This is a genomic window from Halochromatium glycolicum, assembly GCF_016584085.1.
Lineage (GTDB): Bacteria > Pseudomonadota > Gammaproteobacteria > Chromatiales > Chromatiaceae > Lamprobacter > Lamprobacter glycolicus.
Window position 1 is genome coordinate 1 of the sequence record NZ_NRSJ01000027.1, and the last position, 57186, is coordinate 57186.

The following is a 57186-nucleotide window of genomic DNA, read 5'->3' on the forward strand; positions in this document are numbered from 1 at the left end:
TGAGGGGAGAACAAGCCAGCTTCATCAAAGCGTTGCTCTGCAGCGAGGCGTCCATGCGTCCAGAGATCTTCAATGCCGGTCTCCGTGTCTTGTCAGCTGCCATCTCCGAGGATGGCGGGAATTGCTGGACCTCACCCTTCACCCTTCCCTCTTCCCTCTTCACCCTTCAAACTCCCCCGGATACCAGCGCGGCGTATAGACCCAATGCCCGCCCTCCCGGCGCGGAACGGCACGGGTCTGCGACGAGCCGATGATGACCACGGTGCGCATATCGACCTGCTCCGGGTCGATGTCGGCGAGGCGTTGCACCCGGATCGCTTCGTCGGGACGCCCGACATCGCGGCCGAGCACGACCGGCGTCTCCGGCGCTCGATATCGACGCAGGATCGCGAGCGCGTCGAGGAACTGATGCGGCCGGGCGCGCGAGCGCGGGTTGTAGAGCGCGAGCACCAGATCGGCCTCGGCGGCGAGTGCGAGCCGCCGCTCGATCTGCGACCAGGGCTTGAGATTGTCCGACAGTGACAGGGTGCAGAAATCATGACCGAGCGGCGCGCCGACCCTGGCCGCCGCGGCCTGGGCCGCCGAGATGCCGGGCAGGATCACCAGCTCGATGGCAGAACCACCGGCTGCAACACAGGCCTCTGCAATGCGATCCGCTTGAGGGACATCTGCCGCAAGTCCCGACCCGGCGTGATCGTCCGCGGCTAGACCACCCGCTGCCGAGCCGATCGCCTTCTCCGCCGCGCCGGGCTCAGCGGGATCCTGTCCCGATGCGCCACCTGGCACCCGACTGGACTCACTCCGCGCCTCACCGCCAGGCGCAACGCCCGCCACGACTTGCCGATGCACGGCCTCGACCACCGCCGCGGCCATCGCGAAGATGCCGGGATCGCCGGAGGAGACGACGACCACCCGGCGGCCGGCGGCGGCGAGCTGCAGGGCGTGGCGGGCGCGCTCCATCTCCTCGCGGTTGTCGGAGCCGTGCACGCGCTGCTCGGGGCGAAACGGCCCGGCCAGCGCGAGATAGGTCTGATAGCCGATGAGGTCGGTCGCCCGCTCCAGCTCCTCGCGCACCAGCGGAATCAGATACTCGCGCCCGCCCGGCCCGAGACCGACCACCGCAAGCCGGCCGCGCCCGTTGGCGGATGCGGTACCGTGGTTCGCGCTGTGGGACCTGTTCGTCGTCTCGCTCATGCGCGCTGCGCCTGCGCTTCTACCTCTTTGGCAGACGCGTCCGCCCCAGCTCCGGGCCAGCGCTCGCCTGGCAGCAGCACCATCGAGAAATAGGGCACGGTCGCCGGATCGATCTCGCTCAGCGGCCGGATGCATTCATCGGCCATGGTCGCGCGCTCGACATAACGGGCACGCGATGCCAGCCCAAGCGCCTCGAGTACGCCGCGCACCTTGGCGAAGTTGGTGCCGAGCTTCATGATCGCCGCCGCCTCTGCGCCGGCGAGCTGGCGCTTGAGCTCGGCCTCCGGCAGGGTGCCGGAGATCACCCGCAGGGTCTGGTCGCGATAGACCAGGGGCGTGCTCAGCGCCGAGGCACTCGCGACCACCGAGCAGACGCCGGGCACCACCTCGGTCTCGAAGCACCCGGCCAGGCGGTCGTGCAGGTACATGAAGGAGCCGTAGAACAGCGGATCGCCCTCGCACAGCGCGGCCACGTCCCGGCCGGCGTTCAGGTAGGCGGCGATGCGCCCGGCGCAATCATCGTAGAAGCGGCGAATGACCCCTTCGTAGTCGAACGGTGGCGGCGGCGGCCGGCCGGTGATGGGATAGATCAGCGGCAGCAATTCCTGCTCGGGCTGCAGCCAGGGCTCAACGCTGGCGAGGGCATTACCGCGCTTGCGGGGCCCGGCATAGTAGGCCACCACCGGCGCCGCGCGCAGATAGCGCAGGCCCTTGACCGTGATCAGCTCCGGGTCGCCAGGGCCGACGCCAAGCCCGATCAGCCGCCCCGGACGCGGGTCCTGCGCCTTGCGGTCGGCGCGGGCGTTCATCGCTCCTCCCGCGCCAGCGCGTTGACCGCCGCTGCTGCCATCGCGCTGCCGCCGCGCCGTCCGCGCAGCGTGAGATAAGGGACGCCGCGACTGTCCTCGGCGAGCGCGGCCTTGGACTCGGCGGCGCCGACGAAGCCGACCGGGAAACCGAGGATCAAGGCCGGCCGCGGCGCGCCGGCATCGAGCAATTCCAGCAGTCGAAACAGCGCGGTCGGGGCGTTGCCGATGACCACCACCGCGCCGGCCAGGTACGCTCGCCACAGCTCCAGCGCGGCCGCGGTGCGGGTGTTGCCGAGCTGCGCCGCCAGCGCCGGCACCTGCGGATCATCAAGGGTGCAGAGGACCGGATTCTCAGCCGGTAAGCGAGCGCGGATCACGCCTTCGGCAACCATGCGGCTGTCGCACAGGATCGCCGCGCCAGCGGCCAGCGCCGCGCGCCCGGCATGGCCGGCCTCGGCGGAGAACAGCAGAGCGTCGGCCGCATCGGGCATGCCGCAGGCATGGACGACACGCACCGCGACGGACTCCAGATCGGCGGGGAAGCGTGCCAAGTCGGCCTCGGCGCGGATGATGGCGAAGGATTCGCGATAGATCGCGGCCCCGTCGCGGTTGTAGTCGAGCATGGGCGGGTCTCTGACGGGCGGATTCAAGGGCTCGCTCCGGTGCGCGTCGGATCGGTGCGCGTCGGATCGGTCTGGCCTGACGCATCGAAGCCAACGCACGGTGGCGCAGCGAGCCGTCGCGATGGCTCGGATGCGCGCCATTCGATCCGACGCCAGCGAGGTCTCGCAGCGCTGCTGGCCAGGGCCGCGGAGCCAGGCGGCACCGCAGCCGACGCGACCGGAGCGGATGGCGATCAGATACGGCAATATACCGGCGGGCCATGGATTCGGCTACCCGGTCCGCTCCGCGTGCATTGGCCTGTGCGATCCATTGCTGGCGCCCGTTGGCGATCCACACACCTTCCCTTTCTACCTTCATTTACCTTTGCGACCCGCCATGACCGCGATAACCTCTGCCCCTCCCTGTTCTTCGGCCAGGGTCTCGACCGCCGCGCCGGGCCGGTGCCCATGAGCCCTGAGCCCTGGCTGACCATCGTCGGCATCGGCGAGGATGGGCTGGCCGGTCTGGGTGCGGCCGCGCGCGACGCGATCGCCACGGCCGAGCTGCTGGTCGGCGGCGAGCGCCATCTGGGAATGGTCCCGGCGCGCCCCGAGCAAGCACGCCAACCCTGGCCGAGCCCGTTCTCGCAGGCCTATGCCCTGCTGCGCGCCCAGCGCGGCCGCCGCGTCTGCGTGCTCGCCAGCGGCGATCCGATGTGCTATGGCGTCGGCAGCCGTCTCGCCGCCGACTACCCGGCCGCGGAGCTGCGGATCATCCCGGCACCCTCGTCATTGTCGTTGGCGGCGGCGCGCCTGGGCTGGGCACTGCAGACGACGCGCGTGCTGCCGGCGCACGGCCGCGCGCTGGCCCGGCTCAATCTGTACCTGGCCCCTGGCGCCCGGCTGCTGGTGATGTCGGCCGATGCCGAGACGCCGGCGCAGATCGCTGCGCTGCTGCGCGAGCGCGGCTTCGGCGCGAGCCGCCTGGTGGTGCTCGAGCGCCTCGGCGGCGCGCACGAGCGCCAGCACGAAGGGAACGCCGAAGGCTGGGATCGGGCACCGGGCGCGGCGCTGAACCTGGTCGCCATCGACTGCCGCGGCCGCGGTGAGCAGCGCCTGGCGCGGCGCGCCGGGCTCCCCGATGCCGCCTTCGCGCACGATGGTCAGCTCACCAAGCGCGATGTGCGCGCAGCGACGCTCGCCCGCCTCGCGCCCCAGCCCGAGGAGCTGCTGTGGGACGTCGGCGCCGGCTGCGGCTCGATCGGTATCGAATGGATGCGCGCCGAGGCCGGCTGCCACGCCATCGCGATCGAGCCCAAGGCCGCGCGCCGGGCGCTGATCGCGCGCAACAGCGAGCGGCTCGGTGTGCCGGAGCTGCGCATCGTCGCCGGCGAGGCACCGGCGGCCCTCGCCGACCTGCCCGCGCCGGACGCGGTCTTCATCGGCGGCGGCCTGACCGCCGCCGGCGTCAGCAAGCACTGCTGGCAGGCATTGCGCCCGGGCGGGCGGCTCGTCGCCAACGCCGTCACCCTGCAGAGCGAGGCCGCACTGGTGGACCTGCGCGCGCGCATCGGCGGCGAGCTGACGCGCCTCTCGGTGGCCCAGGCCGCCCCGCTCGGCGGCTTCGATGGCTGGCGCCCGGCGATGCCGGTCACCTTGCTCGTGGCCGAGAAGCCGCTGACCGACGGCCCTTCTCGGTTATAGCCCTCCGCCCTGACTTTCGGACAGGGTGAGCCCACCGGTGCTGTCTGTTGCTGCGCATTCTGTCCGGCGATCAGGCGGAATGGCTATAAGAGTGCCTATTTGAAGATCGTTGCTCAGCGTTGACCGAGCTTAGCGTTGACCGGTCCTCCCGCCCTCGCTACCCTCACGCTGGAGGTCGCCGTGGAGGGGCAGGAGCGCTTTAAGTTCCTGCGTGCAGTGTGATCGAGACCAACTATCCCGCAGCCACTTAATGAGGAAAACCTTGATGAGATCACTGTTATTTTTGTTTGTGTTTGCCGTCGTGGTCGTAGGAATCTCCCTCTTCTTCAAAGGCCATGCCAACTCAGTGAACCTCCACCATATCTGTGACAAAGACGTTCCTTGGTACGACGCAGTCTTCCTGGATGCAATCAAGGACAAGTCGGATTGCGAGAAATATCACTAGCTCGTTAGAGCCATCCAACCTAATGCGAGCACTGACCCCTTTGATTCTGGCAGCAGTGATGCAGGATAACCAAAAGGGTCTGTACGGATATCGGTACGGTTGACTAGACAAAGGCCCTGCCAGGATAGCCCCCATAGATCAAGATCAGGCGAGCAAGCGAGCAATATCAGTATTCCTGCAGGCTAGGCGCTCGTTCTGATAGGGCCTTTTCGCCCGTCGAGGTCACGGCAACTGCGGCCCGAACACGGTCGCTGATACCGCGACCTCAGTGGCGTTCACAGCCGTCAGCAGCATGGATGCTGCACCAGCCAAGCGCCGCCTCAAACCATACCGCTGCCGGTTCGCCAACGTGCAGCCGCTGGCGCAAGCCCTTCCCCACCGTCAGGCCTTCAGCGGCCGCGTAAGAGTCGCCGAGCACGATCGCGCATCGAGCGCCCCTCCTGCCCTTGCCGAACCTAGAGGCAGCAGAGCGTGAAGGATCGCGCAGAATTCCAGGGGACCGACCAACTAGACTGCAACCAATGCGAACGCGTCGTTCGCATGTGTTTTGTCTATCCTGGAGGTCTGTCCGTGCTTTGGTACCAGCTTGCTCCCGAGGGTGTGATGTCCGCTCTCGGTACGAATGAACAAGGACTTTCGTCGAACGAGGCAACCACACGACAAGCCACCGCGGGCGAGAACGTCATCAGCGTCAGGAAGACGCCCGCATGGCTTCGATTCCTCAAGCAGTTCAAGGACCCGATGTCTGTGATCCTGCTCGCGACAGCCATCGTGACAGGAATGCTGACCGTATTCGGCGCCCACCTGCTCCCTGACACGCTGGTCATCCTGTCGGTCGTCGTGCTCAACGCCTGCGTCGGCTACTACCTCGAAGGCAAGGCCGAGAACGCGATCGAAGCGCTCAAGTCCATGATGGTCCCGGAATGCATGGTGCGACGGGATGGCGGGCTGCTGCGGATTCCATCGAAGGATCTGGTGCCTGGCGACATCGTCGAGCTCGAAGGCGGAGACAAGATCCCCGCTGACGTTCGCTTCATTCGGCTGCACAACGCCCAGGTGGACGAATCGTCGCTGACCGGTGAATCGGTGCCTGTCACCAAGAACACGGACCTGATCGAAGGGGAGAATGTGGTTCCCGGCGATCAGAAGAACATGGGGTTCTCGGGGACCTATCTGACCCAGGGCACGGCGAAGGCCGTCGTGGTCGAGATCGGCGACAACACCGTATTCGGTCAGATCGCCGGCATGGTCAAGGCATCAGCGGCCCATGCGACACCGCTGCAGCGCAAGCTCGGCCGCTTCATCAAGACGCTGATCATCGCGATCATGAGTATCGGCGCGGTGAACTTCGTGTCTGGGATCATGCTCGGCTACGCGATCTCGTACAGCCTCCTCGGCGCGATCTCGCTGATTGTCGCGGCCATCCCGGAAATGCTCCCGGCGCTCGTGACAGCGGTGCTGGCCAAATCAAGCAATGCGATGGCGAAGCAGAACGCGATCGTCTCCAATCTGCCCGCTGCCGAGACGCTTGGCGCAACCTCGGTGATCTGCTCCGACAAGACCGGCACGCTCACCGAGAACCGGATGACGGTCACCAATGCCTTCACGGCCGGACAGGGTTTCGAGGTCTCAGGGGTTGGATATGACGTAACAGGCCATTTCTCCCGGGACGGCGCCCGGACCGATCCGGACACGAATCCATCACTGCGGCGGCTGCTCGAGGTCGGCTTCTTCTGCAACAACGCCCACCTCAGCGACGAGGGCAAGAGTATCGGTGACCCGACCGAGATCGCGTTGATGATCGCTGGGGCCAAGGCGCATCTCAACAAGGACCAGGTACGGCGTATCGAGGAGATCCCGTTCGATTCGGCGACGAAGTACATGGCAGTGCTCGCCGATTGCAACGGGGAGCGCTACATCTTCGTCAAAGGGGCGCCAGAGATCGTCCTCGAGATGTGCTCCCGGACGACCGATCCACAGGGCAATGAGCAGCCCTTGCAGAGTGACGAATACGTCGAGGCCGCGAAAGGCTTCGCTCGGCAGGCGCTGCGGACGCTCGGCTTCGCGTTCAAGCGCGTCGCGCCAGATCATGCCGACCTACTCCATCAGGATCTGCATGATCTCAGCTTCGCCGGGCTGCAGGGCATGATCGATCCGCCCAAGGACAGTGCCATCCAAGCGGTCGCCAACTGCAAATCGGCTGGGATTCGCACCGTCATGGTCACCGGAGACCATCCGTTGACCGCGCAGGCCGTTGCTAAGCAGCTGGGCATTCCAGCCCACCGGGTGTTATCAGGTACCGAGCTGAACGAGATCGATCAGCGCGCCTTACAGCAGGAGGTCGAAGAGGTCTCGGTGTTTGCCCGCGTCGCTCCGGAGCACAAACAGCAGATCGCCGAAGCGCTGCAAGCCAATGGCCATGTCGTGGCGATGACGGGCGACGGCGTCAACGACGCCCCGGCGCTCAAGCAGGCCGACATCGGTGTCGCAATGGGTCGGGAAGGGACCGAGGTCGCCCGGCAAGCCGCCGACATGGTGCTCGCGGACGACAATTTCGCGACCATCGTCACTGCGGTCGAAGAGGGTCGGCACGCCTGGCGAAACCTGCAGAAGGCGATCCTCTACACGCTGCCGACGAATGCTGCTCAGGCCCTATTGATCATGGGCGCGATCCTGATGGCGGCATTCGTTCCGATCTTTGGGGAGCGGTTCGTGCTCGAGCCGATCCAGATCCTCTGGATCAACCTGCTCGATTCGCTGCTGCTGACATTGCCGCTAATGATGGAGCCGAAGGAGCGCGGCCTGCTGTCGCAGCCACCGCGGGATGCGAAGGCCAACATCATCGACCTGCTGTTCATTCAGCGCGTGATCCTGATCGGCACCGCCATCTCGATCCCCGGCTTCTTGGTCTATCACTATTTCGGGTCTCCGGCGATCGTCGATGGTCAGGTCGTTGATCCGCTGCTGCTGACGCAGGCCCAAACGGCGGCCTTCTGGGCGATCCTGTTCGCGCATTTTGGCTATGTCTTCTCAGCGCGCTCGATCCATCGGTCGGTGTTCACCTTCAGCCCCTTCAGTAATCGATGGCTATTGGCCGGAGTCGTCGCCAGCATCTCCATCCGCCTGATCCCGACCTTCGTCCCGGCGACATCGAGCTGGTTCAAGACCGAGGATTTCCCGATCGAATGGTGGCCGCTGATCCTTGCCTGCTTCCTGCCGAGCTTGATCGCGATCGAGGGCGACAAATACCTCCGTCAGAAGCGGAGCTACAACACCGCAGCGATCGCTAGCGCCGAGCAAAAGGCCTGAGCAGGCTTCTCCCCCGGCAATGCGCGGTGCCCGCCTCTCGGGCATCGCGCGCGATGACGCCGCCGACCATCAGGCTTGCGGCCGATTGCACCAGCACATTCAGGCCGCGGCGGAGCAACCCGGTATCAACCCGATATCAACCGGCGACACCGATATCGCGCACGGGTTGACGAAGGCGCTGCCAGAGGTCGCCCGGCCGCAAGGCCTTCAAGAGGCGGGTCAGTCCAGCCCGCTGCCGGGCGCATTCGCGCCACCAGCAGCGCAGCGAGAACCGAATCATTCTGCTCGTCAGGTACCGGTTCAGGTCGCACAGCCAACAGCTCGATTCGACCGGAGCCACCTCAGGATGCACGCGATCCTGATGCCGGCGGCCCGGATTCGAGGCCGCTGTTCGCTGCCGGCTCAGGTCGGCGAGCGGCCAAGTCAGGGTCAGCCCTCTCCTTGCCGGTAACTGGCGTACGGATTCATCATGGCGGGGATGCCGGAGGGTGCTCGGATGCCGATGCCTGGGTGGACCCGTCGGAGCATCAGCGCTGAGCAGTTCATCGAGCAAGTCGGAGACACGCCTGTGCAGGGCTGCTTCGTTCAGTGTCGCCGGCCTGTACTGAATGATGATGCTGCCTCGAGAAACGCCTGAACGTACCGACTCGATCGCAGGATCGAGTTCGAGTGTCCCGACCAAGCGTCGCGCAAGATGGGGATCATCGTACAAGGCCGGCACGGACAGGCGTAGGCGCCCGGAGATGTGATGCCGTACCCGTACCGGCCAAGCTTGCGGCGATCTGGGCCGCCCCGCCCATTGTGCTTTCCTCGCTTCGGCTTGAACTGGGCCTGACGCCGCTGCGTGCGACCGGAAGACGACCGGGGCGGGGCTAGGTGGTGGCGACAATCTCTTCAGTGACGGTAAGGATGCGTTGAACATGCTGGATCTCGGGCTGGCGGATGGTAGCGGGCAAGGAGCGGCGCCTTTCGTGATCACTTTATTAAGAACGCTTCTCATAAGCAACCGCTTTGAAGCGCAGCAGAGGCATGGAAAGGCCGCCCAGCCGGAGCGATCCACGGGCCGAGTACAGACCACGCACTGAGTACAGAAACCACGATGCCGTGGCTGCTTTGGCGGGCCATCTTCAGGGAAAAGCGTCCGGCCCCTGCCCTCCCGGACAGGGATCAGGCCTCATCGCAAGACGGTGGAGACTGACGCCGCAGCTGGCAGGGTCCTGGCGAGAAACCCGGAAACGATCAAAGAAATGCGATTCACTCTCATTTTTGTTGCAATGACAAATGATAATGCGTAGGATTCAAGCTCTGTCATCGAACGGAGGTAGCCATGAGCCCACGCATGCATTCCCCATCATCGGATAAGGTCCCAGGGAGTCCGGCAGGCGCGCAGGAGCGCCGCGTTCAGAGCAACCAACTGCTACAAGGAGCGCGTCGCGTCGTGATCGAGCACGGCGACGCCAGCTACACGCTGCTGCTGACGCGCAACGACAAGCTCATCCTCGTCAAGTAGTAGTTCGGCTCAGGTTAGAAGCAGCCCGGGCCAACCGTTCCGGGCCAACCGTTCCGGGCCAACCGTTCCGGGCCAACCGTTCCGGGCCAACCGTTCCGGGCCAACCGTTCCGGGCCAACTGCTTCGGGCCGGAAATCAGGCCTCGCGTCGGCGATCCCGACGGCGCCGGCGTTGACGCCGACGAGCCAGCGTGAACACAGGCCCCGAGACTGCATAGCCCAAGAACATCACAAACAGCAGTACTGGCGGGTCCAGCACCACCAGCGCGAAACCCAGCATGACGAGCACGGTCACCATGAAGGGCACACGGCCCTGAAGGTCGAGCACCTTGAAGCTGTGGTAGCGGAAGTTGCTCACCATCAGCAGACCAGAGAGCGCCGTCAGGACCGCAACCAGCAGGCTCACGCTATTTCCGGCGATACCGTTATCGGTCCCGATCCAGATCATCCCGGCGATGATCGCCGCCGCGGAAGGGCTGGGTAGGCCCTGGAACCAGCGCTTGTCGCTGATGCCAACCTGGGTGTTGAAGCGCGCAAGGCGCAATGCCGCGGCAGCGGTGTAGATGAAGGCCGCAAGCCAGCCCAGCTTCCCAAGCCCTGAGAGCGCCCACTCGTAGGCGACGAGGGCCGGCGCAACGCCAAATGCCACCATGTCCGAAAGGCTGTCATACTCGGCGCCGAAATCACTTTGAGTATGGGTCATCCGCGCGACCCGACCGTCGAAACCATCCAACACCATCGCCGCGAAGATGCCGAGGGCCGCAGCCTCAAAGTGTCCGCCATTGGCTGACAAGACCGCATAAAAGCCGGCGAACAGGGCCGCGGTCGTAAACAGGTTCGGCAACAGATAGATCCCGCGTCGGCGCGCGGGCTGGGCTGGCTGGACCGAGCCAGCAGCCGGGTCAGGATCGAGGTCGGCCATAAGGTGAAACTCGCGCCGGGAAGTGGTCGGCTCGCATCGGTTCTCAGGGTTGAACGAGCGCGCCGCCAGTATAGACGGGCGCGTCCGCGCTGTTGAGGGGCACGGATATCCCCGGTCCGGCAATGGTCATCGATTCTTCGTTTGGAGCTCAAGTGCCAGACAGGGTTTAATGGGAGCCCTTTCCACAGCCGCCCATGCCCGGACCGATCGTCCAGCCGCCGAACAAAGGGGCCACTTCATGCAAAGACAACGACCTGAACTTCCCAGCTCCGACAAGCGCTGGAAGCTGGTCAACGCGACGATGCGGCGTAATGGCTACGCCGAGCATGCGTTGATCGAGGCCCTGCACAGCGTTCAGGATGCCTTCGGGTTCCTGGATACCGAGGCCATGACCTTCGTCGCCGATTCACTCGATCTGCCGCTGAGCAAGGTCTACGGCGTCGCGACCTTCTATCACCTGTTCATGCTCAAGCCGCAGGGTCGCCATACCTGCGTCGTCTGCACCGGCACCGCCTGCTATATCAAGGGCGCCGGCGCCCTGATCGAAGGCATCGAACAGCGCTTCGGGGTCAATCCCGGGGAGACGACCGACGACAAGGCGCTCTCGGTGATGACCGCCCGCTGCGTCGGGGCCTGCGGGCTGGCACCCGCGGTGGTGCTGGACGGCAATGTCATCGGCAAGCTCGGCACCGATAAACTGGTCGAGCGCATCGAGCAGGAGGCAGCGGAATGAACGTCGATGATCTTGAGATCATGGCTGAAGGCTACCGCGCCGAAAACGCCGACGTCGAGCATGAGATCCGCGTCTGCATGGCCGCTAGCTGTCAGTCGTCTGGCGCCCAGCCCGTACTCGATGCCCTCACCGCAGCCTGCGACACCAAGGGCGGTACCTGTCGGGTCAAGGGCGTCGGTTGTATGGGGCTGTGCTCGGCCGGCCCATTGGTGACGGTCGGCGAACGCGATGCCGAGCTCGCCGATTCGACCATCTACCGAGACGTCACCGCCGACGACGCCCATGACATCCTCGCCAGCGTGGACACAGCACCGGTTGCGCGCCTGCAGTGCCCGAACGACCTGCCTTTTTTCAGCCGCCAGAAGAAGATCGTGCTCGAGCATGCCGGGGTGGTCGATCCGGACAGCTTCAAGGGCTACGTCGCCGTCGGCGGCTACCGCGCGATGGTTCAGGCCCTCAGCGAGATGACCCCGGCCGATGTGATCGCCGAGATCACCACCAGCGGCCTACGCGGCCGCGGCGGCGGCGGCTATCCGACCGGACTCAAGTGGTCGACGGTGGCCAAGATGCCGGGCGAGCAGAAGTACGTGATCTGCAACGCCGATGAGGGCGATCCGGGCGCGTTCATGGATCGGGCGATCCTGGAATCCGACCCGCATCGGGTGCTCGAGGGGATGGCGATCGCCGCCTATGCGATCGGCGCCGACAAGGGCTATATCTATGTGCGCGCCGAGTACCCGCTGGCCGTCGAGCGGCTCAAGAACGCGATCCGCAAGGCCAAGCGCCAGGGCTTCCTTGGCCATCATATCTGCGAGACCCAGTTCAACTTCGATGTCGAGATCCGCCTCGGTGCCGGGGCCTTCGTCTGCGGTGAGGAGACCGCCTTGATGGCCTCGATCGAGGGCGGCCGCGGCCAGCCCCGTCCGCGCCCGCCCTACCCGGCCGAGTCCGGGCTGTTCGGACGTCCCACGCTGATCAACAACGTCGAGACCTATGCCAATGTCGCCCCGATCGTCAGCGAGGGCGGCGATTGGTTCGCGTCGATCGGCACCGAGCGCTCGGCCGGCACCAAGGTCTTCGCACTGGCCGGCACGATCGAGAACACCGGGCTGATCGAGGTGCCGATGGGCACTACCCTACGCGACATCATCGAGGTCATCGGTGGCGGCATCCCCGATGGCAAGGCGTTCAAGGCGGTGCAGACCGGCGGCCCATCCGGCGGCTGTGTGCCGGCCGATCATCTCGATATCCCGGTGGATTACGACAGCCTGAAGACGCTTGGCACCATGATGGGCTCGGGTGGGATGATCGTGATGGACGAGACCTCGAGCATGGTCGACGTCGCACGCTTCTTCATGGAGTTCTGCATGGATGAATCCTGCGGCAAGTGCGTGCCCTGCCGCACCGGTACCCAGCAGATGCATGCCTTGTTGGACAAGATCGCGAAATCGGAGGCCAGCCACTCCGACCTGGCCCTGCTCGAAGAGCTGTGCGAGGTCGTCCAGGCCACAAGCCTCTGCGGGCTCGGCCAAACGGCGCCCAACCCGGTGATGAGCACGCTGCGCTATTTCCGTGACGAATACGAGGAGAAGCTCGGCCGCTGAATCCGGGGTCAATTCGCCGAGCGCAGCTGCGGTCGGCGTAATTCGAACATCGGCTTGCTCTTGGGGCCGACGCTGTGGAGACCCGGATCGAGCGCACGATCGGACAAGGTTGGCCGGGTACGCAGGAACAGCCGGGACGGAAGGATGCGCCGACCGGTCGTGCGCCCAGTGCCGCTGGCCCTGGCCATCGCCGGGGTCAACGTGACGCCGACAAGCGCCCGAGCCTTCTCCGAGTAGGGCTCGATCCCCTTCCGGCGCAGATAATTCGTTAGCACACGATGGGTATAGCGTTGGGTCTCAGGATAGGTCACGAAGCCGTTGTGGCGGCTCAATGCGCCTTCTCCGGCGTTGTAGGCCATGATGGCCTTACCGATCCCGAACTGCCCCAACAGCCGCTTCAGATGGCGCACACCGGTGCGAACATTGGTCTGCGGATCGAACAGCGCCTCAACCGAATCGACCCCATAATCGGCCGCGGTCTCGGGCATCACCTGCATCAAGCCCACCGCACCGGCGTGGGAGACCGCATGCGGATCATAGGCGGATTCGGCCAGTACCACGGCATCGACCAGATCGATCTCGACGCCGTATTGGTTCGCGATCCGCTCGACCAATGCCTTCAGGGCCTTGCGGCTCGGTACCGGCGTGTCCGGCGGCGTTGGCAAAGCACCGTTGGTCAGGGAACCGGGGTCTGGCACCGGCTTGGCCTCGGCAACCTCGGCCTCGGCGGCCGGCAGCGCAATCAACGTGGTCGTCAACAGGATAAGTCGAGTGAGCGGCCATCGCATTGTGTAGCCTCCTCAAAGCGGTCAGGGTGACAGGCGCTGCGCGAACAATCGCCGATGTGACGGTGCTCACTGGCAGATAGGGCAACGATGCTGCGATACTTCGCCCTTCATCATAGAGGCTAGACTCCTGCTGCCCTAATCGCGCAGCCGAGCCACCATCGCGTCCGCTCGCAACTGTAACCGACTCACGACCAAGTCGCGCAAGCGGGCAACGCCCCTCGACGCCCAGCGCAACACACGCACGATGAGCGACACGATCGAAAACGGCACCATCGCCGAGGTGCAGGGCCGGCGCTGCGTCTATTACGACGGCTACTGGATCAAGTACTACGAGCCGCCTCCAGAGACGCTGGCGGCAAAGAAGGCCTTGATCGAGGCCCTGACGCGCCGACTGTTCAACCATGTCGAGCACGGTATCAATATCCCGGGCATCCGCCTTGCCGAGGCGCGCGCTGCTTACGAGGCGGAAACCAATCCGGAGCGCAAGCGCGTCAATGGTGCCATGCTGGCCGGGGCACTGTTCAACCGCGCGACGACGATCTTCACGAAGCTTGTCGAACTGCAGGCCGACGGCGTCGAGATCGAGCCGGACGATGCCCTGATGCGCGAATGCGGCGACTATCTGCTGGAGGCGCTCGACCTCGGTCATATGGTGCGGCATCGCGGCGGTGATGAAGGCATCGACGAGCTTTGGGGCGAACCATTCAAGGCCTTCAGCCAGCCGATCGCTGCATTCTACGAGAGTCGTTATCTGAAGATCGCGATGACGATGCGCGAGATCGACCGCATCACCGCCACCATCACCACGACCTTCGAGGGCAGCACCCAGGTCAGCGATCTCGCACCCTTGCTGGCCGAGCTCGGCGAGTCGGCCAAGCGCAAATGCGAGATCCTCCGCACCGATCCAGCGATCTTCCAGGTCTGGCCGGCGTTCGTCGTCGCTGGCGATCGGATGCGGAACATCCAACCGCGTGTTTCACCGGCCCCCTCACCCGCCGAGATCCACGAGGCCCAAGAAGGGGCTCGCATCCTCAAATCGAGCGCCGCGCTCGTTTGCCATATGGTGAGGGCGCGCACCCCGATGCCGAAGAGCTGCCGCGAGCTGATCGATACCTGTCACCGCTTCCGCCGCACCTTCATCGAGCCCAAGCTGAAGCAAGCGCAGGCCGGACAGGACAAGGGTTAAGGGCGGCTCAACCTCCTCGGCAACCGGTCGGGCGCAATGCGGACTCTCTCCGTCGCGGGATCTCTCCATCAAGGCCCGACAATGACGCAGTGACATCCCAGTGCGCACCAGCACAGGGCAATATCCTCCCAGTCAATCGGCGCTGCGCGACCGATTCGGCTGGCCTAGCCTTTGCATATGCAGCCGGATATCAGGCCACGACCGGCGCGACCAGGGCGTTCCAGCATGGGTGAGGCGACCAGCAATCCGAAACCGGCCCCGGCAATGGACAGGAATCCTGCCGCCTTCGCACCGACGGAGCGGGCCCCGCGCATCCTGAACCACGACATCATGGGCTGTACGGCCGAGGGGGTGCTCGGAAACCATCTGTACTCCGGGCGCGCGCTTGGCGTCAGCGAGCCCGATGACCTGATCCAGCTGCACCCGGACCTGCGCCCACAATGGGACGGCATCTGCAGCCACTATGATCGGATCGGCCTCTCCTATAGCACGAACGTCATCTGGGACGTCGGCACCCATCAGCTCTCGGCCTACCCGGAGCATGAGCCGTCGGTCTTCTTCTTCGGCGCTGCAGAGCAACGCGTGCGCCCGGACGAACGCTGGCATCAGACCGTCGACTATATCAATTCCAAGAATCGCTTCATGGACTTGGCCGACAATCTCGGGGTACCGGTGCCGAAGACCCTCTGTTTCGACAGGGTTGGCTCAATCGACAACAACGCAGTCGACGCGGCGCCCTATCCCTGCTATCTCAAGGCCGCGGTCTCGGTCTCCGGCGTCGGCATCTATCGCTGCGAGGGGCCGCAACAGCTTCGCGCTGCAATCACGGCCTTCGATCCCGGAGTCCCCGTCCAGATCCAGCAGGAGGTCCTGACCGACTCGTTTCTGAACCTCCAGTACGAGGCGACCGACGGCCAAGCCGCTCGCGTTGCCGCCACTGAGCAGGTGCTCGACGGCTGCGTTCACCAGGGCAATCGGCATCCTGTCCCAGCGCCGCCTTGGGAACAGGTCGACCCGATGGCGCAGTGGCTCGTCGAGCAAGGCATCCGCGGCCTGTTCGCTTTCGATGTCGCGGTGCTCGACGGTCGCGCCGACACGAAACATCTGGCGATTGAATGCAACCCGCGGTGGAACGGGGCCTCCTACCCGACCATGATCGCCCGCAAGCTCGGCATCGATTATTGGCTCGCGCGCACCTTCCCGACCCGCCACCGGATGCTCGCGGATATCGATCTGAGCGGCATCGAGTTCGACGCCGCCACCGGCACCGGCGTCATCCTGGTGAATTGGGGGCCCGTGCTGGTCGGAAAACTGCTCGTACTCCTTGCAGGCGATCCAGATCAGCAGCAACATCTGGAACGGGCATTGGGCCAGCGCCTCTGAAGAACGCACATCCGCATGATCGATACCTATTCCCTGATGATCCATGGTGGCGCCGGTGCGCTCGACAATGTAGCCGACGAGCGCATCGCTGTGCGCTACCTCGAGAGCATGCGGGTGATCCTCGAGCACGGCCGTGCCATCCTCGAGCGTGGTGCGAGCGCAATCGAAGCGGTCGAGAGCTGCGCCTCGCAGCTCGAAGACGACCCCTTGTTCAACGCCGGATGCGGCTCGGTACTGAACGAGAACGGCAAGGTCGAGATGGACGCCGGCATCATGGACGGCCGCGACCTCTCTGCTGGCGCCGTTGCCGGCATCAGCAATATCGCCAACCCGGTGCAGCTGGCGCGACTGATCATGGACGGCAGTGAGCACGTGATGCTGTTCGGCGACGGCGCCCTCGAGTTCGCGCGGCATTGCGACGTGCGGCTGACACCAGACCACTACTTCTTCACGCCAGACCGGATCAAACAGCTCGAACAGGCACGCCTTCACCACCGGATGATGCTCGATCACGACGAAGACGGCGAGGACCAGAAGTACGGGACCATTGGGGCCGTCGCGCGCGACCGTCATGGCAACCTCGCCGCCGCCACATCGACCGGTGGCATCGTCAACAAGCGCATGGGCCGGGTCGGCGACTCACCGATCGTCGGCGCCGGTGTCTATGCCGACAATGAGAGCTGCGCCATCTCGGCCACCGGATTTGGTGAGGACTTCATGCGAACCGTCTTCGCAAAGACCATCGCCGATCGGATCGAGTTCTGTGACAGCGACGCCCGCTCAGCGGTCGACGACGGACTCGCCTACCTCACCCGCAAGGTCCGCGGCCGCGGCGGCGTCATCTGCATCGATCGCAACGGCTGTTGTGCCAGCGGCATGACGACCAAGAAGATGATCCACGGTTGGATCGAGCACGGCGGCGAGACCACTTGCCGGTTCTAGGTCAACCCTCCTCTCGCATCAGACAGTCAGACTTCAGAGAGCAGCGGCCGCACTGCGGCTTACGGGCGCGACACAAGTCTTTGGCGTGCCGAACGATCAGTGCGTGGTACTCGTTCAGGCTGACGCTATCCGGCCCGATCGCGCGCTCGACCCTCTCTCGAATGGTCTCATAGCCCTCATCACCATCGAGCAGGCCCATGCGCCGGAATAGCCGCCGCGTGTAGGCATCGACCACGAACACCGGGCGATCGAACGCATAGAGCAGGATATCGTCGGCAGTCTCGGCACCAACCCCAGGGATTGTTAGCAGCCATGCGCGCAGGTGCGGGGTCGCCCAGGTCGCAAGCACGGATTCGCCGCCCGCCGCGAGCAGTGCATCGCAGAACGCGCGCAGCCGCCGCGCCTTGACGTTGAAGTAACCGGACGGGCGGATCGCCTCGGCGAGCGCCGCCTCCTCCAGCTCGAGCAGCGCCTCGGGCGCCAGCGCAATACGGTCCTTCAAGCGGCCCAACGCCCGCTCGACATTGGTCCAGGCGGTGTTCTGGGTCAAGATCGCACCCAGCATCACCTCGAAGGGGGTTTCGGCCGGCCACCAACCCTGTTCGCCGTAGGTTGCGAACAGGCGCTCGTAGAGCATCCTGATCGCGTCATCGGTACCCGGGCGCGCCTCGACGCTCGCCGCAACGGCTCTATCCACCGCTCGCTCCGGTCATCAGCCCCTCAGAGCGACCGCCCTTTGCGGATCACCACGATACCGTCGTCCGAGACCTCGAAACGCTCGGCATCGGCGCGGCGATCCTCGCCGATCCTCGCACCAGGCGGGATCACGACGTCCTTATCACAGATGCAGCGCCGCACCCGGGCATTGGCGCCGACGCGAACGCCCTCGAATAGGATCGCTTCATCGACGATGGCGCCATCCTCGACCTCGACCCGCGGGTAGAGCACCGAATGACTCACACCGCCACCACGGATGACCGTACCAGCCGCCAGCATCGAGTTGACGAAGATCCCCTCGTTGCCGGAGCTCGGGCCGGGGACGGTGCGCGCCGGCGGATACTGTCCCTGATAGGTCAGGATGTTCCAGTCGGCCTGATAGAGGTCGAGCGGGGATTCGGCCTTCAACAGGTCCATGTTGGCGCGAAAATAGGCATCGGTGGAACCGAGGTCGCTCCAGTAGCGATCCGGGGTCACCCGCCCGCGCTCACCGCCGAAGCGATAGGCCGAGGGTTGCAGGGGCGTGTCGATGCGGCCCTCGAGAAACGGCGTCAGGAACTGCGTGGTCAGATCGACCCCGGATTCCATCTCGACCTCGGTCACGGCAGCCAGGCGCTCGATCTGCTCGAGCAAGAGCGCCTTGTCGATCAGCACCACGCCCATGGTCGACGCATAGGGTTCATCGCCCTCGCCCCGCGGGGATAGGCCGAGGATGCGATCGGCCTCGTCGAGCTTGACCTCGATACCGCCGCTCGCCGTCCCGACACCGGCCTGGCGCAATGCGCAGGTCAGGCCGCCGCCCTGCTCGCGGTGGAACCGGATCAGCTCGGCATAATCCATCCGGTACACCAAGCCGCCGTCGAGCAACAGGACGGTATCGGCCTGACTGCGCTCGATCAGGTAGCAGTTCTGGCGCAATGCATCGATCGCATTACGATACCAACCGCTCTCGTAGCGCATCTGGGGTGGTACGGCCGTGATGAACTCACCGAGCTCGGCATTGAATAACGACCAGCCGTTGCGCAGGTGCTTGTGCAGCGAGTGCGATTTGTACTGGCTCAGGATCAAGACCTGGCGCAGCCCCGAATGCAGGCAGTTCGCGAGAGTGAAATCGATCACACGGTACTTACCCGCAACGGGCACCGCGGCCTTGCAACGATGCTCTGTCAGCGGTCGTGGCGTACCGCGCTCGGCGGCGAATACGAAGGTCAGCGTCTTGGAAGGCATGGGTGTTCTCGAGCAAACTTCGGCCGTTTACCGCTCTGCTCCCCGGCGCCCGGAACGCCCCTTCAGGGCCGAGAACGGGCGGACGCAGGGCTCGGGCGCTGTACAAGGGCGCCAGCCGGACGGTCATGATCACGAGGCTCGCCCGACACCAGCATCAAGCCCGAACGCCCCTGAACGATGCTGAGCGCATTGTAGGCCAATGCCGCCGCGCCGAGGAGCAGCACAACCAGTAGTACCAAGCGATGCGACGACATGGCGGTCACCATCAAGCCGGGCGGGATGGAAACGGGCCAAGAGGCAGGCGCCCGATGGGCGCCGCGCTTGACGCGCTAGCATTGCGCAGTGCGCCGCCGATGCGCATCAAGTTGGTGCGCACAGTCAGCGCTGCGGGGCACTTCTAGACCGGGCCGGTGATTCAGCTCGTGCTTGCCATGGCCATCCGATCCAGTGCGGCACTCGGCTGCGGCAAGCGCGCTTCGACCAACAGTGACTGACCAGACATCGCCTCAGTTTGCGGCAGGCCCATCAGCTCGAGCACCGTTGGGGCCACATCCGCGAGACCGCCGCTCGGGCGCAGCACCCAGCGCTCCTGATCCACGACCAGGAACGGGACCGGGTTGGTCGTATGCTGGGTATGGGGCTCATCGGTCTCGGGGTCGGCCATCATGTCGCAGTTGCCATGATCAGCGGTCAGGAGGGCCGAATAGCCATGCGCCACGGCGGCATCGAGCACCCGCCCGGCCTGGTGGTCGACGACCTCGACCGCATGGATCACCGCATCCATGAAACCGGTGTGGCCGACCATATCGCCGTTGGCGAAGTTGACCACGATGAAGCCATAGCGCTCCGATTCGATCGCCTCGACCACCGCATCGCCGACCTGTGCCGCGCTCATCTCCGGCTTCAGGTCATAGGTCTTGACCATTGGGGACGGGATCAATCGATGCACCTCACCCTCCGCCGGTTCTTCCTGTCCGCCGTTGAAGAAGAAGGTGACATGGGCGTACTTCTCGGTCTCAGCGCAATGGAACTGCTCGATGCCTTCGGCGCTGATCAGCTGGTTCAGGGTCACCGAGGGCTTCTCCGGATCGAACGCATGCGGCAGACCAAAGGTCCTGTCGTAGACCATCATGCAGGTCAGATCACAGAGCGGCGCGTCACCACGGTCGAAGCCCTCGAAGCCCGGCAATGCCAGGGCCGCGGCGATCTGACGCGGGCGGTCCTTGCGGAAGTTGAACAGGACCATCGGGTCATCGGCCTGAAGGCCGTGCCAATCGCCGATGACGCTCGGGTGGACGAACTCATCGCCCTCACCAGCAGCATAGGCCGCATCGATCGCCGCCCGGGCAGTCGGCGCGCTGCGTCCCTTGCCGAGCACGATCGCGCGCCAGGCGCGCTCGGTGCGATCGAAACGCCGGTCGCGGTCCATGGCATAGTAACGACCGCTGACGGTGACGATCGCTCCGCCCGCCCCATCGAGCGCTTCCTCGACATCGCCGAGGCTGTTGAGCACCGACTTCGGTGGGGTATCCCGCCCATCGGTGATCATATGCACCAATGGCGTCACACCCTCACGCCGGCAGAGCTCGATCAATGCCAGCAGATGTCGCGAGTGGCTGTGGACGCCTCCTTCCGAGACCAGCCCCAGCAACTGCAGCGGCCGCCCCTTCGCCTTGGCCGAGCTCACCGCAGCGCACAGCGCCGGGTTGTCGAAGAAGCTCCCGTCCGCGATCGCGTCGTCGATCAGCACCAGATCCTGGCGCAGCGCGCTCCCGCTGCCGAGGGTCATATGACCCACCTCGGAGTTGCCCATCTGCCCTACCGGCAGACCCACGCCGCTTCCGGATGCGTTGAGCTGGGTGAAGGGGTAACGGAAAAAATACTCATCGAGCCGCGGCGTACGCGCCTGAGCCATGGCGTTATGGAGCTTGCTCGGGTTGATGCCAACGCCGTCGAGGATGACCAAGACGACTGGTCGCCGTGGGACTGTCGACTTTACTGAGGTATTCATGATCGGATTCCGTAGAGAGCAGCCTGTCGCGTGCGAGTCGTTTCGTTGCGAGTCGTTTCGTTGCGAGTCGTTTCGTTAGGAATGAAGCAAACCGCGTTCCTTTTCCACCCCGGTTCGATGACAATGATTCCAAGACCGGCGGTGACGGCGGCGAAACGCCCTGGCGACGATGCGCCGGTCAGGCGCTGCGCTGCCAGGCCGCCTGCACCATCAGCCGCTTCATCTCGGCGACAGCCCGCTCCAGGCCCGAGAACAGCGCCCGCGCGACGATCGCATGACCGATATTGAGCTCACGGACGCCGGGCAGCGCCGCAATCGCCTCGACGTTGGGATAATCGAGACCGTGCCCGGCATTGACCTGCAGCCCGAGCTTCCTCCCTCTGCCCACCGCCTCGGCGATTCGCTGCAGCTCCTCGCGCCGCGCGGCTGGTGTCATGGCATCGGCATAGCGGCCGGTGTGGATCTCGACCACGGGCGCCCCGACCTCGACCGCCGCCTCGAGCTGAGCGGGCTCCGGATCGATGAAGAGCGAGACGCGCACGCCGGCCTCGGTCAGCATCGCGCTCAGTTCCCGCAGCTTGTCGACCTGTCCGGCGACATCGAGGCCGCCCTCGGTCGTGAGCTCTTCGCGCCGCTCTGGCACCAGACAGCAGTCGCTCGGACGAACCTCGGTCGCGATGCGTCCCATCTCGGGGGTCGCCGCCATCTCGAGATTCATCCGCGTCTGCAGGATGCCTTTCAGCAGATGCACATCGCGATCCTGGATATGACGGCGATCCTCGCGCAGGTGCAGCGTGATCGCATCGGCCCCGGCCTGCTCGGCGACGAGCGCGGCCTGGATCGGCTCGGGATAACGGGTGCCGCGTGCGGCGCGAATCGTAGCGATATGGTCGATGTTGACGCCGAGCAGGATCGGCGCACCGGTTAACTCTGCCATGTTGGCTCCTGGAATGCCGGTCGGTCTAGACCGAGGATTGGTTTGATGGAAGCGGATCAGCTCGTGCGCCGTCGGAACAGCGCTCGGCTCTTGAGCGGCTTCGGCCCCAGATGTGGCGCCAGCGCAGCACGCATCAGATCGCGCGCAGCACGCGCATCGGCAGCGGTCAGTGCCGCCCCCGCGGTCAGCCGAGCCAGCAGCGCGCCGCTGACCGTCACGCCGGGCGTATCCGGTGCTGCATCGGCGACGCCCGCGGGCTGAGCGATCAGCCCGCTCTGGGGCTCAAAGCGATACCAGCGCCCGCGCGCCAGCGGCGCACCTTGCGCATCCCGAGTGAGGTCCGGTGCATACCCCAGCTCTTCAAGCAGACGCAGCTCGAAACGACGCAGGACCGGCTCGATCGGCGCCGCGACCAGGTCGCCCAGGGCCTGCTGATAGAACACGAACAAGGCCTCGTGCGGGTCGTCGCGCTCGATCAGCCGCAGCATCAGCTCGTTCAGGTACAGGCCGCAATAGAGCCGTTCACCGGCAAGCGCCAAGGCCGGGCCCGCCGCCTCCGCCGCGGTCAGGGTCTTGACCTCGCCGCGTCCACTCCAGCCGAGCCACAACGGCTGGAAGGGCTGCAACAGCAACGCCGCCGGCGAGCGTCCGCGCGCGGCGGTCTTAGCGCCTTTGGCGACGATCGCCAGCCGTCCGGCCTCGGCGCTGAAGACCTCGAGCAGCAGGCTCGTATTGCGATAGTCGCGCCGGTGCAGCACAAAGCCACGCCGCAGCGAGCGATGACTCATCAACGCTTAGTATTCACCGTAACCGAGGCTTGCAAGGGCGGCCTCGTCGCTGCTCCAGCTGTGCTTGACCTTGACCCAGACCTCCAGGTGCACCGAGCGCCCGAACAGCTTCTGCATCTCCAGCCGCGCTTGCGACGCCGCCGCCTTCAGGGCTTCGCCCCCGCGGCCGACGATGATCGCCTTCTGGCTCTCGCGCTCGACCCATACCAGCGCATGGATGCGCGCTCTCGCCTCGCCGTCCGCGCTCTCGGTCGGCTCCAGCTTGAACGACTCGATCTCGACCGTGCTTCGATACGGTAGCTCCTTTCCGTAACGCTGCATCAGCTGCTCGCGCAACAGTTCAGCGGCGAGGAAGCGCTCTGAGCGGTCGGTCAGTTGATCCGGTGGAAACAGGTTCTCACCGATCGGAAGGGCCGCCAGCACCGCTGCCTCGAGCCGGTCGACCTGCTCGCCGTCCAGTGCCGAGACCGGCACCATCGCAGAGAACGCGTAGCGCTGCGATAACGTCTGTAAGAACGGCAGCAAACGCGGCTTCTCGGTGATCCGATCGCATTTGTTGATTGCAACGATCACCGGTGTGCCGGCCTCCGCGACCGCCTCCAGTGCCATCCGATCCTCGTCGTTGAAGCGCAGCGCCTCAACGACCAGCAGCACCAGATCGACATCGGAGAGGATCGCTCGCGCAGCCCGGTTCAGGTAGCGATTGAGTGCGTTACCTCCGCGCTGGTGCAGCCCAGGCGTATCCACATAGAGGATCTGACCGCCGCTTAGCGTCGAGACCCCCAGGATGGTATGGCGCGTCGTCTGCGGCTTGTGCGAGGTGATCGCGAGCTTCTGGCCGAGCAGCCGATTCAAGAGTGTCGACTTGCCGACATTGGGCCGCCCGACGATGGCGACATAGCCACAGCGATTCTCGCTGCGGGCGGTCTCGCACACCTCAGCCGACTGTTCCTCAATCGGGAGATCCTGCTTGCCATCCCGGCTCACGCTTCCTCCTGCTCGATCAGCTGTGTCAGCATGGTCTCGGCCGACTGCTGCTCGGCGCGCCGCCGACTCGAGCCATCGCCGATACAGCTGCGCTCCTCGTCCGCTAGGCGACAGCGAACCTGGAAACGCTGCGCATGCTGCTCGCCGGTGATCGCGATCACCTCGTATTCGGGCAGACTGCGTCGGCGGGCCTGCAGCCACTCCTGGAGCCGGGTCTTCGGGTCCTTGCCGGCATCGCGGTTGGCGACTTCGGCGAGGGCATCGGTGAACACACGCAGGATCATCTGCTTCGCACAAGCGAAACCCTGATCGAGATAGATCGCGCCGATCAATGCCTCGAGCGCATCGGAGAGCACCGAATCGCGGGCGTGCCCGCCGGAGCGCAGCGCGCCAGGGTCCAGGCGCAGATAATCGCCGAGCGCGAGGGTCCGCGCGATCCGTGCCAGCGCCTCGCGATTGACCAGGGTCGCGCGCCGCCGGGTCAGATCGCCCTCGCTGGCATCGGGGAAGCGCTGCAACAGCACCTCAGCGATGACGAAGCCCAGCAGCGCGTCGCCTAGGAACTCCAGCCGCTCGTTGTTGACCGGCCCGGCGCTGCGATGCGTCAACGCCTGTTCGATCAGTGCCGTCGACTCGGGCTTGCGGCCGATGAGTGAATGGACGAGACGGTTCGGATCGGCCATCAGGGTCGGGGCGGAAACGGCACACGATGCTCGAAATGCATCAGCACATCGACGTTGAAGCCGAGATGCTCTTGCGCCTGGTAATCGAGCACGAGAAAGACCTCATTGCCTTCGCGCTTGATCTGAAAATCGGATTTGTCCACCGTGCGGACCCCATCGATATAGAGTTGCCGCGAAACGGCCGCCAGCACCTGCCGCGTGCCGGCGCCGCGCAGCTCCGGTTTCTCGATGACGCGATCCATCAAGGAGCGCACCTGAAAATAGGTCATATAGGATGGGCCCATTCTGACCAATAGGGTCACAAAGAAGGCGGCCAACGCCAGCACAATCAGGATACCCGCCAGCCCGACCCCTCGCTGGGCGCGTGCTCGCGCGGCCGCGCAGCAAGCGGTTCCGACTGGGCTCGTCAATGGATCACGTCTCCGATCCGCCCGAGATTGACAGGAAAGCCATCGCGGCCGCCGTCCCAGCTCATCCAGATCGCAAACGCCTTGCCGACCAGATTCTCCTCGGGCACGAAGCCCCAGCAGCGGCCATCGTTGCTGTTGTCACGGTTGTCCCCCATCACGAAGTAGCTCTCTTCGGGCACAGTCACCGGGCCGTCCGCAAGCACCCGGCAGGCGCGCGGAAAATCCCCGGTGCGGGGGTTGATGAGGATCTCGTGCTCCCGATCGTCGATCTTCTCGATCGCCTCGAGCAGACCGGTGGGCCGACCGTTCTCGCCGACGTAGTTGCCGAGCGGGATCTGCCCCAGTGGCTCGCCGTTGAGATAGACCGTCTTGTCCCGGTAGTAGACTTGGTCGCCAGGGACGCCGATGACCCGCTTGATGTAATCGACCGACTCGTCCTGCGGGAAGCGGAAGACGATGACATCGCCCCGCTCCGGCTCACCGAGCTCGACGAATTTGCTGTTCAGCACCGGCCAGCGCAGGCCGTAGGCGAACTTGTTGACGAGGATGAAATCGCCGACGAGCAGCGTCGGCATCATCGAGCCGGATGGAATCCGGAACGGCTCCACCACGAACGAACGCAGCAAGAGCACGATCAGGATCACCGGGAAGAACGAGCGCGCATATTCGACCAGCACCGGCTCTTTGTAACCGCCTGCCGATGCTGGCGCGGTTTCATCCGATGCCCCGCTCGCGGCGGCCGTTGCGATGCGGCGCCGTTTTGGAGCAAAGAACAGCGCGTCGATCAGCCAGATGCCGCCCGTCAGAGCGGTGGCGGCGACAAGGAATGTCGGGAAGTCGAAGCTCATAGTCTGATTGCGTCTCCTGACCGGATCGGCGCTCCGAGCGCCCACCCTCCCTCAGGGTCAGGACCGGACCGCAAAAACCTCAATTATCCCTACTGGACTGAAGCACCGCAAGAAATGCCTCCTGCGGGATCTCGACGCGCCCGACCTGTTTCATCCGTTTCTTCCCCGCCTTCTGCTTCTCGAGCAGCTTGCGCTTGCGGGTCACATCACCGCCGTAGCATTTCGCGGTGACGTTCTTGCGCAGCGCCTTCACCGTGCTCCGGGCGATGATCTTGGTGCCGATCGCGGCCTGGATCGCGACCTCGAACATCTGCCGCGGGATCAGCTCCTTCATCCGTTCGGCCAGATCCCGGCCGCGATGGACCGAATTAGACCGGTGCACGATCAGCGACAGGGCATCGACGCGCTCACCGTTGATCAGCAGGTCCAGTTTGACCAGATCAGCCGCATCGAAGCGCTTCAGTTCGTACTCGAACGACGCGAACCCGCGGCTGACCGACTTCAGCCGATCGAAGAAATCGAGCACGACCTCGTTGAGCGGCAGCTCATAGGTCACCTGAACCTGGCCGCCAAGGAACTGGATGTTCTTCTGCACCCCGCGCTTCTCGACACAGAGGTTGATGACGCCGCCGAGCATGTCCTGCGGCACCAGGATATGCGCCTCGATGATCGGCTCGCGGATCTCGGCGATCTGAGACAGCTCCGGCAGGTTGGCCGGATTGTCGACATTGATCACCTCACCATCGGTCAGCACGACCTCGTAGACGACCGTCGGCGCGGTCGTGATCAGATCGAGATCGTATTCGCGCTCGAGCCGCTCCTGGATGATCTCCATGTGCAGCATCCCGAGGAAGCCGCAGCGGAAACCGAAGCCGAGCGCCTGTGAGGTCTCGGGCTCGTAGAACAGCGCCGATTCGTTGAGGCGCAGCTTCGCGAGCGCATCGCGCAGGTCCTCGTAGTCATCCGAGGACACCGGGTAGAGTCCGGCGAAGACGCGCGGACGGATCTCGCGGAAGCCGGGCAGGCGCGCGCTGGCCGGATTCTCAGCACCGGTGATGGTATCGCCGACCGGCGCGCCGTCGATCTCCTTGATACCGGCGGCGACGAAGCCGACCTCGCCCGGGCCGAGCTGCTCGCGCGGGGTCTTCTTCGGCGTGAAGATGCCGATGCTGTCGGCTTGGTGCACCCGCCCGACCGACATCACCTTGATCTTGTCGCGTCGCTTGAGCGTCCCCTCCTTGACCCGGATCAGCGAGACGACCCCCACATAGGGATCGAACCAGGAATCGATGATCAGCGCGCGCAGCGGCGCATCGGCATCGCCGACCGGCGGCGGGACCTTGGCCACCAGCATCTCCAGCAGCTCGGGGATACCGAGCCCGGTCTTGGCGCTGACCCGCAGCGCGTCCTCGGCCTCGAGACCGATGATCTCTTCGATCTCATTCATCACGCGCTCCGGCTCAGCCGACGGCAGATCGATCTTGTTCAAGACCGGCAAGACCTCGAGGCCGAGATCGATCGCGGTATAGCAGTTGGCGACGCTCTGCGCCTCGACCCCTTGCGCCGCATCGACCACCAGCAGCGCCCCCTCACAGGCGGCCAGCGAGCGCGAGACCTCGTACGAGAAATCGACGTGGCCCGGCGTGTCGATGAAGTTGAGCTCGTAGACCTGCCCGTCCTTAGCCGGATAGTCGAGGGTGACACTTTGCGCCTTGATCGTGATGCCGCGCTCGCGCTCGAGGTCCATCGAATCGAGCACTTGATCGGACATCTCCCGGTTGGTCAGACTCCCGCAGTGCTGGATGAAGCGGTCGGCGATGGTCGACTTTCCGTGGTCGATGTGGGCGATGATGGAGAAGTTACGGATGTGACTGAGATCGGCCATCGGCAGACAATATCCTCGGGTATCCGATCGGGCAACCTGTTTCCCCGGGCGATCGGACCCCGGCACAGGACAGGAGGGTACTCGGCGACGCGGACCCCCTACTCGGGCGGCACGCGCAGCGCATAGAACATGCGTCCGTCGCCGCGCTGGACCAGCATCGCCACCGACTGTCCGGCTGGCAGCGCCTGAACCATGCGCTCGAACGCCGACGGTCCGGTGACCGGATCATTGCCGAGGGCGAGGATGACATCCCCCGCGCGCAGGCCGCCGCGTTCGGCTGGGCCGGTCTCGACCCGATCGACCAATACGCCACCTTCGTCGATACCGAGCACCTCGCGCTGATCCTTCGGCACCGCCTTGATCACCAGACCAAGCCGATCTGCAGCCGGTGGCGTCGGATGACCGGACGCGATCAAGCTCGTCTCGTCATCGGGCAGCTCGGCCAGGGTCACGGCAATCGTCTGGCGTTCACGATCACGCAGGATCTCAACGTCGACGGTCACATCGACCTTGGTTGCACCGACCAATGGGGGCAGATTACTCGAGGTCGGCACCTCGACGCCATCGAAGGCCAGAATGATATCACCGGCCCGCAAACCAGCCTCCGCAGCGGGACTGCTCGGCAGGACCTCGGAAACCAGCGCACCTACCGGGTGCGGCAGTCCGAACGGTTCGGCGAGATCCCGCGTCACGTCTTGGACCAGCACGCCGAGCCAGCCCCGACTGACCCGTCCCTTGTCCATGAGCTGCTCGACGACATCGACCGCGACATCGATCGGAATCGCGAAAGACAGTCCCATAAAACCGCCGGTGCGGCTATAGATCTGGGAGTTCACGCCAACGACACGGCCTTGGAGATCGAACAGCGGACCGCCCGAGTTGCCCGGATTGATCGCGACATCGGTTTGGATGAAAGGCACGTAGTTCTCCGAAGGCAACGCACGCCCCTTGGCGCTGACGATCCCTGCGGTGGCTGAATGCTCGAAGCCGAACGGGGAACCGATCGCGAGCACCCAGGCCCCGACCTCGACCGCATCCGAATCCCCGAGTTCGACTGCGGGCAGGTCTTCGGCATCGATCTTCACCAATGCGATATCACTGCGTTCATCGCTTCCGATGATCTCCGCGACGAACTCGCGCCGGTCGCTCATCCGAACAATGATCTCATCAGCAGCCTCGACCACATGCGCATTCGTGAGCACATAGCCGTCGGAGCTCAGGATGAAGCCCGATCCGAGCGAGCGTCCTAGATCACCCTCATCGGGTAATGGCCCCTCATCGCCGAAGAAACGACGAAAGAAATCGTAGAGCGGGCTATCCTCCGGCAGGCCGTGCTCGTCCTCGAAATCCTGCGGCCCAGCGCCATAGCGCTGCTTGCTACTGATGTTGACGACCGACGGGCCAAAGCGTTTAACCAGCGGAGTGAAATCCGGGAGCCCGGTGACGAGCGCTGTCGAGCCGCGCGAAGACCCCGCTGGCGGCTGAGCAAACGCCTCCCCCCCGTGCGGCGTGGTCAAGAAGGCACTCAGGGTGCAAAAACCGATGAGCACGAGCAGGAGCCAAGACCGTTTGCACATACCTAAGGTCGAATCGACACGAAATGGGACAACACCAGCGACGCCACGCTGGACTCATCGTTAACGATAACAGAACGGATCGGGCCAAAGCGGACTGGTGGCCGCGGGAACGCCCGAGACTGAGGCGGGGCTTAGGGCAGAATAGTGGAGGCGATGTGAGACGGGTTCAGTGTGTGCTCGGGAGACCGACTGCCAGACTACCTGTGACGCGGCGCAGCAAGACGGCGCGCCACTGGGGGTCCGCCGCAAGCCGACGGCTATAGAATCGGGTGCCAAGCAGACCGATCCCAAGCCCGATGAGCCCGCCCAAGAGCGGGAGCGCTTCCCCAACAGAGGCATCATTCACGAGCAGGTCGCCGATGATGCCGCCACTCAGCAGGCCGAGCAGTGGGAGCATATAGGCTGCAACAGCAGCCTTCAGCAACGCCCCCTCAGGAATCCCGATCACGACCTCATCGCCCACGCGAGCATCAAGCTTGTTGGCGAGCACGAGCCGCTGCGGACGCCGCCCCAGCACACGATCGAGCAGTGACACGCCACAGCCAGACCGCGCACTGCAGGCGTTGCAGCTCGCGCGACGATGGATCTCGACCTCAATGATTCCCGCCTCAGCGGCGACGACAACGGCGTTCTCTTCGATCATCCCGAAATCTTGCGCGTATCAACCGACTCTGGCAAGTCAGTGTGCCGGGCCTTCATTGACGGTCACCGCCTCGGCAATTGCCTGTACGGTCTGCAGAGGCACTTCGCCAACGACCGTCACCTGGTGATGATCGAGTATTCGACCGGCCGCATTGACCGCTCCGATGCGCTTGGTGCCCGCGAACCCCTGCCCGCGATCGGGCTCGATATAGACCGACACCGCCGAGAGACCGTCAGTTATCATGAACCAGCGGCGGGCGTGCTCGCCGTCGAGATCGACCGAATCGCCTGCCGTAACACGGTAGCCGGCTGGGAGTTCGGCGAAGGTCCAGGGCCCGGCCCGCACGTCGGAGCGCGTCAGGGCCGATTCGGCGCGGAGCCTGCTGGCGCTCATATCCGCGCCATCCCCGCCATCAGGCCCAGCCTGGGCCAGCACGGCACTGGGCGCAGGCGCTGCGCCGAGAGCGGGCGGCTCGTCGCCCTGTTCGAGGAAATCAACCTCGGTGAACATGACCTGCTCGATCGGGGTCGCCGCACTGTTCATCAGATCGGTCTTCAATGGCAGACCGGTCGCTTCGTCGATGAAGAAGCGGTACCCGTAGCGTAGGTCATCCTTCGGTATGATCCCGATAACCCGGGTATCACGTCCGGCCACGCGCGAGCGCCCCAGCGGATGGATCAGGTAGTGCGGTTGCAACCGCTCGATTTCCAGTGGTCCGGGATGCAGTGTTGCGGCCGAGTGCGGAGGGTGCCGTGGCACCGAGATCGCCCGGGCATCGGGGAGCACGCAGGTCACGCGCTGGTGGCTCCGGGCCACCGCCCGGATAGGGCCACTGAGCGCAAGAAGGCTTTCGCGCGGCTGGCCGTTCTCGATACGGTGGGCGATTCGCAGCGTCGAGAGCTCATGTCCATGCAGATAGACCAGCGTGCCCTCGTACTCGAGCTTCGTCAGCGCCCGCGCCATACGCGCAAGCCAATCCACTGGTGAATAGTCATTGCTGCCAACTTGCTGATCCGCCGCCGATGCGGCCGCGAGCGCGAGTCCGAAACCGACGAAGACAAGCCCAGCCGTGACACGGTGCAGGGCGGCGCCTCGCATCCGTTTAACGCACGCCACTTTGACCAACCACAGCCGCATACGGAATAAAGCCGGTTAGGCCGGAGGCCGAAGCCCGTTCCCGGTGGTCGACGAGCAGCGCGTCCAGCTCAGTCGAGTCCGCCGGATCACCCATCGACCATTGCGCGACCAGGCTGGGCTCGACCGCGTCTGAGGCACCCTCGACCGACTGTGAGCCGTCCGCAGCATCTGCCAGGATCGGGTCCGCCCCCCCTGCTCCTGGCCCTGAGAGCAGACTCGGGCCGACGAGCACGGCAACCGCAACCAGACTCGCCGCCAGCGCCAGTGCAGCGGCAGGGCGATTGATCGGGCGCACCCGCGAACTAGGCTTCCGCTGCCGCAACAGCATGACCGGCTCGTTCGACAGTGTACCGGCGACCCGGCCGCTGATCGCCCGCGCACCGGACAGCATCGGCTCACCGCGCAGGATCTGACCGATCAGTAGACCCCGTTCGAAGCGATCGCGGAGCGCTGCATCCTGTCCCGCTGCCCGGATCGCTTCGTCGAACCCGCCAGGACCCGGTTCACCGTCAATGAGCGCCGCTAGATGCCGTTGGTCCGATGTTGATGTCGTCATGTTATCGCCTTCACACGCCAGTCGTTCATGGATCGGAATGACCGAGTGCCGTTATCTCGAAGCCATCCGGACTTGCCGGCCCCACCCCTATCCCTCGAGCAATGGCCGCAAGCGCTTGTCGATCGCCTCGCGCGCGCGAAAGATGCGCGAGCGAACGGTCCCGATTGGACAGTCCATCGCGGTCGCGATCTCCTCATAGCTCATGCCATCGATCTCACGAAACATGATCGCCGTCCGCAGATCGTCAGGCAGCGCATCAAGGGCCGCCTGCACGGTCCCTGCTATCTCGTCGCTGAGTGCCTCACGTTCCGGGGTGCCGCTATCGCGCAGCGGCGTGCCGAGGTCCATCTGTTCGGCGAGCTCGGCGTCGACGTCATCGCCCGGGGGCCGCCGACTCTGGGCGACCATGTGATTCTTGACCGTATTGATCGCGATCCGGTAGATCCAGGTGTAGAACGCCGATTCGCCGCGGAAGCCCGGCAGCGCGCGATAGGCCTTTAGGAAGGCATCCTGCGTCACATCCAGCACCTCGGCGCTGTCACGGAGATAACGGCCCACCAGTGCCGCGATCTTCTGCTGGTACTTGAGCACCAGTAGATCGAATGCACGACGATCGCCGGCCTGAGCACGCTCCACGAGCGCTTGATCGATCTCGCGCTCAGACACGCGGATCGCCCCGAGCCTGCAGTTGCCAGCTTGCCTGGCGCATTGACACCACCTCGCAAAAGAAAGTTCGCAGCGTGCTGCGGGACCGATTGATGTGACGCAACGACCGCCGCTTCTGATCGGGCTGCCTAACCATGACCCATTCAGCCGCTGGCTTAGTCTACTATCTGTTCACCTTCAAACATGAACAAGCCCAGACAGCTTCCGCTGAAGGACGACACAGGCCGCTCATGATCGCTCGAGAGGCGACGTCGTCGCGCGCCTGCGGCATACTGCACTTGAAAGCGCGTTCTGAAGACCGATCACCTGCTGTCGGCCGAGACCGTGCGAGCAGTCGGAGTGATCATGTCCAATCCCAATCGCCATGACGTCCTGATCATCGGCAGCGGCGCCGCCGGCCTGAGCCTGGCGCTGCGGCTCCCCTCCCAACTCTCGGTCGCCGTGATCTCCAAACGCGAGCTCCAGGAGGGCAACACCCTCTATGCGCAAGGCGGCATCTCCGCGGTCTTGAACGCCACCGACACCGTCGACGCCCATGTACAGGATACCCTGAAGGCCGGCGACGGGCTCTGCGACGAGGCCACCGTGCGCCTGGTCGTCGAGCGCGGACCGGCCAACATCCATTGGCTGCTCGACGCCGGCGTCCAGTTCACGCGCGACGACAGCGCGACCGATTCCAGCGGCTACCACCTGACGCGCGAGGGCGGTCATACCCACCGGCGCGTCATCCATGCCGCCGATGCCACCGGGCGCGCGGTTGAGACCACGCTGAGCGATCTGGTGCGCGCGCGGGGCAACGTCGAGCTGTTCGAGCATCATGCCGCGGTCGATCTGATTACCGAGCGCAAGCTCGGGCGCGACGGCAACCGCGTGCTCGGCGCCTACCTGCTCGACAGCCGCAACAATGCGGTCAAGACCTTCCTCGCGCGCTTCGTGGTCATCGCCAGCGGCGGCGCCAGCAAGGTCTACCTCTACACCAGCAACCCTGATGTCGCCACCGGCGACGGCATCGCGATGGGCTGGCGCGCCGGCTGCCGGGTCGCGAACATGGAGTTCATGCAGTTCCATCCGACCTGTCTCTATCACTCCAAGGCCAAATCCTTCCTGATCACCGAGGCCCTACGCGGAGAAGGTGCCAAGCTGCGGCTGCCCAATGGCGAGCGCTTCATGCCCCGCTTCGACGCGCGCGAAGAGCTGGCCCCGCGCGATGTGGTCGCGCGCGCGATCGACCACGAGATCAAGCGCACCGGCAGCAAGTTCGTCCATCTCGACATCTCCCACCGCAGCGCGGAGTTCATCACCGAGCACTTCCCGACCATCCATGCGCGCTGCCTCGCGCTCGGCATCGACATCACCCAGGAGCCGATCCCGGTGGTCCCGGCCGCGCACTATACCTGCGGCGGCCTGCTCGTCGACGCCCGCGCCCGCACCGACCTGCCCGGCCTCTATGCGATCGGCGAGACCGCCTACACCGGCCTGCACGGCGCCAACCGGATGGCGAGCAACTCGCTGCTCGAATGCCTGGTCTTCGCCGAGCTTGCCGCTGCAGACATCGACGCGCTCGTCCAGAGTTGGTCACAGCCGCCCGAGGTCCCGGCCTGGGACGCCAGCCGCGTCACCGAGCCGGACGAAGAGGTCGTGATCTCGCACAACTGGGAGGAGCTGCGCCGGTTCATGTGGGACTATGTCGGCATCGTGCGCACCAACAAGCGCCTGCAGCGCGCCAAGCGCCGCGTCGACCTGCTGCGCCAGGAGATCATCGAGCACTACAGCCATTTCCGCGTCGAAACCGACCTGCTCGAGCTGCGCAACCTCGTCGACGTCGCCGACCTGATCGTGCAGTCGGCGCAGCGCCGGCGCGAGAGCCGCGGCCTGCACTACACCCTCGATTTCCTACAGCAGGACCCGAGCCAGCTGCGCCCGACGCTGCTGATCCCGGACCGCTACCGCCCGCGCACCGGCACCTGGGGCCGCGTGGACTCAGGCTAACTGGGTCTGCCCTTGCCTCACCGCGATCCAGCTCGCCGGCCAGGAGCGGCGAAACCCCGTTCGCCAGGGCGTGCACCTCGATACCCAGGACGGTTCGCAGCCTTAGGGCGGTGTCGTCCAGTTGGGCGCCGGCCTCCAACTCCTGGAGAACGGGCTAAGGTCTCGGGGTATTCGCACGAAATGGGCCTCGCCGCGGTCACGCGCTAAAGCGGTGGCGGAATCTGCAACGGTCGAGATGAGCCAATCAGCGAGACCTCCATAGAATCGCGTGAACGACAACAGCATTCCATCAGGACCCGCCGGCGAGTGCCGCGATCGCGGCCTGTCCGAGCGCGAGACCGCCGTCATTCGCCGGCACCTGGGTATGACTCAGCACCCGCAGACCGCGCCGTCGCAATGCTGCGGTGACCGCCTCGAACAGGGTCCGGTTCTGGAATACGCCTCCGGAGAGCGCGACGGTCTCGATGCCGTGCGCCTGGGCCGCCCGCGCGGCCAGCTCGGCCAATGCCTCGGCGAGGCCGAGATGGAAGCGCGCGGCGATCCGCTCCGCGCTGAGACCCGCGGCGAGGTCGTCGAGCAGCGCCGCCCACATTGGCGCCGGATCGAGCTGCCAGGTCTCTTCGTCATCCGCAAACGCGAACGGATAGCCGGCCTCGTCCAGCGCCTGCCGCGCCAGGGTCTCGAGCTCGATCGCCGCCTGCGCCTCATAGGCGATGCCCTCCCGGCAGATCCCGAGCGCCGCCGCAACGGCATCGAACAACCGCCCGGCCGAGGTCGTCAGCGGTGCATTCAGCCCCTTCGCGATCAGCGCATCGAGCTGCGCCAAAGGCTTCGCCGTCAGCGCCGCGATCACCTCGACGTCGCCCCAGCGCCGCCGCACATCGGGCCAGTCCAGGCCCGCGACCAGCTGCGCGTAGAGACAGCGCCAGGGCTCGCGGATCGCGCGCTCGCCGCCGGGCAGCCGAAACGGTTGCAGATGGCCGATGCGCGACCAGTGCCGATAGGCGCCGACCAGCAGCTCACCGCCCCAAAGGGTGCCGTCGCGACCATAGCCGAGGCCGTCGAGCATCAGGCCGACCACCGGCCCGGCATCGGCCGCCCAGCCGGCATCCGCCAGCACCGACGCCAGATGGGCCGCATGGTGCTGGACCTCGACCAGGCGCGCGCCGAGGTCCTCGGCCAGGCGGCGCCCGAGCACCGACGAGCGATAATCAGGATGCTGATCGACCGCGATCACCGCGGGCTCGTGCTCGAACAGTTGCCGATAGAGCGCGACCGTCTGCTCGAACTCGCGCGCCGTGCGCGCCTCCTCCAGATCCCCGAGATGCTGCGACAGCGTCGCCTGTACCTGACTGGTTCCCTGGCTAGTTACCTGATTGGTTCCCTGACTTACTCCTGGACTGGCTTCCTGACCGGCCCCCTGAGCGGCCTCCTGACAGCCCCCCTGATCGGCCCCCTGAGCGGCCTCCTGATCGCCGCCCTGGGCGGTTCCCTGACTGGCCCCCGGACTGAGCAGGCAGACCGTATTCTTCAGCTCGCCGCCGAGCGCGAGCACGCGCGGCGCCTGCGCGAAGCCCTCGGGCAGTGCGAGCGGCGCCGGCGCCGCCCCGCGCGCCCGCCGCAGCCAGCGCCGCTGGCCGCCCATCACCCGCGCCACCGAATCATCGACCCGATTGACGATCGCGCGGTCATTGAGCAGCCAGGCATCGGCGATCCCGGCCAGCCGCTGCAGCGCGTCGTCATTGTCGATGCATTGCGGCTCGTCGCTCAGGTTGCCGCTGGTCATCACCAATGGGCGTTCCCAATCCTGCAGCAGCAGATGATGCAGCGGGCTGTACGGGAGCATCACGCCGAGCCCGGATTGGGCGGGCGCGACCGCCTCGGCGATCGCCGCCGTTCCGGGGGCCGGAGCGTCGAGCCGATCGAGCAAGACGATCGGAGCGACGGCGGATCGCAGCAGCTCGGCCTCGGCCGGGCCGACACGGCAGATTGCCCGCACCACATCGAGGTCCCTTGCCATCAGCGCGAACGGCTTCGCCGCCCGCCGCTTGCGCGCGCGCAGCGCCGCGACCGCCGCCGCGTTGGTCGCATCGCAGGCCAGATGAAAACCGCCGATCCCCTTGATCGCAACGATGGCGCCGCGCGCGAGGAGCCGGCTCGCGGCATCGACCGCATCCAACGCCTGCGGATCGGCCGCGGTCGGATCGGCGCCATCAGGCCCAACCAGCCAGACCCGCGGTCCGCACTCCGGGCAGGCGTTCGGCTGCGCATGGAAGCGCCGATCGGCCGGATCGCGGTACTCGGCCGCGCAGGCCGGGCACATCGCGAACGGCGCCATGCTGGTATTGGCGCGGTCATAAGGGATCGACCGAACGATGCTCAGCCGGGGCCCGCAATGGGTGCAGTTGGTAAACGGATAGCGGAAGCGCCGGTCGGCGGGATCATGGATCTCGGCGGCACAGGCGGCGCAGGTCGCGGCATCGGGCACCACCCCAGTGGTGACAGGCCCACCAGCGCTCGCGACGATGGTGAAGGCCGCCGGCGCCGCGCCAGCGCAGAGACGGCGCTCGATGCCGTCGATGCGCCCGAGCGGCGGGCATTCGAGCATCAGGCGCTGACAGAAGGCATCGATCTCGGCGCTGCTACCCCAGAGCCGGATCAGCACCCCCTCGGCGTCGTTGCAGACATCGCCGACCAGTTCCGCCTCCCGCGCCAGACGCCAGACCGTCGGCCGAAAGCCAACGCCCTGCACCAGGCCGCGCACCCGGATCAGCTCACCCTGGGTCGCATCGTGCAAGGCCAACCGCCCCGTTGCGTGCTGATCGGGATTCATCGTCATGGGGCCTCGATTCCTCAACTCAGGCAACGGCGAGCGCCCTGGGCAACGAGACGACCGTCGGATGCCAGAGGCCCGGTGCGACGTTTGAGCCCAAACACCTGCCCAATCACGCGCCTGCACAAACGCAAAACGCGGCAGCCGCCGAAGCCGCTGCCGCGTTCAAGAAGATGGTCCGGGCGGCAGGATTCGAACCTGCGACCCCCACAACCCCATTGTGGTGCGCTACCAGACTGCGCTACGCCCGGGAAGCAGCACAAGATAACCCTGCCAGCCCTTCAGGTCAATGCGGTCGGCGGCGCAGATCGTGCAGGATCTCCTCGAGCTCGAGTCGAACCTGCTTGATGATCTGATGGCTTTGAGCGCTATCCTTCTTCGCCGAGTCGCCGCTCAGCTGCTGCCGCGCCCCGCCAATGGTGAAGCCCTGTTCATAGAGCAGGCCCCGGATGCGTCGTACCATCAAGACATCATGATGCTGATAATAGCGACGATTCCCACGGCGCTTGACCGGATTGAGCTGCGGGAACTCCTGCTCCCAGTACCGCAGCACGTGCGGCTTCACATCACAGAGCTCGCTGACCTCGCCGATCGTGAAATACCGCTTCGACGGGATCGGCGGCAGTTCTTTGAGACTAGTGCTCGGTTCCGGCATAGGCCTCAACCCGTGATTTCAGTTTCTGCCCGGGCCGGAAGGTGACGACGCGACGCGCGGTGATCGGGATCTCTTCGCCAGTCTTGGGGTTGCGCCCTGGGCGCTGCTTCTTTTCACGCAGGTCGAAATTGCCAAAGCCGGATAGCTTGACCTGCTCACCCTGCTCCAGGGCGGCCCGAATCTCCTCGAAGAACATCTCCACGACGTCCTTGGCCTCGCGCTTGTTCAGGCCGAGCTCCTCGAACAGCCTTTCGGCCATGTCTGCCTTGGTTAGTGCCATACGTCTGCTCTACTCCACGATTCCGTACGGGCCACAGTTCCGGTGCCGAGCCGCATCGATGCCGGAGCGCAGGCACCGGCGCTGGACGGCGAGCGCCTGCTCAGCTGCGCAGGGTTGCACCCAGGTCTTGCTCCAGCCGCGCGATCAGGCGACGCATCAACGCGTCGACATCAGCATCTACCAGTGTCTGAGAAGATGCCTGTAAAATCAATCCGAAAGCCAAGCTTTTTCGGTCTGCGTCAACCTTCTCGCCCTGGTAGAGATCGAACAGCACGAGCTGTTTGAGCAGGTCGCCGGCAGTCGCATTGACGACCTCGCGCACCCGCTCGAACGGCAGATCGGCATCGACCACGATCGCAAGATCGCGCCGGATCGACGGGAAGCGCGAAAGCGGCGCTAAGGCAGGGCGCTCGCCGATCCCGAACTGCCCGAGGTCGAGCTCGAAGAGCTGCACCGCATTCGGCAGCTCGAACCGCTGGGCCAACTCGGGATGCAAGGTGCCGATCCAGCCGATCGGGCGCTCGCCGAGCAGCAGCCGGGCGCTCTGGCCCGGATGCAGGGCGGCATGGGCCTCGCCCTCGTCCGGCGCCTGGAAGCGCAGCTGATCGAGGCGGCCGGTCTGTGCCAGCACCGCTTCGAGATCGGCCTTGAGATCGAAGAAATCGGCCATCCGGCGCGTCTCGCCCCATTGCTCCGGCAGCACCGGGCCGACGATCACGCCGGCGAGGCAAGGCTCCTGGCACAACCCCTGGGACTGGGTCCGGAAGCGCAGCCCGCTCTCGAACAGGCGCACCCGGCTCTGCTGGCGGGCCAGGTTCTGGCGCACGACCTGGATCAGCCCCGGCCAGAGGCTGCCGCGCATCACCGACAGCTCGGCCGACAGCGGATTCGCCAACTGCAACGGCGGCGCGGCCGGCGCGGGATCGAACAGTGCGTTCTGCTCCGGCGAGACGAAGCTGTAGGTAATGGCCTCGAAATAGCCGCGCGCGACCAAGGTGCGGCGCGCCTGATCGAGGTCGAACGCCATCTCGCGCGGGGCGCGGGTGAACGCGGCGCTGCGGGCGTGGGTGACCGGGATCGCATCGTAACCGTAGACGCGGCCGATCTCGGCGATCAGATCGACCTCGCGCTGGATGTCGAAGCGCCACGACGGCGCCCTGACCTGCCAACCCGCATCTTGCAAGCCGGCATCCTGCTCCTCGAGCTGCATCCCGAGCCGTTGCAGGATGTCCACGACCTGCCTGTCCTCGGGCGCGATCCCCAACACCTGCTCGATGCGCCGTTTACGCAGCGGCAGCGACGGCGAAGGCGGCAGATGGGCCTCGGCGCAGGCCTCGACCACCGGTCCGGGCTCGCCACCGGCGATCGCCAGCAGCAGCCGGGTCGCGCGCTCGATCGCGCGTTGCTGTAGCAGGGGGTCGACTCCGCGTTCGAAGCGATGCGAGGAATCGGTATGCAGCCCGTAACGGCGCGCCCGGCCGACGATCGCCTCGGGCGTGAAGAACGCGCTCTCGAACAGGATGTCGCGCGTCGTCTCCGAGACCGCCGTCGTGGCACCGCCCATGATCCCGGCCATCGCGACCGGACCCTTCGCATCGGCGATCACCAGGGTATCGTCGTCGAGTGTGACCTCGTCATCGCTGAGCAGTGTCAGCTGCTCGCCCACGCGCGAAAGGCGTACCTGGATCGCGCCGTCGAGCTTGGCGAGGTCGAACGCATGCAGCGGCTGACCGAGCTCGAGCAGGACATAGTTGGTGACATCGACCACCGGCGCGATCGGCCGCAACCCGCTGCGCCGCAGCCGCTCGGCCATCCACAGCGGTGTCGCGGCCTGGGCATCGACGCCGCGCACCACCCGACAGAGGTAGCGCGGACAGGCGGCCGGCGCCTCCAGCCGGACCTCGTGGCGCTGATCTTGCGTCGCCGGGACCGGCTCGGACGCGGGCTCGCTGACCGACAGCCGGTTGAGCACGCCGACCTCGCGCGCCACACCGATGACGCTGAGACAGTCGCTGCGATCCGGCGTCAGGTCGAGCTCGATCGCCTGATCATCCAATGCCAACCAGTCGCGCAGGCCCTGCCCGACCGGCGCATCAGCCGGCAGGACCATGATCCCGTCCGAGCTCTCGGCCAGGCCCAGTTCCGCGGCGGAGCAGATCATGCCCTGCGAGGCCACACCGCGCAGCTTGGCCTTCTTGATCTTGAAGTCGCCCGGCAACAGGGCGCCGATACAGGCAACCGGCACGCGTTGCCCGGCGGCGACATTGGCCGCTCCGCAGACGATCTGCAGCGACTCGTCAGCACCGACGTCGACCCGGCAGACGCGCAGCTTGCTCGCGTCCGGGTGCGACTCGACCTGCTCGACCGCGCCGACGACGACCCCGGTGAACGGCGGCGCCACCGGCTCGAGCGCATCGACCTCGAGTCCGGCCATGCTGAGCTGGTCACAGAGGGCCTCGGTCGCGAGCGGCGGATCGACCCGCTCGCGCAGCCAGGATTCACTGAAGCGCATGGGACACCCCGCGCCAACAGAGCGTTGCGGTCACGCGACTCACCTCGGGATCAGGCGAACTGCGACAGGAAGCGCAGATCGTTATCGAAATACAGACGCAGGTCATCAATGCCGTAGCGCAGCATCGCCAGCCGCTCGACCCCCATGCCGAAGGCGTAGCCGAGCCATTGCTCCGAATCGATGCCGACATGGCGGAAGACGTCCGGATGGATCATCCCGCAGCCGAGCACCTCCAGCCAGCCGCTCTGCTTGCAGACCCGGCAACCGGCCCCGCCGCACTTGACGCACTGGACATCGACCTCGGCCGAGGGCTCGGTGAACGGAAAATAGGAGGGCCGGAAGCGCAGCTTGAGATCGTCCTGCTCGAAGAAATTGCGCAGAAAATCGTAGAGCACGCCCTTGAGATCGGCGAAGGTCGCCTCCTCGTCCACCAGGAAGCCCTCGACCTGATGGAACATCGGCGTGTGCGTCAGGTCCGAGTCGCAGCGGTAGACCCGCCCCGGCGCGATGATGCGCAGCGGCGGCGGCTGGTGCTCCATCACCCGGATCTGGACCGGTGAGGTATGGGTGCGCAGCAGCCGGCCGTCTGGGAAATAGAAGGTGTCATGCATCGCCCGCGCCGGATGATGCGCCGGGATGTTGAGCGCCTCGAAGTTGTGATAGTCGTCCTCGACCTCGGGGCCTTCGGCGATACTGAAGCCGGCGTTCGCGAACAGCCGCTCGATACGCAGCATCGCGCGCGTGACCGGGTGCAATGCACCGGCGGTCTGACCGCGCCCGGGCAAGGTGACGTCGATGCGCTCCTCGCGCAGGCGTCGAACGAGCGCCTGCGCCTCGAGCGCAGAACGCCGCGCCTCGAGGGCGGCCTGCACCTGGCGCTTGGCCTCGTTGATCCGCTGCCCGGCCGCCGGCCGCTCCTCCTTCGGCAGCGCCCCAAGCGATTTCAGCTGCGCGGTCAGCCGGCCGCTCTTGCCGAGATAATGCACCCGGACCTCGTCCAATCGGGCCAGGTCCTCGGCGGCCGCGACGGCGGCCAGCGCCTCGGCCTCGAGCGCGGCGAGATCGGCGTCAGGGCGCGGCGTCATCTCAAGAAGCGCCGGCGAGTGCGGTCTTGGCCTGCTCGGCAAGCGCGCCGAACGCCGGTTCGTTTTCGTAGGCGAGCTCGGCGAGCATCTTGCGGTCGATCTCGATCCCGGCCTTGTTGAGCCCCGCGATCAACCGGCTGTAGGAGAGCCCGTGCAGCCGCGCGGCGGCATTGATGCGGGTGATCCAGAGTGCGCGGAACTGGCGCTTGCGCTGCCGGCGATCGCGATATTGGTACTGGCCGGCCTTGATGACCGCCTGCTTGGCGACCCGATAGACCTTGCTGCGGGCACCGTAGTAGCCCTTGGCCTGATCAAGGACCTTTTTGTGACGTGCGTGGGCGGTAACGCCGCGTTTGACGCGTGGCATAACTGTTCTCCGGATTGTTCAGTTCGTCAGCGGCGCATCACGATCGCTGGCGCTTGGCCTGCGTGATGTGCCGAGATGGACCGAGCCGCGCGCTGGCGGCCCGATGCCTCAGGGGTCGCCAGCCTTAGCAGTAGGGCATCATCCGCCGCGCAGCCCGGTTATCAGCCTTGTGCAACAGATGGTTCTTGCGCAGCTGACGCTTACGCTTGGTCGCCTTCTTGGTCAGGATATGGCGCCGGTGAGAGGCGTTACGCTTGAACAATCCGCTCGCCGTCTGCGCAAAGCGCTTTGCGGCACCGCGGTTCGTTTTGATCTTGGGCATTTTGATTCTCCATGAGAGTTCGGCCGTCGGCTTGGCCGGCGACTTGTTTCGTTTGCTGCGGCACACCGGAAGCCCGGCCCGAGCACCGCGTCTTGTTATCGCGCGACGAAGCGCGTTCCTCAGGCGGCCGCTGACGGCCGGCGCTGAATTCAGGCGACGAGCACGCTGAGCGACAGCCGTGCTCATCAGGATTCGATCGTAGCCCCTTACGAGGAGGGCCCTACCACCTCGACGGCATTACCGCACGACCCAACAGCTAGGACGCCCCACCAGAATGCGCCCGAGTCACCCGATGCGAGCGATCCATTCAGGCTATGCTGTTGCCCTGTTTGGGCTGATCGAACAGCTCAAGCCGCCGAGCCGAGGGTACGGCGGGCGCAAAATCGACCACCGACAAGGCTGGAGGCCCATCAAGACGCCCGCTTGCCTCACCCAAGCCCTGATTTCGCAAGCCGCAGAACCCACCCAATTAAGCTTCTCAGGCGCCGGCTTCCGGAACGCCGTCAAGATGACCGCGTCGCACCGTTAGCCACAAACCAGTAAGGCGAACGGCACGCCTGATGCCGTGCCCGAGCACGGTCGCCTAGCCGATCAAACCAGGACGCTACCTCTTCTTCGGTCCGAGCACCATGACCATCTGCCGTCCTTCCATCTGCGGCTGCTGCTCGACGATGCTGATATCGGACAGATCGTTTTCGACCCTCCGCAGGAGCTCCAAGCCGAGCTCACGGTGCGCATGCTCGCGCCCGCGAAAGCGCATCGTCACTTTGGCCTTATCGCCTTCGCTCAAGAAACGGGTCAGGTTCTTCAGCTTGACGTTGTAATCGCCAATATCGGTACCCGGACGAAACTTGACCTCTTTGACCTGGACCTGTTTTTGCTTCTTGCGCGCCTCGTTCTGTTTCTTCTTTTGATCGAACCGAAAGCGCCCGTAATCCATCAGCCGGCAGACCGGGGGATCAGCGTTCGGGACGATCTCGACGAGATCCAGATTCGCTTCCGCGGCCTTTTGCTTGGCCTCTGAAAGGTCGAGGATACCGACCTGCTCGCCGTCTTCGGCGATCAAGCGAACCTGTGGAACCGAGATCTCGTCATTGACGCGGTTACGTTTTGGTGCAGCGATAGCAGACTTCCTCCGAGCTCAACGAAAATACGGGAACGACGCCGCTCCGACCGACTCGCTTCCTTGACATCCAGTGCCGAGGCCGCCTTCCCAAAGGTATCAACCCACGGACCGGTGTGAGCTGAATCGGTGAACCCAACCCACCGGAGAGCGTATCAGCGACCGCTGTCCCAGGCAGAGAGCCAGCAAAGGCGGGCGAGCTGCCTCATCAGACTGTGCGCTGGGCGACCTCCTCGTCCAGGCGTTGCGCCAGCGCATCGATCGCGACAACCCCGAGGTCGTTCCCCCGACGATCACGGAGCGCCAAGGTCTCATTCTCCATTTCCCGATCGCCGATGACGAGCAGGTACGGCACCTTCTGCAGCGTATGCTCGCGAATCTTAAAGCCGATCTTCTCATTCCTCAAGTCGGCATCGATGCGGAAACCCTTCTCACGCAGTATCTTAGTGACCTTCTCGGCATAGGGCCGTTGATGATCGGTAATGGTCAGCACAACAGCCTGGACCGGGGCGAGCCAGAGCGGCAAAGCACCGGCATAGTGCTCGATCAGGATGCCGATGAATCGTTCCATCGAGCCGAGGATCGCGCGGTGAATCATCACCGGCACCTGTTTCGCATTGTCCTCGGCAATATAGTAGGCGCCGAGTCGGCCCGGCATCGAGAAATCCACTTGGATCGTGCCGCACTGCCAGGTCCGACCGATGCTGTCGCGCAGCGTGAACTCGATCTTCGGGCCATAGAAGGCGCCTTCGCCCGGTTGAACGCGGAAGCTAAGCCCCTTGTCGGTCAGCGACCTGTCCAGTGCGGCCTCACCCTTGTCCCAGAGCTCATCGCTACCGACGCGCTTTTCCGGTCGCAGCGATAGTGCCAGGTCGATCTGATCGAAGCCGAAGTCGTGATAGGTCTCGAACACCATGTCGATCAGCGTCGCAACCTCTTGCTGCAGCTGATCCTCGGTACAGAAGACATGCGCGTCATCCTGGGTGAAACGGCGCGCACGCATCAGCCCATGCAACGTGCCCGATGGCTCGCTGCGGTGCACGACGCCGAACTCGGCGATCTTTAGGGGCAGATCGCGATAACTCTTCAGGCCTTCATTGAAGATCTGGATATGCCCCGGACAGTTCATCGGCTTGATCGCGTAGTCGCGTTCGTCAAGCTCGGTTGTGAACATGTCGTCAGCGAACTTCTCCCAGTGCCCCGAGCGCTCCCAGAGCGAGCGGTCCAGCAGCTGCGGCGTCTCGACTTCCTGATAACCGTATTCGTCGAGTTTGGCGCGCATGTAGTTCTCGACCTGGCGATAGACGATCCGGCCCTTCTGGTGCCAGAACGCCATCCCCGGCGCCTCGTCCTGGAAATGGAAGAGATCGAGCTGCTTGCCGAGCTTGCGGTGGTCGCGCTTCTCAGCCTCTTCCAGCCGCTTCAGATAGGCCTTGAGCTCCTTCTTGTCGCGCCAAGCGGTCCCGTAGATGCGCTGCAGCATCGGATTGCGCGAGTCGCCGCGCCAGTAGGCACCGGCGACCTTCGTGAGCTTGAAGCCATTACCGAGCCGGCCGGTACTCGGCAGGTGCGGCCCCCGGCAGACATCGAACCAATCGCCTTGCCGATAGACCGAGACCGCCTCGCCCTCAGGGATGATGTCGTCGATGATCTCGACCTTGTAAAGCTCGCCGAGATCGTGGAAGGTCGACTTAGCCTGTTCCCGGTCCCAGACCTCACGAACGATAGGCAGATCCCGTTTGACGATCTCGTGCATGCGCTGCTCGATCGCGGCGAGATCATCGGGCGTAAAGGGCTCATCGCGGGCGAAGTCGTAGTAGAAGCCGTTCTCGATGGCCGGCCCAATCGTCACCTGCGTGCCCGGATAGAGCTCCTGCACGGCCTGCGCCATTACGTGCGCCGCGTCGTGACGCAGCAGTTCGAGGGCCTCTTCATCGTCGCGGCTGGTCACGATCGCGAGCTCGGCGTCATCGGCGACCTGGTAAGACGTATCCACGAGCCTACCGTCAACCCGCCCAGCGAGGGCCGCCTTCGCGAGCCCTGGGCCGATGTCTTCGGCGACCTGATGGACCGAGACAGGCGCATCATAGTGGCGCTCAGAGCCATCCGGGAGCGTGATCGTGGGCATCTAACTACTCAACGCTGATTCAGTGGTGACCGATACGAGGGGCCACATGATGAATGACGAGAAAATTCAACCGGGCTGTATCCTTAAGGCGCCCTATCAACATGCCCGCCTAGCCGACACAAGCTGCTGAATCATAGGCCGTATGAGGGCATTCTGATAGGGCCTCTTAACGCATGCCTGACCATCTTGCCGCAGAATCGATACGACGGGTCTGCCGCCTGATCGGAGATCCTGATCGGAGATCAGGAGCACGAGGTCCAAACCAAAACCGCCAGCCCTTAACGACACGGCGCATCGAAGGCACCGGATCAAGGCTGGCGGCTCGGGAACGAGTTGGTAGGCGCGATTGGACTCGAACCAACGACCCCCACCATGTCAAGGTGGTGCTCTAACCAGCTGAGCTACGCGCCTGTCGAAGCCGGTCATTATAGATGTCTGGCGCCGCCAGTCAACAGCTTGATCGGGCGCCATCCGGCCTTAGGCTCGATGCCCGTGTTTGCGCGCTCGAGTTGAGCTGTTCCACCCTGCCATGAGATCGGTTTGGCGCAACGCGCCGATCCGCTGTGGCATGCCTTCGTGACATGCCTGCCGCAGCACCACGGCACTCGGGCTGTTGATGCCGAGTTCGGTGACCGTACCGCTCAGCTTCTTGCAATACTGCAACGCAGAGCACTCCTGCGAGTCTGCACTTGTTGAAACGCACAGGAGGACCTATCATGCGCGGCTTGGTCGGACTCTGGAGTTCCGTCGCCCATGTAGCGTTCGGCCGGTGTAGCTCAGTTGGTAGAGCAACGCATTCGTAATGCGTAGGTCAGCGGTTCGAATCCGCTCACCGGCTCCAACTCGCATATCGGTCGTCTGCGAGCTGGGCCCAGCGACCACTTCCAGCCGCTCTAAGCCCCTTCCTCCGCCTCGGACCAGCGGCATCCCCACCCTACCCCGAACCCTGCTTCGGAGGTCAACGCACCCTGCGTTGCCGACCTTTGGCCCCATGCAGGCTCAGCAATCGTCGCAACGCTCGGCTCGAGCTCGTCAGAATCAGACAGCCGTTCTCATTGCCGATAGGTCAGCGCCGTCAGCAGTCCAATCGTTCAAGATCGACTCGAGGATGCAGCCGATCACAACGCATCGGCAAGCTTGACAAATTAGTATTCGCTTATATACTGATGCTAATTCTGATGGTATCAATCTGTAGGAGGTCCGTCATGTTGGCACCCCTTGCAATCGTTGCGCTCTTGATCGGTGGCTCCCAGGCCGCCATCGTCATCTCGGACGAGGAAGGCGCGAGAAATCAGCAGCCCACCGTCGCGCAAGTCGAAACGGTCAAGTCTGGCGAACTACCGGCCGAGTAGTACGGCGAGCATCGTGCTGCCCCTGGTCGGGGGCAGCAAACGCTTGATTGCGGTGCCGCCGAGACACCCCTTTATCGCGTTGCGAAGGAACCAATGCAGTGGTAGTTTGTCAACTTGAATACCTGGGGGCGACCTGGCTTCGACGTGGGTCACAAAACCTGAGGTGCATGCCGAGGTGCGGGTTACCTCGTAAAACTATCCGCAACTCAATAGTTGCCAACGACGACAACTACGCCCTCGCTGCTTAAACCCAGCGGGCCTCACACCGTCACTTGCCTGTGGGCGGCGGACTCGTGGGGTAACCTCACACAGGATCGCGGTGAAGGGAGCTCGGACCTGAACCGCTAAAACCTCATTCGAGATCGCCGACCAATCGCCCTGCCCCTCGGGCGTTGGAAGGTTAAAAATAATAGAGTGGGCTAAGCATGTAGGACCGAAGGCGGAGGGCTCGCGGACGCGGGTTCGATTCCCGCCGCCTCCACCATTTAATCACCCTAACCCGTTGATTCTGAAAGCAATTTCAGGACCGGATTAGAGGCACACCCACAAATCTACCCACAAACGCGTCTGCAATAGACACTTCCCGGCGGGGGCGCGCTCGATTTCCTCAACCTGAGGGGATCTGCTCCGCTGGCGACGATTCGCCATCACACTGTGCCCCAACTCAAGTCTGAGCCGAGCAGCCGATTCAGCGAGCGGCCCGAACGGATCAGACCTCTGCCCGCGCCCCTGCTGGCGCTCGCTGGTGTCAATGCCCGCTTGGTCGCCTAGATTGATAGGCAGAACCTATCGGGCATGGAAGTGGCGGGATCGTAGAGACAACGGCTTAGCGAAAAGCAAGCACGAAACGCACCCATAGACGCTGCCTATCGTCCCGACATGGCACGATTGTTGCTTTCTACTCCAAAACCTCTGAGAGGTCGTCACATAGCCCTTACCTCGGACGCACAGAAGCCCGCAGGGCGGGCCTAGCGGGCTTGGAAGGGGTCCGGGGCGTCCATGCCCCTGTGCTGTCATGTCAGTCCACTAGCAAATCGCTTGTGCGGTACGAAGACCACTGCGCCGTCTCTGTCGATCGTCAGGAATCCGACGATGTAGCGGCCCGGACTCGGGTGCACGCCGGGACGCTGAAGGCCGTATCCGCGTACCCCGCACGACGGGGACGTCATCGACACGATCGAGGAAGTGACCGACGGTAGCGGTGTCCCAACCGGGCAAGTGGGCCAGCAGCCAGCCCGGTGGTGGGCTTAGGTCACGCCACGCACCCAGGTGCTCAACGGCGAAGTTGTTGGAGGCCGATCCCATGGGCCGCGCCCGCCTCGACCGGCCCTCTGCCATCAATTCGAGTGCCTCGAGCGCGGCCCGGTGCTCTCGCCTGTGCTCATCGGCATCAGCGAGCCGCTGCCTCGCGTCTCGGCGAGCGCGATCCACGCGATCGAGCTTAGTGGCTGTCCATTTTCTACTTCCCGATGATCGCTCAACGCTGGCCCGCAAATCGGGAAGAAGTTGATGGACAGTTTCTTAGCCCGGTTCTCCGCCACCCGAACAGCGATAGTCCCGATAGCAAGCTCCTCTCCTTCGAGTAGTCGCTCTGCCTCGCCCTTGCGACGGAGCACTTGCCTGTAGGCACCCGCACGTCGGTGGAGTTCGTCGAGCCCGCGCCGGAGATCTGCGAGGCCCGCGCGGGCGCGCGAATCATCCTCCCGGCAGCGATGCAGCGTTGCCCTGCCCTGGCTTCGAACTTCTTCTCGCGCCTTGCGTTGACCCTCGGCGATCCGAGTATCGGCCTCGGCCGAAGACAGCTCTTCGCGGCGTCGCGCGACTTCGTCGGCCGCCTGCAGAGCCTGTTGAAGACGCCGGAGCCAATCCTCGGCAGCGTTGACCTCCGCCGCGAGAGCCTCCTGGCGAGCGCCCTTTTTGCCGAGTTCTTTTGGTGCGGACGGTCTCGGCGGCTATCCGTTCGTCGAATTTCCTGCGCCGTGGATTGAGGGTGCGGACCAGCGCTTCCGTCCCCAATAAACCGGATAGCCTCTGCAGAAGCGTCTCGCGCTGGACCATACCTCCGTGCTGCAAGGTGGCGGGATCCAGGTACATCAGCGCGAGCGTCTGGCCGACGAGCATCTCGCCAACGGTGAGTTGGCGACGGCCGAGTCGATCCCCCGAGGGCAGCAGGTAGAAGTACCCGTCCGCCCGCTGGATCAGCTCACAGCCGAACCGCCGATGCGTGGACGCTCCGCACCGGGATCGACCACGTCGCATACCTGTTCGAACATGTCGATCAGCACGTCTTCTTCGAACGACGCGAGCGACGCCCGGTCGGCCCGCAGGTAAAGGCCGGCAAGAAAACACAGGTCGAGCGTTTTCAGATCGAGATTGATCCGGTCTCGTGCGAGTGCAGCAATGAGGCGGCTAGGGTCCGATGGCATCAATCGCTCCTGCCGAGCTTCGCTGCGGCGATGGCGTGAGGCATGAGGAATCGGGCAACACCTTCGATCACCTCAGGTAGGCTGCCGGGACGAAGCGCCACGTTGTCCAGAAAAGCATTCCATTGACGCTGCTTCTGCTCATCCTCGGCAAAGGCCGGAGTAAGGGCATCCGGTAGGTTGACCGGGACCTCGGTCTCGCGCCGTTCGAAGGTCGCGGCGATTGCACGTGCCAGCCGGTCGTCGTCGAACGGAAACGACTGGCTGAGGAGCCAAATGTCATAGAAGTCCTTCATTCGGCTGTTCGCGCGTCCAAGCGCTACCATGGCCTGGAATTTCTCGGCAATCACCGTTTCGCGGGCGTACGCGCGCAAGCGAGGTGCGGGAAGGTCCAGCATGCACGGGTATCGATGAGCTCGGCACCCGGCTCCAACGCGTCTCCGAATGCGACGTCGACTGTTACAGCGATACGGGCACCACTGATCGATGCGGTCGTGCGCAGCCGCAGTCCGCCGTACTCGGGCTCCTCCCGGATCTGGTCGACACGTACCGCGTTCGAATCGAATTCGACGCCATCCTCGACGTCGATCGCGAGAATCTCCTTGAATGCTGCGACCATCGCCTCCGGGCTTGGATCGCCGAACCCCAACAGGTCGAGATCACGAGTAGCCCGGTGTGGGTCCGTAAACCAGCTCGCCAGCAGCATCGCGCCCTTGAGCACGAATCGGTCCGAAAAGGCCGACGTGCTGAGACGGTAAAGCAGGCGCTCCAACGCATAGCGGGTGAGTATCAGCTCGAAACTCTGTCCCGTTTCTCGGGAGAGATTCTGCAGACGCGCCCGCACGGAGGCGCCGACATTTCGGATCTCCCTAGGCATTGGCGGTCAGTGCCTCGAGATACGGCCGCACGACTGTGGACACCCCGCCCTTCTCGGCTTGACGAGCGATTTCCGCCGGAGTTGCCTTGCGTTGCCTCAGCGCCTCTTGGAGCCCCTCGATCGCGACGGACTGGCCAACTTTCCCGCGATGTCGGAAGCAATCTGCCACCGTCTTGGCCACGCCGAAGACTTTCACCGACACGCCTTCGATCACGTGCGTCTCGATGCCCTGCCTCAGCAGGCTGTCTGTGAAACGCACAATGCGGATGCCCGTACCGCTGCGCTGCGACGCCCAGTCCTTGGGTCCGATCGCCATCCAAACTTTCGGAGGTAGCTGGTCGGTCAGGCCATGGAATGCCAGAGCCGAGACGAGACACACGATGCCCTTGGGCACCCGCTTCGCAGCCTCCGCCAGGCTGTGATTGGGGTCCAGGTCAGCATCTGGCAGCTGATAGACGCCCCGCGACAGACGGATGACTTCGCCTGCCCGCTCCATACGACTCATTGTCGCCGCGGTCACGCCGGCCTCGCGCAGCTCGAGCAGGCGCATGATTCCCTGCTTCTTCAGCAGGGTTTGGGCAAGCTCACGCTGCGTTCGGGGCTTTGCCATTGATACAAATGCTCAATGTGTAGACCCTAGATACCGAGGATTTGTATCATTTGTCCGTGCGGCACGCTACCTTAATGAGCGCTGGCGGGCGGATGTGAGGTCAGTCGAGCATCGTGACAGAAGAACAAGACACAACGCGGGTACCGGCGTCGCTGACTGACAGCAGCGAGGGCCCGGTCAGTCGAGAAGCGCTATACGAGATGGTCTGGTCCGAGCCCATGCTCCGAGTGGCGGCCCGGTTTGGCGTGTCGTCCAGCTACATGGCCCGCGTCTGCACGCTGCTCAACGTACCGCGGCCTGAGCGCGGCTATTGGGCGAAACTGGCAGTCGGCAAAGCGCCGAAGCAATCGCCACTCCCCGAACCGCGTCCGGGCGACCCGCTCGAGTGGACGCGGGACGGAGCCCTGCCGAAGCGGGCCCGATCCATCCCGAAGCCGCCCGACCAGCGGCTGCGAGGGAAGCGCACGGTAAAGCGGCAGCTTCCGGATCGGCATCCACTGGTCAGCGTCGCCGCCTCCACCAATAAGTCGCTGATTTGATTAGATCAGCACCCTCGCTGGGAACACTATTGGGAAAAGACTGAAGAGCAGATAGCACTTGCTCATTGCTTCTGGCACTGCTGAGCATCCTCTAGACCGATGAAAGCCCGCTCCAACGCGGGCTTTTTTGTTTCCGCTCGAACCCCGTGATTGATGATGCATGTCTGACCGTCGGCGCGCACGAACGGCGCCTGATGTTCGCGCGCTGTCGGACCGACTCGACCCCAGCCATCGCTCACGTAGCCCACAGCGTCACCGATGCCATAGGCCACATGCTTCTCCCATCACTCAGACGGGAGCCTGAAGTACCGTTGATGTGCGTCCCCTGAGGCGCATGCCGTCGCGAATGTTCAGTCCGATCAGCCACAGATTCACGCCGCCGGCGACCAGCTCGAGCGCCTGCGCGCCGTAGAAGCTGAGATCGAACGCGCCTTGGCCGGCTTTGAGATTCAGAAAGAGCGCGAGCGGCATCAGGACCAAGATGCCGTTTAGCGCGATCACCGGCATGCGCCGACGTTTGGCCGCGACCAACGGGTGCTCACTGCGGCGCGACAGCACAAAGCCGCTGCCGCCGGTCATGGCCAGCAGTGGCACAAGGACGAACAGCGCATAGACGATCGCTTGCTTTACATCGGCGATCGCTGCGTAAGAGAGAAATCCCTCCGCCATCAGCGTCGCAGCCATGAAGGTTGCGATCAGCCCGAAGGCGAACAGCGCGGCAAAGCGGTGAACACTAGTCAACATCGTCGAGATCCTCATTGGGTGAATGATGCAACTGGCTCAGTGCCGTCAGCGTGCGCAACGTCGCCGCCAGATCGTCGTCGGGAATCGCTGCGCAGACCGAGCGGGCGTGCGCCTGCCATGCCGTCTGCACGGCGTCGTAGATGCGCTCACCCGCTTCGGTGAGCGCGAACAGCGGTGAGCGTTTATGGGCCGGATTGGCCCGCTTGGCTACCAGCCCGTCCCGCTCCAGCAGCGCGAGCTGCTTGCTCGCGCCCTGTCGCGTCACGCCCATCTGTCGGGCGATGGCCGGTGCCGACGCCGGAGCACCCGCTAACGCCAACGCCCCGAGCATCTGCCAGCGCGCACTGGTGAGCCCGAAAGGCGCCACGAATACATCACCCCACTCGATGAGGCGCCCGTGCGCGCGAAACAGCGCCAGCACCGTCGCGGTGAGTTGTTCCGGATTCTCGTCAGTCACTGAACCTCCTAAAAGCAACCGGTTGCTGTATAGCAATTCAGTTTACACTATGGAAGCCGGTTGTCAATATGCCAGAACGAAGGATCTGACGAGCGAGGCGATCCACGGCAGACGTGTAAGGCCGGTTCACGATCGGCTGTGGAGCGCCAATCCCCGCCGCGAGGCGCAACGGCCACCTGCGCACGGCGTCGCTTCGCGCGCCATACCGGCGCGCCAACCATCATTGAGCAGGCAAGGAGGGAACGTTTGCGCGAGCTCGCCGCCGCAGGGCTTCGCGTGGGGAGGCAGCTCTGGATGGCAGCATCATGGCGAACCGCCAACGCAGGCTTTACTGGTCGACGGCTGTTCTTGTGCCTTTGGCCGGAGGGTGGTCAGTCCTTGATCGATCAGAGCAGAGTGTTTCCGTATGGCAATCATGACGGGGGTTCGGGGCCAGACCCGCTGCCGCTATGCACAGCCATATCCACAGCCTTCGTGGATAAAGAGCGCTTGACAGGAGCCCTGTTACTTGCTCCCCACGGTGTCGACCAACCGCCCCTAAGCCACTGATTTTCGATGATGGTTAGTGGATGACCAAACTGTTTCGATCAGCGCTAAGTCCCGGTTCCGGCGATAGCTTCTGCCGTCCGTCCGCAATTGTTCAACAGACTTGTCCACAATGGGGGTGGACAACCGCTGGGCTGGAAAGCCGACTCACCGACGGGGCCGTGTCGATAACCAGGCCCGGTACCGCAGCCAGGTATCGGACGTGTTCTGGGGCGTTCTCTGCGCCTTGGCAGCGTCCGGCGTCGACTCCCTGTGCACGGGTAGCGCATTGAGCGCCAACCGCACGGCTTGGCGGTCATCGAAGTCGCGTTTGGCCATCAGGGCGCGCTGCGCCGCCTCCAGATCGGCGACCAACCGATGGTCATCCGCCGTGAGGCCTTGCAGCAGCCGCTTGACACCTTCGATGCGCCAGTGATTCTCCTTCAGCGCCTCAGGATCGATCTCTGTCTGTCGCAGCGTCGCTTCGAGAAAGCCCTTGCAGAGCTGTAGCGCTGTTTCCGCGGGATCATTCAACTGTCAGAGCCCTCTGTAAATCGCGTCGAAGAGGCCGAATCGGCGGCCGCGCTTGCCCGTCTTGCCCACATGAGCGAGTCCTATGCAGGCGTGCTGGGGCCTGGGTTGGCACGTCCAGTCCTCATCGGAACCCATGCCTTCAACGCACTGGGCAATCTGCTTGGCGTGCGCTGGAGCACCCAGATGCAGACGCAGGATAGGGACCTGGCTGCTGATACCGATGTCGATCTCGCCATCCCGCCCAACATGCCGACCCTCGGCTCCGCACTGGAGCAGCTCGAGATGGGCTTTCTTCCGGTGCCAGCGCTCGATCCACGCGTCCCGTCAACGGCGTTCAAGGTGCGCTGCCAAAGCCTCCGCGTCGATCTGCTCACGCCCTTGGTGGGTCGCGCCCGCGCGGCGAGCGTCTGCGTGCCGGCGCCCTGCCGCCGCTCCTGGCCGGCGTCGACGGCTGGCTGATCGGCGCGGATCGCGGCCATCTGGCCGACTGCACCTCGGACCTGGAGGCGGTCAGCCGCTGGCGAGCGCTCAGCGCTCGTAGGATTCGATGCGCGCGGCCGCGCTCAGCGGCACCAGGAACGCGGTCGGGTCCGGCAGCACCTTCTCCCGCACCGCGGCCAGCGTGGTTTCACCGCCGTAGCTCACGGATGACTGCAGGTGGCCGCGGATGCGCTGGAGGATGGTGCTGACGCTGCCCCGGTAAGGCACCTGGATTTCCTGACCTTCAGGCGGGATTTCAAGCGCTGCGTCGCGCTCTTCGCTGCTGCCGCTGTCGTAGAGCGCTTCCATCACGGCCTCGGGCGAGGTCATGCCGCGGTAAAGCTTTTTCTTCATGTGCGTCGCCGGGTCCTGGATCACGTGGCCCGGCGCCTCGTCAGTGCCGGACAGCGCGCTGCCGAGCATTACCGTCGACGCCCCGCAGATCAGGGCGAGAAAGATGTCCTTGTCGGTTTTCACGCCACCGTCGGCGACGATCGGCACCTTGTCACCGACGGCGAGATAGGCCTCACGGATAGCCTGCAGCTGCGGCACCCCGGCCGCGGTTTCCAGCCGCGTGCGGCAGCCGCAGCCGGGCCCGACGCCGACCTTGATGGCGTCGGCGCCGATATCGCGCATGAAGCGCGCACCCGCGCTGGTCGCGATATTGCCGCAAACCAGCGGCACGTTCCCAAACTGGCCCCGCAGCCCGGCAACAGCCCGCTCCATGATTACCGAGTGACCGTGAGCGATGTCGACGAACAGCAGATCGGCACCGGCCTCCAGCAGCGCCGCGGCCCGCTCCAGATAATCGCCGCGCGCGCCGACCGCCGCGGCGCAGCGCAGGTGGCCGGCGCTATCCTTGCTGGCGCCGGGCTGTTTGCGGTTGAGATTGATGTCGCGGCGGGTGATGAGGCCCTGGATGCGATTCGCGCCATCGATGAGCGGCAGGCGCTCGATGCGGTGTTCGAACATCAGCCGTTCGGCCTCGTCGGTGGAGATGTCCGGTGCGCCGGTCACCAAGCGAGACAGCGGTGTCATGAAATCGTCGACCACTCGATCCTCGGCAGCATCATCGTGCACCGGCGTGTCGCGGTTCGAGAGCAAACCGGCCAGCACGTTGGAGCCACTGGCCGTCTCGATCAGGATGCCGGTGATGCCGTGCTGCCGCGCGAAACGCCTAGCTTGGCGGATACTGGTGCCCATCGGCAGGCACAGAGGACTGTCGATCACAGCGCTCTGGCTGCGCTTCACCACGGCGACCTCGGACGCCTGGCGCTCGATGCTCATGCCGCGATGCACGACCCCAATGCCCCCATGCATCGCCATGGCCCGCGCCATGTCGGCGCCGGTGACGCTGTCCATGTTCGATGAAACGATCGGCAGATCCAACGCAATGTCCGCCGTCAGCAGCGATTTGACGCTGATCGTGCGGCGGGTCTGCGACTCGGTCTTCTGCGGCCGGAACAGGAAATCGTCGAAGGTCCTGCCGGCCCAGAAAGCCGCCTCGTCCGGCGTAGCGGTGAAGGCACTGTCCACGTTCTGCCACCTGCTCATTGCCATGGGTCAGTCTCAGGTTGCGCTGCGGTCAAAGGCGGAAAGAGTCTCGATCGCGGCAACGGATAGCCGTCGCCGACCTATCGCGAGTTCGGATCACCGGCCAGCAAGACGACCGCGGCTAGCGCATCTTACATCGAGCTCGGCTCCGAGCTCGTCAGCCTAACGTTCATGCTAACGTTCATGGCACGGTGCCACCCCAGACGATCAATTCCGCGTGATTCACGGTAACATGGGTATCGCCCAGCTTCTGCAGGCGTTCTGACGCCGAGTTGGGTGTGCTCAAACCTCGCTTGGCGTAGTTTGCCCTATGCGGGAGCGGCCTCCGGCTCCGACCAGACCTGCAGGCTGCACGACGATATGCTCAACCCTTCTCCAGCCCAAACCCATTGAGAGAGCAATATGGCCACATCCAATCAAGCGCACCCCGACGAGCACACGAAGGACGTTGACATGGATCGCCGCGGATTCTTGGCACGGGTCTCCCAGATCACGCTGGTGCTCGCCGCCGCTGGGACACTGACCGCCTGCGGTGAAATGGACGATGACGACGATGATGATGATGATGACGACGACGATTGAGGCTGTCAGGTCATTGTTCCGCGGGCCGGAGCCTGCGCAGCGGTAGCATCGGCACCGGTGACGGTGCGCGCCTCGTCGGCCCCTTCGCGATGGTGCGGGATGCGCATTCGCGGGGGTCGATCAGCAGACGTCAGACCAAGGAGGTCGGGGGCGGCGATGTCGCGGGAACTGGGCTGCAACTACGCGGGAACTGGGCTTGACAGCAGCTCGAGCGGGCGTTGCTCGCTGACGATAGGGCTCGAGCCGCTCAGTTGTTGATTGTGGATGGCGGTTAGTGATTGACCAAGGTGACGTGACCGAACGTAAGCGACTGTCCAGCCGGTCACTTGCGGTGGCCATCTGCAACCGATCAACAGGGTTGTCCACAAGCGCTGTGGATTGCCCGCTGTGTTCCTAACCCCCGCTTGTTCTTAACCTCTGTGCTCAGCGATTGACCGATCGGACGTCCATGTCTCGAAACGGTAATGATCGCGGTGCGTGGAGGGGCCGATCAGGCCGCGACCTTCACCAGGTGCTGCTCCTTGAACTGGGCGCGGTGCTCGGCCGAGCGTGGGTCGTAGCCGTTAGCGCTCATCTTCTCGACCAGCCAGTTCGGCAGCCGACCGCGTAGATAGGTGTTGTTCGGATTGTCCGGGTCCGCATACCGGGCATAGCCGGCATTGGTATCGGCCGCTTTGCCATTGCGGCGCTTTCGCCCGAGCACGAGACCGGTGATCTCCTCGGCATCATAGCCGCGCTCGGTGATCATGCCCTTGATCTCATCGGCAAGCTCACGCTTCTCTTGTTGCTGACGCGCTTCGAGTGCTCGGGCAAGGGCCTGCTTCTCGGCGTCCAGGTTCTCGAGGTGGGCCTTCAATTCGTCGGCACTGAGTTGTTCGTATTGTTCCATGGATCGACTTCTTCAGGATGATTGCTGATTGATTCGTCAGGGAGACGGTTTCTGGACACCGCCTCATCGAGGCGGTGCCCGTTCAGGTGCAATCATTCCTGCATGACGAAACAATTTCAAGGGC

General features: G+C 64.6%; 51 protein-coding genes, 3 tRNA genes, 1 other RNA gene and 2 pseudogenes. 16 read left to right on the forward strand and 41 right to left on the reverse strand.

Annotation, left to right across the window (positions count from 1 at the left end; translation table 11 throughout):
* Positions 1 to 159 precede the first annotated feature (159 nt).
* From CKO40_RS14410 to CKO40_RS14425, 3 genes are read right to left on the reverse strand one after another with little or no spacing between them, the layout of a single operon-like run.
* Entirely contained in the window at positions 160 to 1194 is a 1035-nt protein-coding gene (locus CKO40_RS14410) for a precorrin-3B C(17)-methyltransferase (protein ID WP_242477054.1), read from the reverse strand.
* Complete coding sequence (locus CKO40_RS14420) at positions 1191 to 2003, reverse strand: precorrin-2 C(20)-methyltransferase (protein WP_200346933.1); 813 nt, start codon at positions 2001 to 2003, stop codon at positions 1191 to 1193. Before CKO40_RS14420 ends, CKO40_RS14410 begins: the two co-directional genes overlap by 4 nt.
* Complete coding sequence (locus tag CKO40_RS14425) at positions 2000 to 2626, reverse strand: precorrin-8X methylmutase (RefSeq protein WP_200346934.1); 627 nt, start codon at positions 2624 to 2626, stop codon at positions 2000 to 2002. The genes CKO40_RS14420 and CKO40_RS14425 overlap by 4 nt, the downstream gene beginning before the upstream one ends.
* Before the next feature lie 447 nt (positions 2627 to 3073).
* Here CKO40_RS14425 and cbiE point away from each other — a divergent pair, with 447 nt between their 5' ends.
* Together cbiE and CKO40_RS14435 are read left to right on the forward strand one after the other, a co-directional pair.
* Complete coding sequence (gene cbiE / locus CKO40_RS14430; protein WP_200346935.1) at positions 3074 to 4309, forward strand: precorrin-6y C5,15-methyltransferase (decarboxylating) subunit CbiE; 1236 nt, start codon at positions 3074 to 3076, stop codon at positions 4307 to 4309.
* 985 nt (positions 4310 to 5294) lie between these two features.
* A complete protein-coding gene (locus CKO40_RS14435) occupies positions 5295 to 8063 on the forward strand; it encodes a cation-translocating P-type ATPase (protein WP_207173662.1) in 2769 nt (922 codons plus the stop codon).
* A 136-nt stretch (positions 8064 to 8199) separates the two neighbouring features.
* Here CKO40_RS14435 and CKO40_RS25380 read toward each other — a convergent pair whose 3' ends face one another.
* A complete protein-coding gene (locus CKO40_RS25380) occupies positions 8200 to 9063 on the reverse strand; it encodes an HMA2 domain-containing protein (protein WP_420827384.1) in 864 nt (287 codons plus the stop codon).
* A 327-nt stretch (positions 9064 to 9390) separates the two neighbouring features.
* On the opposite strand from CKO40_RS25380, the gene hemP reads away from it, so the two are divergent.
* Complete coding sequence (hemP, locus tag CKO40_RS14440) at positions 9391 to 9573, forward strand: hemin uptake protein HemP (RefSeq protein WP_200346937.1); 183 nt, start codon at positions 9391 to 9393, stop codon at positions 9571 to 9573.
* A gap of 135 nt (positions 9574 to 9708) precedes the next feature.
* Here hemP and pssA read toward each other — a convergent pair whose 3' ends face one another.
* On the reverse strand, positions 9709 to 10494 hold the full coding sequence (gene pssA, locus CKO40_RS14445) for a CDP-diacylglycerol--serine O-phosphatidyltransferase (protein WP_200346938.1): 786 nt from the start codon (positions 10492 to 10494) through the stop codon (positions 9709 to 9711).
* 238 nt (positions 10495 to 10732) lie between these two features.
* Here pssA and hoxE point away from each other — a divergent pair, with 238 nt between their 5' ends.
* Together hoxE and nuoF are read left to right on the forward strand one after the other, a co-directional pair.
* On the forward strand, positions 10733 to 11227 hold the full coding sequence (hoxE, locus tag CKO40_RS14450; RefSeq protein WP_200346939.1) for a bidirectional hydrogenase complex protein HoxE: 495 nt from the start codon (positions 10733 to 10735) through the stop codon (positions 11225 to 11227).
* Positions 11224 to 12831: an NADH-quinone oxidoreductase subunit NuoF gene (gene nuoF / locus CKO40_RS14455; protein ID WP_200346940.1), complete on the forward strand. Its 1608-nt coding sequence runs from the start codon at positions 11224 to 11226 to the stop codon at positions 12829 to 12831. Before hoxE ends, nuoF begins: the two co-directional genes overlap by 4 nt.
* Before the next feature lie 8 nt (positions 12832 to 12839).
* On the opposite strand, the gene CKO40_RS14460 is transcribed toward nuoF, so the two are convergent.
* Positions 12840 to 13619, reverse strand: coding sequence for a lytic transglycosylase domain-containing protein (locus CKO40_RS14460; RefSeq protein ID WP_200346941.1), 780 nt, complete (start codon positions 13617 to 13619; stop codon positions 12840 to 12842).
* Positions 13620 to 13863: 244 nt separating this feature from the next.
* Between CKO40_RS14460 and CKO40_RS14465 the strand changes: the two genes are divergently transcribed.
* The 3 genes from CKO40_RS14465 to CKO40_RS14475 all read left to right on the forward strand — a co-directional run bounded on the left by CKO40_RS14465 (position 13864) and on the right by CKO40_RS14475 (position 17130).
* Complete coding sequence (locus CKO40_RS14465) at positions 13864 to 14805, forward strand: hypothetical protein (RefSeq protein ID WP_200346942.1); 942 nt, start codon at positions 13864 to 13866, stop codon at positions 14803 to 14805.
* A 225-nt stretch (positions 14806 to 15030) separates the two neighbouring features.
* The gene (locus tag CKO40_RS14470; RefSeq protein ID WP_242477056.1) at positions 15031 to 16188 is read left to right on the forward strand and encodes an ATP-grasp domain-containing protein; all 1158 of its coding nucleotides are present in this window, start codon (positions 15031 to 15033) and stop codon (positions 16186 to 16188) included.
* Between the two features lie 15 nt (positions 16189 to 16203).
* On the forward strand, positions 16204 to 17130 hold the full coding sequence (locus CKO40_RS14475; RefSeq protein ID WP_242477057.1) for an isoaspartyl peptidase/L-asparaginase family protein: 927 nt from the start codon (positions 16204 to 16206) through the stop codon (positions 17128 to 17130).
* Between the two features lies 1 nt (position 17131).
* Here CKO40_RS14475 and CKO40_RS14480 read toward each other — a convergent pair whose 3' ends face one another.
* The 15 genes from CKO40_RS14480 to rpoE form a co-directional block, all read right to left on the reverse strand.
* Positions 17132 to 17767, reverse strand: a complete 636-nt coding sequence (locus CKO40_RS14480; protein ID WP_200346982.1) for an endonuclease III domain-containing protein — start codon at positions 17765 to 17767, stop codon at positions 17132 to 17134.
* 83 nt (positions 17768 to 17850) lie between these two features.
* Positions 17851 to 19074: a glucose-1-phosphate adenylyltransferase family protein gene (locus tag CKO40_RS14485; RefSeq protein ID WP_200346944.1), complete on the reverse strand. Its 1224-nt coding sequence runs from the start codon at positions 19072 to 19074 to the stop codon at positions 17851 to 17853.
* Between the two features lie 415 nt (positions 19075 to 19489).
* Positions 19490 to 21085, reverse strand: a complete 1596-nt coding sequence (gene gpmI, locus CKO40_RS14490; protein ID WP_200346945.1) for a 2,3-bisphosphoglycerate-independent phosphoglycerate mutase — start codon at positions 21083 to 21085, stop codon at positions 19490 to 19492.
* Positions 21086 to 21263: 178 nt separating this feature from the next.
* Entirely contained in the window at positions 21264 to 22022 is a 759-nt protein-coding gene (gene pdxJ / locus CKO40_RS14495; protein WP_200346946.1) for a pyridoxine 5'-phosphate synthase, read from the reverse strand.
* A 56-nt stretch (positions 22023 to 22078) separates the two neighbouring features.
* A complete protein-coding gene (gene recO / locus CKO40_RS14500) occupies positions 22079 to 22810 on the reverse strand; it encodes a DNA repair protein RecO (RefSeq protein ID WP_200346947.1) in 732 nt (243 codons plus the stop codon).
* Positions 22811 to 22816: 6 nt separating this feature from the next.
* Positions 22817 to 23746, reverse strand: coding sequence for a GTPase Era (gene era / locus CKO40_RS14505; RefSeq protein ID WP_200346983.1), 930 nt, complete (start codon positions 23744 to 23746; stop codon positions 22817 to 22819).
* 47 nt (positions 23747 to 23793) lie between these two features.
* Positions 23794 to 24480 carry a ribonuclease III gene (gene rnc / locus CKO40_RS14510; protein WP_200346948.1) on the reverse strand — a complete coding sequence of 229 codons (687 nt, stop codon included), beginning with the start codon at positions 24478 to 24480 and terminating at the stop codon, positions 23794 to 23796.
* The gene (locus CKO40_RS14515) at positions 24480 to 24890 is read right to left on the reverse strand and encodes a DUF4845 domain-containing protein (RefSeq protein WP_200346949.1); all 411 of its coding nucleotides are present in this window, start codon (positions 24888 to 24890) and stop codon (positions 24480 to 24482) included. Before CKO40_RS14515 ends, rnc begins: the two co-directional genes overlap by 1 nt.
* Positions 24887 to 25738 carry a signal peptidase I gene (gene lepB, locus CKO40_RS14520; protein WP_200346950.1) on the reverse strand — a complete coding sequence of 284 codons (852 nt, stop codon included), beginning with the start codon at positions 25736 to 25738 and terminating at the stop codon, positions 24887 to 24889. Before lepB ends, CKO40_RS14515 begins: the two co-directional genes overlap by 4 nt.
* A gap of 79 nt (positions 25739 to 25817) precedes the next feature.
* Complete coding sequence (lepA, locus tag CKO40_RS14525; protein ID WP_200346951.1) at positions 25818 to 27623, reverse strand: translation elongation factor 4; 1806 nt, start codon at positions 27621 to 27623, stop codon at positions 25818 to 25820.
* Positions 27624 to 27721: 98 nt separating this feature from the next.
* Entirely contained in the window at positions 27722 to 29200 is a 1479-nt protein-coding gene (locus CKO40_RS14530; RefSeq protein ID WP_200346952.1) for a DegQ family serine endoprotease, read from the reverse strand.
* A 166-nt stretch (positions 29201 to 29366) separates the two neighbouring features.
* The gene (locus CKO40_RS14535) at positions 29367 to 29843 is read right to left on the reverse strand and encodes a SoxR reducing system RseC family protein (RefSeq protein ID WP_200346953.1); all 477 of its coding nucleotides are present in this window, start codon (positions 29841 to 29843) and stop codon (positions 29367 to 29369) included.
* 36 nt (positions 29844 to 29879) lie between these two features.
* Positions 29880 to 30941, reverse strand: coding sequence for a MucB/RseB C-terminal domain-containing protein (locus CKO40_RS14540; RefSeq protein ID WP_200346954.1), 1062 nt, complete (start codon positions 30939 to 30941; stop codon positions 29880 to 29882).
* Positions 30942 to 30945: 4 nt separating this feature from the next.
* Positions 30946 to 31536, reverse strand: a complete 591-nt coding sequence (locus tag CKO40_RS14545; RefSeq protein ID WP_200346955.1) for an RseA family anti-sigma factor — start codon at positions 31534 to 31536, stop codon at positions 30946 to 30948.
* 87 nt (positions 31537 to 31623) lie between these two features.
* Complete coding sequence (rpoE, locus tag CKO40_RS14550) at positions 31624 to 32202, reverse strand: RNA polymerase sigma factor RpoE (protein WP_200346956.1); 579 nt, start codon at positions 32200 to 32202, stop codon at positions 31624 to 31626.
* A gap of 345 nt (positions 32203 to 32547) precedes the next feature.
* Here rpoE and nadB point away from each other — a divergent pair, with 345 nt between their 5' ends.
* Positions 32548 to 34191: an L-aspartate oxidase gene (gene nadB, locus CKO40_RS14555; protein ID WP_200346957.1), complete on the forward strand. Its 1644-nt coding sequence runs from the start codon at positions 32548 to 32550 to the stop codon at positions 34189 to 34191.
* 289 nt (positions 34192 to 34480) lie between these two features.
* Here nadB and hypF read toward each other — a convergent pair whose 3' ends face one another.
* From hypF to CKO40_RS14610, 11 genes are all read right to left on the reverse strand, one after another.
* Entirely contained in the window at positions 34481 to 37024 is a 2544-nt protein-coding gene (gene hypF / locus CKO40_RS24395) for a carbamoyltransferase HypF (protein WP_242477062.1), read from the reverse strand.
* Positions 37025 to 37198: 174 nt separating this feature from the next.
* Positions 37199 to 37275, reverse strand: a tRNA-Pro gene (locus tag CKO40_RS14565).
* Between the two features lie 35 nt (positions 37276 to 37310).
* Complete coding sequence (locus tag CKO40_RS14570; RefSeq protein ID WP_200346958.1) at positions 37311 to 37679, reverse strand: MerR family transcriptional regulator; 369 nt, start codon at positions 37677 to 37679, stop codon at positions 37311 to 37313.
* Positions 37660 to 37959: an integration host factor subunit alpha gene (gene ihfA / locus CKO40_RS14575; RefSeq protein ID WP_200346959.1), complete on the reverse strand. Its 300-nt coding sequence runs from the start codon at positions 37957 to 37959 to the stop codon at positions 37660 to 37662. The genes CKO40_RS14570 and ihfA overlap by 20 nt, the downstream gene beginning before the upstream one ends.
* Before the next feature lie 100 nt (positions 37960 to 38059).
* Complete coding sequence (pheT, locus tag CKO40_RS14580; protein ID WP_200346960.1) at positions 38060 to 40471, reverse strand: phenylalanine--tRNA ligase subunit beta; 2412 nt, start codon at positions 40469 to 40471, stop codon at positions 38060 to 38062.
* 50 nt (positions 40472 to 40521) lie between these two features.
* Entirely contained in the window at positions 40522 to 41556 is a 1035-nt protein-coding gene (gene pheS / locus CKO40_RS14585) for a phenylalanine--tRNA ligase subunit alpha (protein ID WP_200346961.1), read from the reverse strand.
* A gap of 1 nt (position 41557) precedes the next feature.
* Positions 41558 to 41923, reverse strand: coding sequence for a 50S ribosomal protein L20 (gene rplT / locus CKO40_RS14590; RefSeq protein WP_200346962.1), 366 nt, complete (start codon positions 41921 to 41923; stop codon positions 41558 to 41560).
* A gap of 124 nt (positions 41924 to 42047) precedes the next feature.
* Entirely contained in the window at positions 42048 to 42245 is a 198-nt protein-coding gene (rpmI, locus tag CKO40_RS14595; protein ID WP_200346963.1) for a 50S ribosomal protein L35, read from the reverse strand.
* 604 nt (positions 42246 to 42849) lie between these two features.
* The gene (infC, locus tag CKO40_RS14600; RefSeq protein ID WP_200346984.1) at positions 42850 to 43368 is read right to left on the reverse strand and encodes a translation initiation factor IF-3; all 519 of its coding nucleotides are present in this window, start codon (positions 43366 to 43368) and stop codon (positions 42850 to 42852) included.
* Between the two features lie 208 nt (positions 43369 to 43576).
* A complete protein-coding gene (gene thrS, locus CKO40_RS14605; protein WP_200346964.1) occupies positions 43577 to 45496 on the reverse strand; it encodes a threonine--tRNA ligase in 1920 nt (639 codons plus the stop codon).
* Between the two features lie 334 nt (positions 45497 to 45830).
* Positions 45831 to 45907, reverse strand: a tRNA-Val gene (locus CKO40_RS14610).
* Between the two features lie 354 nt (positions 45908 to 46261).
* Here CKO40_RS14610 and CKO40_RS14620 point away from each other — a divergent pair.
* The 4 genes from CKO40_RS14620 to CKO40_RS25160 all read left to right on the forward strand — a co-directional run bounded on the left by CKO40_RS14620 (position 46262) and on the right by CKO40_RS25160 (position 48836).
* A tRNA-Thr gene (locus tag CKO40_RS14620) sits at positions 46262 to 46337 on the forward strand.
* 364 nt (positions 46338 to 46701) lie between these two features.
* Positions 46702 to 46848 (forward strand): hypothetical protein, encoded by a 147-nt coding sequence (locus CKO40_RS14625; protein WP_200346966.1) that lies wholly within the window; start codon positions 46702 to 46704, stop codon positions 46846 to 46848.
* A gap of 124 nt (positions 46849 to 46972) precedes the next feature.
* Positions 46973 to 47332, forward strand: a transfer-messenger RNA (tmRNA) gene (gene ssrA / locus CKO40_RS14630).
* Positions 47333 to 48488: 1156 nt separating this feature from the next.
* Positions 48489 to 48836 carry a hypothetical protein gene (locus CKO40_RS25160; protein WP_338074182.1) on the forward strand — a complete coding sequence of 116 codons (348 nt, stop codon included), beginning with the start codon at positions 48489 to 48491 and terminating at the stop codon, positions 48834 to 48836.
* 1 nt (position 48837) lies between these two features.
* Here CKO40_RS25160 and CKO40_RS25165 read toward each other — a convergent pair.
* The 4 genes and pseudogenes from CKO40_RS25165 to CKO40_RS14650 all read right to left on the reverse strand — a co-directional run.
* Positions 48838 to 49107: pseudogene (locus CKO40_RS25165) on the reverse strand (chromosome partition protein MukE); the annotation flags it as partial.
* Positions 49047 to 49274, reverse strand: coding sequence for a hypothetical protein (locus CKO40_RS14640; RefSeq protein ID WP_200346967.1), 228 nt, complete (start codon positions 49272 to 49274; stop codon positions 49047 to 49049). The pseudogene CKO40_RS25165 and the gene CKO40_RS14640, both read right to left, overlap by 61 nt.
* Positions 49274 to 50148: pseudogene (locus tag CKO40_RS25385) on the reverse strand (nucleotidyl transferase AbiEii/AbiGii toxin family protein). The gene CKO40_RS14640 and the pseudogene CKO40_RS25385 overlap by 1 nt, the downstream one beginning before the upstream one ends.
* Entirely contained in the window at positions 50141 to 50758 is a 618-nt protein-coding gene (locus CKO40_RS14650; RefSeq protein ID WP_200346968.1) for a type IV toxin-antitoxin system AbiEi family antitoxin domain-containing protein, read from the reverse strand. Before CKO40_RS14650 ends, CKO40_RS25385 begins: the two are co-directional and overlap by 8 nt.
* A 200-nt stretch (positions 50759 to 50958) precedes the next feature.
* Here CKO40_RS14650 and CKO40_RS14655 point away from each other — a divergent pair, with 200 nt between their 5' ends.
* The gene (locus CKO40_RS14655) at positions 50959 to 51297 is read left to right on the forward strand and encodes a hypothetical protein (RefSeq protein WP_242477060.1); all 339 of its coding nucleotides are present in this window, start codon (positions 50959 to 50961) and stop codon (positions 51295 to 51297) included.
* Between the two features lie 288 nt (positions 51298 to 51585).
* Here the strand turns inward: CKO40_RS14655 and CKO40_RS14660 are convergent, their stop codons facing one another.
* The 3 genes from CKO40_RS14660 to CKO40_RS14670 form a co-directional block, all read right to left on the reverse strand.
* Positions 51586 to 51981, reverse strand: coding sequence for a hypothetical protein (locus tag CKO40_RS14660; RefSeq protein WP_242477061.1), 396 nt, complete (start codon positions 51979 to 51981; stop codon positions 51586 to 51588).
* A 49-nt stretch (positions 51982 to 52030) separates the two neighbouring features.
* Positions 52031 to 52498 carry a MarR family transcriptional regulator gene (locus CKO40_RS14665; RefSeq protein WP_200346970.1) on the reverse strand — a complete coding sequence of 156 codons (468 nt, stop codon included), beginning with the start codon at positions 52496 to 52498 and terminating at the stop codon, positions 52031 to 52033.
* A 693-nt stretch (positions 52499 to 53191) separates the two neighbouring features.
* Positions 53192 to 53557 (reverse strand): hypothetical protein, encoded by a 366-nt coding sequence (locus CKO40_RS14670; RefSeq protein WP_200346971.1) that lies wholly within the window; start codon positions 53555 to 53557, stop codon positions 53192 to 53194.
* Positions 53558 to 53722: 165 nt separating this feature from the next.
* On the opposite strand from CKO40_RS14670, the gene CKO40_RS14675 reads away from it, so the two are divergent.
* Complete coding sequence (locus CKO40_RS14675) at positions 53723 to 54016, forward strand: GSU2403 family nucleotidyltransferase fold protein (RefSeq protein ID WP_420827383.1); 294 nt, start codon at positions 53723 to 53725, stop codon at positions 54014 to 54016.
* A 69-nt stretch (positions 54017 to 54085) separates the two neighbouring features.
* On the opposite strand, the gene guaB is transcribed toward CKO40_RS14675, so the two are convergent.
* Positions 54086 to 55573 (reverse strand): IMP dehydrogenase, encoded by a 1488-nt coding sequence (guaB, locus tag CKO40_RS14680; RefSeq protein WP_207173664.1) that lies wholly within the window; start codon positions 55571 to 55573, stop codon positions 54086 to 54088.
* A gap of 420 nt (positions 55574 to 55993) precedes the next feature.
* Here guaB and CKO40_RS14685 point away from each other — a divergent pair, with 420 nt between their 5' ends.
* Positions 55994 to 56173 (forward strand): hypothetical protein, encoded by a 180-nt coding sequence (locus CKO40_RS14685; RefSeq protein WP_200346974.1) that lies wholly within the window; start codon positions 55994 to 55996, stop codon positions 56171 to 56173.
* A gap of 490 nt (positions 56174 to 56663) precedes the next feature.
* Here the strand turns inward: CKO40_RS14685 and CKO40_RS14690 are convergent, their stop codons facing one another.
* A complete protein-coding gene (locus CKO40_RS14690) occupies positions 56664 to 57062 on the reverse strand; it encodes an H-NS histone family protein (protein WP_200346975.1) in 399 nt (132 codons plus the stop codon).
* Positions 57063 to 57186: the final 124 nt, after the last annotated feature.

Coding starts and splice junctions, on each gene's coding strand:
- CKO40_RS14410 (WP_242477054.1), bottom strand. CDS start 1,194: ATGAGCGAGACGACGAACAGGTCCCACAGCGCGAACCACGGTACCGCA.
- CKO40_RS14420 (WP_200346933.1), bottom strand. CDS start 2,003: ATGAACGCCCGCGCCGACCGCAAGGCGCAGGACCCGCGTCCGGGGCGG.
- CKO40_RS14425 (WP_200346934.1), bottom strand. CDS start 2,626: ATGCTCGACTACAACCGCGACGGGGCCGCGATCTATCGCGAATCCTTC.
- cbiE (WP_200346935.1), top strand. CDS start 3,074: ATGAGCCCTGAGCCCTGGCTGACCATCGTCGGCATCGGCGAGGATGGG.
- CKO40_RS14435 (WP_207173662.1), top strand. CDS start 5,295: ATGTGTTTTGTCTATCCTGGAGGTCTGTCCGTGCTTTGGTACCAGCTT.
- CKO40_RS25380 (WP_420827384.1), bottom strand. CDS start 9,063: ATGAGAAGCGTTCTTAATAAAGTGATCACGAAAGGCGCCGCTCCTTGC.
- hemP (WP_200346937.1), top strand. CDS start 9,391: ATGAGCCCACGCATGCATTCCCCATCATCGGATAAGGTCCCAGGGAGT.
- pssA (WP_200346938.1), bottom strand. CDS start 10,494: ATGGCCGACCTCGATCCTGACCCGGCTGCTGGCTCGGTCCAGCCAGCC.
- hoxE (WP_200346939.1), top strand. CDS start 10,733: ATGCAAAGACAACGACCTGAACTTCCCAGCTCCGACAAGCGCTGGAAG.
- nuoF (WP_200346940.1), top strand. CDS start 11,224: ATGAACGTCGATGATCTTGAGATCATGGCTGAAGGCTACCGCGCCGAA.
- CKO40_RS14460 (WP_200346941.1), bottom strand. CDS start 13,619: ATGCGATGGCCGCTCACTCGACTTATCCTGTTGACGACCACGTTGATT.
- CKO40_RS14465 (WP_200346942.1), top strand. CDS start 13,864: ATGAGCGACACGATCGAAAACGGCACCATCGCCGAGGTGCAGGGCCGG.
- CKO40_RS14470 (WP_242477056.1), top strand. CDS start 15,031: ATGGGTGAGGCGACCAGCAATCCGAAACCGGCCCCGGCAATGGACAGG.
- CKO40_RS14475 (WP_242477057.1), top strand. CDS start 16,204: ATGATCGATACCTATTCCCTGATGATCCATGGTGGCGCCGGTGCGCTC.
- CKO40_RS14480 (WP_200346982.1), bottom strand. CDS start 17,767: ATGCTCTACGAGCGCCTGTTCGCAACCTACGGCGAACAGGGTTGGTGG.
- CKO40_RS14485 (WP_200346944.1), bottom strand. CDS start 19,074: ATGCCTTCCAAGACGCTGACCTTCGTATTCGCCGCCGAGCGCGGTACG.
- gpmI (WP_200346945.1), bottom strand. CDS start 21,085: ATGAATACCTCAGTAAAGTCGACAGTCCCACGGCGACCAGTCGTCTTG.
- pdxJ (WP_200346946.1), bottom strand. CDS start 22,022: ATGGCAGAGTTAACCGGTGCGCCGATCCTGCTCGGCGTCAACATCGAC.
- recO (WP_200346947.1), bottom strand. CDS start 22,810: ATGAGTCATCGCTCGCTGCGGCGTGGCTTTGTGCTGCACCGGCGCGAC.
- rnc (WP_200346948.1), bottom strand. CDS start 24,480: ATGGCCGATCCGAACCGTCTCGTCCATTCACTCATCGGCCGCAAGCCC.
- lepB (WP_200346950.1), bottom strand. CDS start 25,738: ATGAGCTTCGACTTCCCGACATTCCTTGTCGCCGCCACCGCTCTGACG.
- lepA (WP_200346951.1), bottom strand. CDS start 27,623: ATGGCCGATCTCAGTCACATCCGTAACTTCTCCATCATCGCCCACATC.
- CKO40_RS14530 (WP_200346952.1), bottom strand. CDS start 29,200: ATGTGCAAACGGTCTTGGCTCCTGCTCGTGCTCATCGGTTTTTGCACC.
- CKO40_RS14535 (WP_200346953.1), bottom strand. CDS start 29,843: ATGATCGAAGAGAACGCCGTTGTCGTCGCCGCTGAGGCGGGAATCATT.
- CKO40_RS14540 (WP_200346954.1), bottom strand. CDS start 30,941: ATGCGAGGCGCCGCCCTGCACCGTGTCACGGCTGGGCTTGTCTTCGTC.
- CKO40_RS14545 (WP_200346955.1), bottom strand. CDS start 31,536: ATGACGACATCAACATCGGACCAACGGCATCTAGCGGCGCTCATTGAC.
- nadB (WP_200346957.1), top strand. CDS start 32,548: ATGTCCAATCCCAATCGCCATGACGTCCTGATCATCGGCAGCGGCGCC.
- hypF (WP_242477062.1), bottom strand. CDS start 37,024: ATGAATCCCGATCAGCACGCAACGGGGCGGTTGGCCTTGCACGATGCG.
- CKO40_RS14570 (WP_200346958.1), bottom strand. CDS start 37,679: ATGCCGGAACCGAGCACTAGTCTCAAAGAACTGCCGCCGATCCCGTCG.
- ihfA (WP_200346959.1), bottom strand. CDS start 37,959: ATGGCACTAACCAAGGCAGACATGGCCGAAAGGCTGTTCGAGGAGCTC.
- pheT (WP_200346960.1), bottom strand. CDS start 40,471: ATGCGCTTCAGTGAATCCTGGCTGCGCGAGCGGGTCGATCCGCCGCTC.
- pheS (WP_200346961.1), bottom strand. CDS start 41,556: ATGACGCCGCGCCCTGACGCCGATCTCGCCGCGCTCGAGGCCGAGGCG.
- rplT (WP_200346962.1), bottom strand. CDS start 41,923: ATGCCACGCGTCAAACGCGGCGTTACCGCCCACGCACGTCACAAAAAG.
- rpmI (WP_200346963.1), bottom strand. CDS start 42,245: ATGCCCAAGATCAAAACGAACCGCGGTGCCGCAAAGCGCTTTGCGCAG.
- thrS (WP_200346964.1), bottom strand. CDS start 45,496: ATGCCCACGATCACGCTCCCGGATGGCTCTGAGCGCCACTATGATGCG.
- CKO40_RS14625 (WP_200346966.1), top strand. CDS start 46,702: ATGTTGGCACCCCTTGCAATCGTTGCGCTCTTGATCGGTGGCTCCCAG.
- CKO40_RS14640 (WP_200346967.1), bottom strand. CDS start 49,274: ATGCCATCGGACCCTAGCCGCCTCATTGCTGCACTCGCACGAGACCGG.
- CKO40_RS14650 (WP_200346968.1), bottom strand. CDS start 50,758: ATGGCAAAGCCCCGAACGCAGCGTGAGCTTGCCCAAACCCTGCTGAAG.
- CKO40_RS14655 (WP_242477060.1), top strand. CDS start 50,959: ATGGTCTGGTCCGAGCCCATGCTCCGAGTGGCGGCCCGGTTTGGCGTG.
- CKO40_RS14660 (WP_242477061.1), bottom strand. CDS start 51,981: ATGGCTGCGACGCTGATGGCGGAGGGATTTCTCTCTTACGCAGCGATC.
- CKO40_RS14685 (WP_200346974.1), top strand. CDS start 55,994: ATGGCCACATCCAATCAAGCGCACCCCGACGAGCACACGAAGGACGTT.
- CKO40_RS14690 (WP_200346975.1), bottom strand. CDS start 57,062: ATGGAACAATACGAACAACTCAGTGCCGACGAATTGAAGGCCCACCTC.